Source organism: Sphingobacterium puteale, from assembly GCF_003627955.1.
GTDB lineage: Bacteria > Bacteroidota > Bacteroidia > Sphingobacteriales > Sphingobacteriaceae > Sphingobacterium > Sphingobacterium puteale.
Genome location: NZ_RBWS01000008.1, coordinates 288,357 through 344,486, shown reverse-complemented (window position 1 = coordinate 344,486; position 56,130 = coordinate 288,357). Strand labels below are relative to the sequence as shown.

Sequence of the window (56,130 nt, the reverse complement as noted above, 5' to 3'; positions counted from 1 at the left end):
TTGTCCACGTATGCCTGATGGTGTCTGTCATGGTGGATTTCCATTGTAGTCTTGTCAATATGCGGTTCTAATGCGTCGGCTGCGTATGGTAACGCTTCTAATTCAAATGCCATATCTATTTTAATTTAAATGTTTATTACTTCGTTTATATATACAAATATAACACAATATAGCCTGTTATGTTTTTATGTGTTACAATAAATTCAATATTTCGTTAGCGTTTTTGACGAAAAAATGATTTTACCAAATCGGCACATTCCTCCTGTAAAACACCTTGGGTAACGACAGTTTTCGGATGTAAAATCTTATCGTGAAAATGAGAATAACCTCGCTTTTCATCCTTGGCCCCATAGACAATTTTACTGATATGTGTCCAGTAAGCCGCTCCAGCACACATGATGCAGGGTTCAATAGTCACGTACAATGTACAATCGTTCAGATATTTTCCACCAAGATAGTTTGCTGCTGCTGTAAAGGCCTGCATTTCGGCATGAGCAGTGACATCATTCAAGCGTTGGGTAAGATTATGCCCTTTACCAATGATGCGCCCCTTATGTACGATAACTGCGCCAATAGGAACCTCCCCTTCTTCAAAAGCTTTTTTCGCCTCATTTAATGCCATCCGCATAAATGATTCATCGCTATCCATTAACTGTGTTCCTTCAAAATCTATAAATGTCATGCCACAAACTTAACTAAGTTTCGATCCATTTGGTAATTTCCTGTCTACGGTAGTCAAAATAATATCTCCACGCTCATCAGCAAATCCTGTCACCAAACATTCGGAGAAAAAATTGGCGATCTGTTTCTTTGGGAAATTCACGACTGCAACAATCTGTTTTCCGATCAGTTCTTCCTTACTGTAATGTGCTGTTATCTGGGCGCTACTTTGTAATATTCCGATTTCGTTTCCAAAATCAATTTTCAGTTGATAAGCTGGTTTTTTCGCTTTCGGGAAATCCTTTGCATCCAAAATGGTTCCGACCCGTAAATCTACTTTTTCAAAATCTGTCCAGCTGATGCTGTCACTCATAACCTATTGCTATTAATGTCCTGAATTTCCTTACCAATTGTAAATATAATATAAGAGGGCTTGCGTCGTAAACGCGAAGCGAGTTTATGAATCAATTTATCCTCTTCACCTGCTTGAAAAGCTAAATCTTCGTCGCTTAAATGATTGTACTTGCGACGGAGTTTTTCTTTGGCAACCAGCCATTGTTCTTCGTTAATTTTCAGCATAACTATGATTTAGGTACAAAATTTGTATATCTTTACCAAACTTGTGAAAGTTTGTTTAAAGATACAATATATACATAAATAAAAGATTATGAAAAAGATTTTACCAGCATTACTCTTGATTTGTGGTAGCGTAGCAACGGCACAAGCGCAGCTTCTCCCCGGATTTGAGGTAGGTTTAAAAGGAGGATTGAACTTCTCCAAGCTTAAAAGCGATGGCAAATATTTCAATTCAGACAATAAAGCGGGTTATCAGGCAGGTCTTTATGGACGTGTTGGTGTCTTGGGATTCCACGTTCAACCTGAGGTTTATATAACAGGTAAAAACACAACAGTAAAAGGTCAAGGGGAAGACGGTTCTTCTACAACTACCGATGTTAAATTTACAACGGTCGATGTTCCTGTATTATTGGGCAAACGTTTTGGTTTGGGCCCAATTGGAGCGAGAATTCAGACTGGTCCGATATTTTCATTCAAAGTTGACGATAATCAACCTAAGGTGATTGACCAGTTGAATCCAAATAACTACAAAAAAAGCGGTACTTCCTGGGCTTTCGGTGTCGGTGCTGATATCTCAAGTTTACGTGTAGATGTACGATACGAAATGGGCTTGAACAAAGTTAACAACGAAAGTCAGGCAAATCCAAAAATCAACATGTGGAGCATCGGTTTGGGGTATAGATTATTCAGTATCCTATAAGTCATTAGCAACGTTTCACTCTTATTAAAAAGTCCGTTTTTATCCAAAACGGACTTTTTATTTTAAGAAACTTTAGAACCGTTCTAAATTATTCCTTTTTCTTGTCAAAATGGTATCATATTTAATAGCAAATAGTAGATTTGCCTAATTAAAATTAAATTACAAGCATAATGAGTAAATCAAAGCCAGTTTTCAGTTCTTCGATTGGGAAGAAGCTAATCATGAGCTTAACAGGAATCTTCCTATGTTTATTCCTAGTTGTTCACTTGGTTGGTAACTTGCAATTATTTAAAGATGATGCGGGTCTAGCGTTCAACAAGTACGCTTATTTCATGACTCACTTTACACCAATCAAAGTTGTTTCTTACTTATTGTACGCTTCGGTAATCGTTCACGTCATCTACGCCATTACATTGTCGATGAAAAACAAAGCCGCCCGTCCCATTGGTTATGCCAAATACGATGGTCAAGCAAACAGTAAATGGAATTCACGCAACATGGGTATCTTAGGTACTGTCATTTTAGTATTTTTAGCTACACACATGTCTAATTTTTGGTGGAAGTTTCACAATGATCAGGTACCTTACATCGAATACCGTACTGATTTGGCAACTGGACAGACAACAGCTAGAGAACTTCAAGCTTCTGAATTCCACGATTACCAAGAAACGGTAGAAAACAATGTTCAAATCTTAAAAGCAAGAGATTTGTATAAACAAGTTGACTTTGCCTTCAAAAATGTGGCTTTAGTTGCTTTGTACGTTATTGCCATGGCGGCTTTGGCATTCCACTTAATTCATGGTTTCCAATCTGCATTCCAAACTTTAGGTTTTAACCACAGAAGATACATTGGAATTATCAGAGCAATCGGAGTTTGGGTATTTGGGGTATTAATTCCAATTGGCTTTGCAATAATGCCATTGTTTTTCTTCTTTAAATAATTCAGAATCTTTTAAGGTGGGGCTTAGGCCTTATCGTTCAATATAAAATTAAGAGATATGTTAGATTCAAAAGTACCAGCGGGCCCATTAGCCCAAAAGTGGTCAAATCATAAATTTAATCTTAAGTTGGTTAACCCTGCTAACAAACGTAAATTTACCGTTATCGTTGTTGGTACAGGACTTGCTGGTGCATCTGCAGCAGCATCTTTAGCTGAGTTAGGATACAATGTAATTACCTTCTGTTACCAAGATTCACCTCGTCGTGCGCACTCCATTGCGGCACAAGGTGGTATCAATGCGGCAAAGAGCTACCAAAATGATGGTGACTCTGTCTTCCGTTTATTCTACGACACAATCAAAGGTGGTGACTACCGTTCACGCGAGGCAAACGTTTATCGTTTGGCCGAAGTATCTGTGAACATCATCGACCAATGTGTTGCTCAAGGGGTTCCTTTTGCACGTGAATATGGTGGCTTATTGGACAATCGTTCTTTTGGTGGTGCTCAAGTAAGCCGTACATTTTATGCACGTGGTCAAACTGGACAACAATTATTGCTTGGCGCCTATTCAGCATTGAACCGTCAAATCAAAAAAGGAAAAGTAAAATCGTATACACGTCATGAGATGTTGGATTTGGTCATGATCGATGGTCATGCCAAAGGTATCGTAACTCGTGACTTGGTATCTGGAAAAATCGAAACACATGCAGCGCATGCGGTATTGATGTGTACTGGTGGTTATGGTAACGTCTTCTTCCTTTCTACAAATGCAATGGGATGTAATGTTACAGCAGCATGGAGAGCGCACAAACGCGGAGCTTACTTCGCTAACCCTTGTTATACACAGATTCACCCAACTTGTATTCCTGTCACTGGAGATCACCAATCGAAATTGACCTTGATGTCCGAGTCTTTGCGTAACGATGGCCGTGTATGGGTTCCTAAGACGAAAGAGATGGCTGAAAAATTACGTAAAGGTGAAATCAAAGCCAACGACATCAAAGAAGATGACAGAGATTACTTCCTAGAACGTAAATATCCATCCTTCGGTAACCTTGTACCACGTGACGTAGCGTCCCGTAATGCCAAAGAAGCTGTTGATGATGGTCGTGGAGTCGGTAAAACTGGTTTCGCGGTATTCTTGGATTTCAAAGAAGCTATTGGCCGTTTAGGAGAAGATGCTGTACGTGCTAAATACGGTAACCTATTTGACATGTACTACCAGATCACTGACGAGAATCCTTATAAACAACCAATGCGTATCTATCCAGCTGTTCACTATACCATGGGTGGTGTATGGGTGGATTACAACTTGATGACAACAATCCCGGGTTTGTATGCATTAGGTGAGTGTAACTTCTCTGACCACGGTGCAAACCGCTTAGGTGCTTCGGCATTGATGCAAGGTCTTGCAGATGGTTATTTCGTAATTCCTTACACTGTGGGTGATTACCTTGCTAAACTAGGTTCTTTCGCACCAGTAGATCATAGCCACCCAGCTTTCGAGTCCACACGTAAAGAAGTTGAAGAGAAAATCAACAAATTGTTGTCTTTAAATGGAACACAAACAGTTGATGATATCCACAAAAAATTAGGTCACATTATGTGGGAATACTGTGGTATGGCTCGTACAGCTGAAGGACTACAAAAAGCTCAGGGTTTGATTCAAGAGTTGAAAAAAGAATTCTGGACTAACGTTAAGGTCCTTGGAGAAAACGAAGAATTAAATCTTTCTTTAGAAAAAGCTGGTCGCGTCGCTGACTTCTTAGAATTGGGAGAGTTAATGGTTGTTGATGCATTACAACGCGCTGAGTCTTGTGGTGGTCACTTCCGTCTGGAAAGCCAAACTGAAGAAGGTGAAGCAAAACGTAATGACGAGGAGTTCGCATACGTATCTGCTTGGGAATACAAAGGTGAAAATGTGCCAGAGCAATTGCACAAGGAAGACTTGGTATTCGAGAACGTTCAGTTAACACAAAGAAGTTATAAATAAGAAAGAAAATTATCATGGCACAACATATGAATTTAACGCTGAAAGTTTGGCGTCAAAAAAATGATAAAGATAAAGGTCAATTTGTAACTTATCAGGCAAGCAATATCGCTGATGATATGTCTTTCTTAGAGATGCTTGATATTGTGAATGAGGAATTGACACGTAAAGGTGAAGACCCTGTATATTTCGATCACGACTGTCGTGAAGGAATCTGTGGGATGTGTTCATTAGTAATCAACGGCCGCCCACACGGTCCTAAAGAAGGTACGACAACATGTCAATTGCACATGCGTAGTTTCCACGATGGACAAACTATTGTGATCGAACCTTGGAGAGCTGCCGCATTTCCGGTATTGAAAGACCTTGCGGTTGATCGTACGGCTTTTGATCGCATTCAACAAGCCGGTGGTTATGTAAATATCAACACAGGTGGCGTTCCGGATGCCAATACGATTCCTATTCCTAAACGTATTGCTGACGAAGCTTTCGAATCGGCAACGTGTATCGGTTGTGGCGCTTGTGTTGCAGCATGTAAAAATGCTTCTGCAATGTTATTTGTATCGGCTAAGGTATCTCAATTTGCTTTGTTGCCTCAAGGTCAAACTGAGCGTTACGAACGTGCACAAGCAATGGTAGATCAAATGGATGCTGAGGGATTCGGTAACTGTACCAACACCGGTGCTTGTGAAGCTGAATGTCCAGTAGGTATTAAATTAACGAATATCGCTCGTTTAAACCGCGAGTATTTGACTGCTAAAATCTTCAAACAGGAAGAACCACACGCATAAGCAATTTTAGAATAAAATAATATAAAAGTCCTTGTCCTAAGAAAGCAAGGACTTTTTTTTATATTTACAATAATGTAAATTGACTAACGTGAATTCTGGTATAAAAATTCGTTTACTTCTACTTATCTTAACACTATGCTTTATAGGAACAGCGATCACCATCAAAGAATCTGTTACAAATAAGGAAATACTTGACATCGATACCAAATCACTCAATGATTATATCTCCGAACAAGAAAAAAAGGTAGATCTTATTTTTAAGGACTCGCTGCTGCTCAAAACATTTAAAAATTACGATCAATACCCCATAGCCGTCTATCAAGCCTTCGAAAGGTATAAAAACGATCAAGAGGTTTATCTTTTCCTCTTTAAGGACCATCAACCCAAGATGTGGAGCACAAATTTATTTGTACCGATCACCGATCAGGGCTTCTTAGAAAAATCTAATTTCGTACAAGATGACAATAGGTCCTACGTCATTCGTAAAAAAACAATTGGAAATATTAGCATACTTGCCTATATTCTTGTTAAGCCTTATACCAACAATAACAATCCTTACTTAAACTCTTCGCTACGCAGAAACTTTTTTGATACGCGAAACATCGACATTGCCTCCTATACGGATACCGTAGCCATCAAAAATATCTACAGCAATGAGGGCTCTTATCTATTTTCTGTGAAGCTTAAAGATGGCGAGCATGAAAATATCTATACCATCTTACAATTCTTCTGCTGGTTACTGGCATGGATTGCGCTTTTGATTTTCTTCAACAGCCTTTGCCTGCACATGGCAAAGACCAAAAGAGCTTGGTGGGCAATAGTGTTATTGGCGGGTATATTTGTCTTGGTGAAATTTGCGGACCTGAAATGGAATCTGCTCTCTGAAAATGCCACGTTTGCTATATTTGACTCCCGCAACTATGCCTATAATAGATTCTTCCCAAATATTTGGTCGGTGTTATCCACGACAATATTGATCCTATGGTGGATACTATTTATCTATTCCATTCGAAAGGAGCTCAATTTTGACAAAATCAAAAATATCCGTCTCTTTAGACTACCTATTGCCATTGGCTTTATACTGAGTATATATTTTGCCTTTGCACTTTTATATGATATTGCTGGCACACTGATCACCCATTCAAATAATATCTATTTCGATTTCACCAAACTTGTTGACCTGCATTTCCTGAGTTGGGTGGATTTAGGCATTGTCGGAATGGGAATATTAGCATTAAGCATTTACATAGATCTGGTATTGTTCTTTCTTAAAAAGTTGGAACTAAAACCTACTCAGTTGTTAAATATCCAATTGGCCTGTGTCATATTTGTGATTCTCATTATCTCCATTTACATTGAGAAAAATAGCTTGGTCAATCTGCTTTTAGCCCTGATTATCCTAATCAAATCTTTCGGCGAGAAATACTTTGATAGGCATATTCTGACCAATTATATCGCCGTTTTGATCCTTTGGGCGATCATAAGTACCATTACGCATGCTCGTTTCTATCAGGAGCGAGATCTCATTGACATGAAGATCTTGTTAAACAATCTTCAATCGGAAGATGACGTTAATGCTGTTTCACTATTTTCAGATATTGAGAATGGAATTACCAATGATAAGGAACTAAAACACTTGTTCAATATCAGCTTACCCTATACAAATACCGATGCCATCAATGATTTTATCAAGAAAAAATACTTCAGTGGATATCTTTCAAAATATGACTTTAAGGCATATTACTATGATCAAAATAGTATTCCATTAAATCCGAACAGTCAAAATAAGATTAATGAATATCGAGAGAAAGTAATCAATAAATCGATCAAGGTTACTCAAAATTTTTACCGTGCCAGTGCTGAACTTGGAACACATGAATATTTTTCGATTATTCCGGTGACAATCGATCAAAACAGGGTCGTTAACGTGATTATTAATCTATCCAACAAGGATTTCAGTTATACGGTACCGTATCCCGAAATACTGACAGATATGCGGATCAATAATTCGCAATATTATAATAAAGGAGAGTATTCCATTGCCTTGTATAAAGGAGGCTCGCTTGTCACGCAATTTGGCAAGTATACCTATGAAAATAACCTCCGGGGATTAAAAGGTGTACCTGGAGAATATATTGAGATATTGGATCGGGATTCATACCTACACATGGCTTATGTTGCCAATACCTTTTCAACCTATGTCATTAGTAAACAGAAACCATCGTTTTGGGATTATGTCGCGACATCCTCTTTCCTGTTTTTGGTGTTTTTCATGATTTTCATGTTGTTTCATTATGTCACTTCGTTTTATATCTTCCTGAAAAATACAAAACTGACGTTTCGCAATCTGAAATATCAATTCTATAAAATCATCAATAAAATACAATATTCGACACGTATCCAGACCTCGATTATTTCCTCGGTGATCTTAGCCATTCTGATATCGGCTGTGATTTCATATATCAGCATCAATAAACAGCTCTACAACAACAATAGAAATAGTAAGGAGCGTTTCATTATTGAACTAGGAAAACGGATAGAAAATATGCTCCCCAATACCGATGAAGTCTCCAATGAAAACCAACTTATTAGCATTCTAAAGACATTATCTGAGACCATATCAAAGGATTTCAACCTGTACTCAAAATCAGGCAGGCTTTTGTATAGTTCACAACGCCGAATTTATGACCTGGAACTTTTCTCCACATTCATCAACCCGATAGCGCTAAAAAATCTTTCGCTGCTAAAAAAATCAGAAACAATTGAAGATGAGGGAATCGGAACCTTTCAGTTTGAAACAAGTTACGTTACAATTAGGGATAAAGATTACAGCACGGTCGCTTATATAGGCATTCCGAATTTCTCGCTTCAAAAAGAAGAAAATATCAATAAAAATTTACTACTTAATACCATTGTCAATATCTATTCATTAATCATCATTGGTTTCGGTTTCTATGCCACTTTTGTTGCCAACAGTGTAACCAATCCACTCAGTATCATCAGTAGAAAGATCTCTCAGCTTCGGCTGGGACAGCCTAACGAACCCCTTTTCTGGCAAAGAAACGATGAAATAGGGACATTAATCAAAGAGTATAACCTCATGATCATAAAACTGGAGGACTATGCCAATAAGATCAAGGACACGGAACGTGAATCTACCTGGCGTGAGATGGCGCAGCAGATCGCACATGAAATTAAAAATCCGTTGACGCCCATGAAATTAGGCATACAACAGCTTCGAAGATCGTATAAAGACAATGATCCGAAGTTTCCGGATCGCTTCAATAAGTTTTCCACCTCATTTATTGAGCAAATAGATGCATTGACACAGATTGCTTCAGAGTTTTCCCACTTTGCAAAATTTCCAACGACGGTGATGGAAAATATCAATATCGTTGAAAAAGTTGTGAAATCCATATCACTCTATAACAATACCCCAAACGTTAACATCCGCTTAATAAATAATGCTGATCAAAAAACACTGATTGTTAAAGCCGATGGCAATGAGCTCCTCCGGACATTCAATAATTTGATAAAAAATGCCATTGAGGGTGGATATGGAAGAAAAAACATGAAGATAGAAATATCCATCGAACGATACTCAGACAAGTTTGTAAAGATAGATGTCAAGGACAATGGTTATGGAATACCCGAAGGGATGAAAGATCAGATATTCCAAATTAACTTCACCACAAAAAGCTCCGGAAATGGTTTAGGCCTGGTACTCGTTAAGAAAACGATAGAAGCTTGTAACGGACAGATCTACTTTGAAACAATGGAGGGGGAGGGAACCACCTTCCATATCCTACTTCCATTACAGCAAATAGAGTCTTAATCGGCATGGCGTAAAAATAAACTGACCATATCTAGAGCGCCTATTTTATAAATAAAAGAAGGCGGCCGTATTATAAATGAAATTCACATTTGCAAATCAGAATTAAATTTGAGAGGATAGCTTTTAATTACAGAAATCATAAAAAAAGGGTCAAATCTCCAGATGAGGTTTGACCCTTTTTCGCTGAATCTAACAAAGTGTCGAATTTTATTTGGCATCAATATAGTAAAATTGACTTTTGATCCAACCCCTATACCAATTTCAATGCCTTGTATATATGGAAGCGTAGTAAAGTCGATATTGAATTTGGCGAATGGGCAATTGTTCATCATCTTAGGTCATAGGCAAATAGGATCATCACATAATGCCATTTAGTGACTTCTTCGCCACTTGGACTAAATCATCAACTTTTGTACGCCTGATCCTAAAGAATTTCATTTGTGTCGTAAAGTAAATGACAAAAAGATCCTAAAACCAAACTGAAAAATTGAGCGGACTGTAAAACGAAACGGGCATCACTGTGGGACGCCCGTTCTATCTTTTTTATATTACTGCTTTACTAACGCAATACCACTGTGGATCTGCCCATTATAGCATTGTCTTCGTAAAGTAATACCGTATATGCTCCTTTGGTAAAACCATTCTCTGCTGCCCAATACACAATATAATCCTCTCCTTTATTCGTAAACAAAATATTATGCTTAAAGGTATATTGCAATTTTTCACCATGAACAAAGAAAATATTGTCTCCCTGAACAACCAGGTTACCTTGCGGATCGATAATTCTTATATAAATGTCCCGCTCTCCATTTTTTGCCAGTGCATTATCGGCGATGGTAAAATTGATCTTCAGTTTATCCACACGCTTGGCCCGTTCTTCAACAGACTCTTTACCATTTTTTTTGACCTCAAGCCCATTAATGCTGATACTTGAGACCTTTAAAGCAGATGCTGTTGTCACTTTCTCCTTCAATTCAGAATTAGTCGTCGTCAAAGAAGTAATTTGTTTGTTTTTCTCGGCAACAGACTCATTCAAATTTGAATTCTGCTTTGATAAAATTTGATTTTCCTGAATCAATCGCTGAACATCCACACGATAATTGTCAACTTGCTTCTTTAATAGATTGATTTTACGTTGCGCATCATCAATATCTTTAGGAGTAATGCTTTTATTTTCAAGCTTTTTCCGTAACGCAGCAATTTCTGCTCTCGAATCATCCTTTTGCACCGTCATCTCAGGAGTCAATTGAATATTTTCAACGTCAATCTTATCCAACTCGGCCTCTATCCGATCGATCTGTACCTGAAGGTTTTCTTTTTCTACAGTTAAGGCATAGACTTTTTCTCCATTCGTCTTAAACTTAACATAAAAATATATATTCGTTGCTAGTAACGCTGCTATCGCAATGATGAAGAAATAAACTTTAGAAGAATCTCTCTTCTTTTCGTCCTCCTTCTTATTCGAAACAACCTCTGAATTCATCATAATACACTGTCATATTCATCGTATGAATTCATTGATTCATACCAATAAATGTTTAAACAAAAATTATTCCAGTTTTATTTTTTCCTTATCAATTATGAATTATTCAAAATAGTTCAGTGTCTGAAAACCACCTTGTTTCAAATATTCTTCCTTTCTCATGAGATGCAGATCTGATTGTACCATATCTGTTACGAGCATCTGGAGGTTATATTTAGGTTTCCAGCCTAGCTTGGTATTTGCTTTGGTAGGATCTCCAATAAGCAAATCAACTTCTGTCGGTCGGTAATAAGCCGGATCCACTTTAACGACTGTTTGCCCAAACTTAATCTGCGATTTATCAATATTCAATTCGGCCAAACGCTCCTCATCAACATCAATGATCACTCCTTTTTCTTGCTCTCCTTTCCCGCTGAATTCGATTTCAATCCCCAGTTCGGCAAAAGCTAAGCGGACAAAGTCTCTGACAGTTGTGGTAACTCCGGTCGCAATGACAAAATCCTCAGGTTTTTCCTGTTGGAGTATCAACCACATCGCCTCAACATAGTCCTTTGCATGTCCCCAATCCCGTTGAGCAGAAAGATTTCCCAGATAGAGTTTGTCCTGCAATCCCAATGCAATTTTTGCTACAGCACGGGTTATTTTACGCGTCACAAATGTCTCGCCCCGAACAGGACTTTCGTGATTGAACAAAATACCGTTACAGGCATACATCTTATAGGCTTCGCGGTAATTAACAGTAATCCAATAGCCATACATCTTGGCAACAGCATACGGGCTTCGCGGGTAGAAAGGAGTAGTTTCACTTTGCGGCACCGCTTGCACCAGACCATATAGCTCAGAAGTTGAGGCCTGATAAATACGTGTTTTCTCAATCATTCCCAGTAATCTGACTGCTTCCAATATACGAAGTGTACCGATTCCATCGGCATTGGCGGTATATTCGGGGGTATCAAAACTTACCTTAACGTGGGATTGCGCCGCTAGATTGTAGATTTCATCCGGTTGCGTCTCCTGAATAACGCGGATCAAATTGGTTGAATCAGTCAAATCACCAAAATGCAATGTAAAATTTCTATTGTCAAGATGGGGATCTTGATAAAGGTGATCAATACGATCGGTATTGAAAAGGGAGCTCCGGCGTTTTAGACCATGTACCCTATAACCTTTTTTCAATAGGAATTCTGCTAAATAGGCACCATCTTGACCTGTAATACCTGTTATCAATGCAGTTTTCGTGTTTTGTTCAGCCATATTTCTATCTATATTGAGCAATTCCTAGCCTTGTCGCCGGGAATCATGCTATTTTTCATCCGATAAATCTGTTCAACTCCATTCCCAATAGGAATAAATCATGATGGTTTCGGAGTGTAAAAGTATTAAATTTTCAACAAAAAAAGCCATAGGATTTCCTATAGCTTTTCATTATGCCTTTTTTCTTGCTTCTGTTAATTTACGCGGGAGAAATTAAAGACCAAATATGCTTCACCATTGGCAACTGTCAACGGCATTTTCATGACTAATTTATTACCATCAGAATAAGACAGATCCAAACGGTAACCTGTGGTCACGTTTTTGGCTTTATCTCCTGCATAGATCTTTTTAAACTGGAATTGCGGCTCACCTAGACCTTTTCCAGGATTATAGATAGACCAGAAGATCTCACGTGATGCCCCCGGAGCACATAAAGTACCTTGCGCGTTAAAGGTGATTGATCCCTTTCCGTTTCCAATAAAATTCCATGAACTACCTACAAAACACTCTGCTGGAGCTTCTTCAAAGACGCTTTTAATCGTGAACGTAGAAGGTAAGTTTTCCCTATCGATTGAATTCAGTGTCCAAGTTCCTTTCACGGCAGATTTCCACTCTGAGGCGCTAGGTCCCGAAGCTGCACTTGTATTGGAAGAACCATAACTAGGATTTCCAGATGATGTACCTTGCTTTTGTGCACCACAAGAGAATAAGGACACCGTAGCAAAAACAGTTGCTAATGATAAAACGAATCGATTCATATGTCTAAATTTTAATTTCAAATTGTATTTTTGGGGTAAATTAATCCACAAATCATGAAGATTACAGCCAAAAATCATACCATAAGCAAAATAATTGCAAAAACTCTTTTAAGGCTATTTATTATTCTCCTGGCCTTCGCAACCTATCCACTTTTTCTTGGCCAGGAAGCTAAGGCAAAATTAAGTCAAATCAGCTTAGCCTTCACAAATAAGGTTTCTTTGATCGCCCCTATTTTGCTATTTTGCTTTATCGTCGGTTTAATGATTGCTGTGCTAAAACACAAATATAATAGAATTGACCTAAATTGGCTATTTTCTCTTGCGACAATATTCGGTATTTTATATCTGATATTATTGTATTCAAGAATTTACCCAACTATCGCTTAAGTAAAATTGCACAATTCGACAAAGTTCCTAACTTTGAATTTTCCAAAATCGCCAATATAATTGATTAAGATTGGAAAAATAAACTTCTATGGACAAAAAAAAAGGTTTTAAGATCCTAAAAAATATACTAAAGATTGTCGTTACTGTGGGAGCCTTATATTGGGTTTTCAGTAAAGTTTCGCTAAAAGATCTCAAAGAAGCTGTAATTCATTCAAATCCTATCTTTTTATTCCTAGCATTATTAGCTTATAGCGTCTCAATTTTTATATCGTCTTCACGCTTATTAACCTTTTTGAGGGCAATTGGTTTGGATGTTTCCGAAAAATATAATTTGAAGCTCTACCAGTTGGGACTATTCTACAACCTCATTCTACCGGGGGGAGTAGGTGGAGATGGATACAAAATCTTCTTTCTACGAAAAAGATTCAGTATTAAAGGCCGGAAATTATTTACGGCACTATTCTTAGACAGGCTAAGTGGTTTATGGGCCTTATGCCTAATTATTGCCGCTTTAATTACCTACATGCCACAGCTGGGAATTCCAAATTACCTGACGGTCATTTTGTTTATGTTAGGCAGTATCCTCTACTATTTTATTGTCACAAAATTTTTCAAAGAGTACGGGTCTACCTTCCTAAAAGCGCACCTAAAAGCGATTGGTGTGCAGTCCATGCAAGTGCTCGCAGCGATTTTAATTCTTTATGCCTTAGGATTTAACGGAAAGTTCTCCCCTTATCTATTTCTATTTCTGGCGTCTTCATTAGTCTCTATCATCCCTTTCTCCGTGGGCGGATTGGGTATGCGCGAACTCGTAATCATGTGGGGAGCAGGCATATTTCAGGTTGATTCACACAATGCGGTATTGATCACATTGTTATTTTATATTATCTCGGCGATGGTTGCACTCTCCGGAATTTATTTTATCTTCAATCCCAAAGCAATCGGAGAGGATAAACTGCCCTCTGTCGAAGAAGTTGAACAAAGTCAAAAATTAGAAGAATAAACATGGCGAATATTATTATTACCGGAGCAAGCAGCGGGGTGGGGTTTGAAGCTGTACTTGATTTGACCTCAAAAAAGGACAACAAGGTTATTGCATTGGCCCGATCTGCAGACAAATTGAGAAAACTTCATGAAATCGCAAGTCAGCTCAATTATGACGGGGGTACACTCTACCCTGCGCAATTTGATATCGTTTATGATGACTATGCAACGCTAGTTCCTTTTATTCAATCGAAATTTGACAGCGTTGACATCCTGATCAACAATGCCGGGGCATTAATCAATAAACCGTTCATGGAGACCAGCAGTCAGGATTTTGCGGAAATGCTTCAGGCAAATATTATGGGACACGTCAATATGATACAGCATGTTGTTCCGTTCATGCACGAAGGTTCCCATATTGTCAACATCAGCAGTATGGGCGGCTTTCAAGGCTCAATGAAATTTCCCGGGCTTTCAGCTTATTCTACCAGTAAAGGCGCGTTGGCGATTTTAACAGAATGTCTCGCTGAAGAGTTTAAGGAGAACGGCATCAAGGTTAACTGCTTAGCCTTGGGATCGTCACAAACCGAGATGTTTGAAGCTGCATTCCCGGGCATGGAGGCTGGTACGCTTGCGTTTGAAATGGGCAGATATATTGCTGATTTTGCACAGAATGGGCATAAATATTTCAATGGCAAAATCCTTCCTGTAGCCAATACAACGCCCTAACAAGTAAGAAGAAGAAAACGGCGTATTGCTAAAATATTCACTTATCAGCGTCCTATCTAAAGATCTATCTCCGATAGATCTTTAGATAGGACGCTGAACTTTTAATAGGTGTCGTTCATACGAATATCTTGATCCAATTACTTTGCCTTCAATTTAAGCCACTTTGTAAGATCATCCATTAGTTGTTCATTGAAACTTTCCGAGTTTTCAAAATATTCTTCAATTTTTCCTGTTTGCGCGTTTTGGAAGAGATGGTTCAAATTGGGGTAATCTTTAATTATTACATCTGTCGTATTTAAGTGAAGGCGTTGAAGAGCATAGATATTTTCATTTGCAGGAACCTGGATATCCTTTCCCCCAAAGGACGCGAAAACAGGTACTGTCACTTGCTTAAGATAGTAAGCCGGATCGATGCGGAGAAAAGTTTTGAACCATGGGATCAACATCGGACTCAATTTAACTTTCATAGCTGATGTTAATGCATTTCCATTGTTTTGACTGATAAGTTCTTTTTCCAATGATTTTGCCAGATCCTCTGGCGGCTCATCCGTCAGCAGAATGTCATATAACCTTCTGTTATTGCGCTTATTTATTTCCAAGGCCGGTTCAGATAATCCAGCCACTTTCCCCAAAGCATAGCTCTGCAGAATCAATAAGGAATCACCTTTGAGGACAGGTCCGGACAACAAAGCAATATAATTGACGTTATCGTTCTCCGCCGCAACCATTTCAGCGATCAAAGCTCCTTCACTATGACCGATAATACCAATTTTTTCTGTGTTGACCATCTGTTGCCTGCTCAGAAAATCCACAGCTGCATTAGCATCCGAAGCGAAATCAACCGTCGTAGCCAAATTGACCTCTCCCTTAGAACCGCCTATACCGCGATCATCATAACGAAGCACGGCAAAACCATTTTTACTGAGGTGATCCGCCAATATTTTAAATGGCCGATGCCCAAAAACTTCTGAATCTCTATTTTGTTGTCCACTTCCATTAACGAGGATAACAGCCGGAAAAGCGCCTCCCCCTTTGGGATAAGTAAGCGTTCCCGCTAAAGTAGCATTTCCTTTCACATTTTGAAACGTAACCTCCTGTTCGATGTAACCGTAGGGAGGAAAGACGTCCTGCTTACGGGAAAGTCCGCTTTGCTCACTTTCACTTCGTACCAATATCATGGCAGATTCAAAACTCCCCTGCTTCATCACTCCCTTCATCACATCTTTATCCCGATCCAGATAAGCTGTATAAAATAGACCTATCGCTTTGACATCCATCGATATCGAGTCCTTGTTCACTTCTATTGTATTAATCGGAAATTTCAATGAGGTCTGCATCGGACTTTCAAAAGTTCCTACCCAATTATCATTACTATCCTGTTTTAGATTAAATACCAAAAGTAATTTCTGCCCAGACACGCTCACTTCACCTTTCCATGAACCATCAAAGGTCTGTGCATCTGCACATGAGAACTGCAAACAGATCAAAAATAAATAGAAAATTTTCTTCATCATTTCCTTGCTATCAAAAATAAAACTGTATACCTAAATCAAGTATAAAATATAATGCCACAAATAATATGCTTATCCAAATCTTTTTATTGTTTACGGCAACATTCATTCCTTTGACTAATAAATAGAACTGGTAAAACAGGAGAAATAGCGCCAATATTCCAAATACAGCAAATAATATCATTTGGCCTTTATCTATAGTCGATAAAGTATGATCACCATTTTTTAAGGCTTCATCAATCTGTTTGGTAAATTCATCCTGATTCAGTAGTTTACCCAGTAGCAGAACCAAGTAAAGCGGAAATGGCGCAATCAAAATGACATTCAATACATCGATGATTCTGGTCCTATGGTTTAGCATCCTCCCTACTGCATATAATAAAATTAAAGGAGCCAAAACCATATAGAGATGAACTTTTAACACCGTAATAAAGGAAACCGGTACTTGGGGTCTAAAGAAATGCATAAAGCCATTAAATTGCTCGCCAGACAGATAAACAAGATAACTGGAAAACAAAAAGCCGATGATACCTACAACAAACAGTACCCGTTCAGAAAAATCCACAAAGGGATTTAATAACAACTGCTTAATTTTCATTGGTAAACGTATTTAATTTATGAATCAGATCATCTAGGATATTGCGAACAGTAGGATAAGATTTACCCATCTGGTTGGCCATCTCTTTTAAGCTACCTGAATACTTTAGAAAATTCAGAACAAACTCCTGCTCTTCTACTGTCAGTTGCATGAGTAAGGGTAAAGTAAACTTACCAACAACTTCGGTATCGCAGGAATCACAGACCAGCTTGGAGACTTTTAACTTCGCATCACAACATGGACAATTTATAGGTATTTTTTTCATTCTACAAAATGAATATTAATATTGTTAAATATAATATTAATATTATTAAAATAAAACACAATATTATCAATATTTTTCAAAAATGGTTGCTTAATGATATATTTGTAAACAATAAAAAAAGCATATGAAAAAGTTTTTAGGCTATATCCTATCTATTATATTTTGGTTTTGTTTTGGCTTATCTTTGATTATATTCCACCCTATCCAATGGCTATGCCTAAAATTAGGAGGCTACAATGCGCATAAAAAAAGCGTTGACATCTTAAATGCATGTTTGGTTGCATGCTACTATACCTTATTCAATAGGGTCACTTTTATTGACAATAAATCCATCCCATTAGGGCAGCCGATCATATTTGTTGCCAATCATCAAAGTACTTTTGACATCCCCCCACTGATCTATTTTCTGCGAAGATTTCATGGAAAATTTATCTCAAAAATTGAACTGGCCAGTGGTATACCCAGTATTTCATTTAACCTAAAACATGGTGGGGCTGCCAATATTGATCGTAATGACCCAAAACAATCCATAGCTGAGATCCTCAAACTTGCCAACAATATGAAAACAAAAAATTGGTCGGCCTTTATCTTTCCAGAAGGGACCCGGTCAAAAACAGGCAAGATGAAAGCTTTTCACGTTGGTGGTATTGCAACATTATTAAAGAAAAACCCAAATGCATTGGTGGTCCCGATTGCGATAAAAGGATCCTACGAAATGGTACAATATGGCATGTATCCACTGACTCCTTTTTTACATATGACATGGGAAGTACTGGACCCTTTGGACACCGCGGATAAAAATATCGAGGAAATCGTAAAATTAGCGGAAGAAACGATTAAGCGGAAAGTGGAAAATTAATATAGTTTTATTTGACTTGCCTACCCTTCCAATCGTATTTTCCAACATTCCCCAATATTCCGATATAAGCTAAGTATAGAATATGAGCAAGACTCAATATCGGGAGATACCAAAGCAAAGTCGCGCGTTTTGCGAAATTGGTTAAGGGCTGAATAAACAAAAACTCAACTGTTATTTTAAGGAGCAATGCAAAGAGGACAACCCATCCAAGTGTCTTCCCTCCTGTGATCGCAAGAATTGCTGCCAGCAGCAATAGCACATTAAACAGCCAAATAGCAATTCCTAAAGCAATGACGCCTTTATTTTTATACCTGGTACTCTTGGATGCCCAGCGTCTTCTTTGACTAATAAATGACCCAAGATCAGGCTTAGCGTCTGTATACACAATAGCATCCTCTGATTTACAAAAAGCAATTCGTTCGGGATACTTCTCCGCCACTTTATGCAAAAATAACTCATCGTCCCCCGAAGCAAGCTCATCGATACCTTTAAACCCTCCCATTTGTTTAAATATATCTTTTCGATAAGCTAAATTCGCACCATTACAGGTCGTAGGTTTTCCATTACCTATCCCCGCTGCACCAAGGCCTATAAGATACAGGAATTCCAAGGTCTGTAGTCGTTCAAAAAAGCTCTTTTCCTCCGAGTATACGACTGGAGAAGACAATAAATAAGCATCTTCCTTTTCAAAGGTTCCGATCACGGTAGCCAACCAATTTGGGCCCATCCGGCAGTCCGCGTCAGTCGTTATAACAATTTCCCCCCTACAGCAGTCAATTGCCCTCGAAATGGCCAGCTTCTTATAGGAATTCATCCGACCATTCTCATTTAACTGAATCAGCTTGACTCCACTTTCTATATATTCTTTAACAATCGCGGAGGTATTGTCGTCCGAATGGTCATCAATAATGATAAGTTCAAGAAGCTCTTTTGGAAAATTTTGATTTAATATGGATTCTATCGTTCTCCGGATATTTAATTCTTCATTACGGGCAGCAATAATTACCGATACGGTTTTTGTAGAAATTAAGTTACTATAAGGCACCTGGATCCTGGCCCAACCTTTCCGCATCCATAATACGAGAATAGCGTACACACAGGCAAAACTGATCAATAAATAGCTAAGAATTTGTATCACCGAAAAAATTTATCTTAAAAACAAAAATAGAACCAAATATTGCAGGAAGAATTAAATTGACAAACCAAATACATGATACAATAGCCATCACCGCAATCTCCTGTGTTGTAATATAGCTATAAAGATTACTTGCCACAAAACTCCGCACACTAAAATCAAAAATATCCAAGGTTGGTAGTGCTGCCTGAACGAAAAAGAGGATAAAAATCATCAAGATCATGGATAAAAGAGGCAATTCAGGCAAAGTCAATTTCATCAAAATAATATATTGTGAGGTAAAAATGATAAATCTAGCCAATGAATTTAGCAAAACAATACAGAGCTCACGTGCAGAATAATGTTCAAGAACTTCAAAAAAAGGTTTGATTTTCGTCAAAAACTTAATTCGGCCCACAAGCATATCCACCCATCGCACATTAAAATACAATATCACAAACCCGACAGCATAAATAATAGCCAACAACCAAACACCAAACTGAACAGATAATGGCGTAGATAAGAACTTACAGAGAAACCAAGCAATGCTCAGTGATCCTGCTACACTCGTCAGTACCAATTGGGCAAATAAACCAACGCCCATGGCGACGGCTCCCTTAGCTCTATTTTGGGGTTTCAGAAATAATACCCTTCCACCATATTCGCCAATCCTATTCGGGGTAAAAATCGCCCAAGTAAGTCCACAAAAAACGGATTGAAACGCCTTCCAAAAGGATATTCGCTCCAGTTTGGATGCTAGATAGCGCCATTTAACAACCTCCAGAAGCCAGTTTACAAGCATTAAAACAACAATCAAGATCAGCGTCCATACAACAGAATGCTGTTCCAATCCAGTGATCAGTGTCTTAAACTTATCGATATTACTCTTATCAGACACCTTGGTAATAATATACCATGTCGCAAGTGCAAAAACCAGTATCTTTAATAAAAGACTGATGTATTTTTTTTGTCTCCCGGTCAACTTTTGATAATTAGAGAGCAATGTTACTAAATTTTGGCCAAATGATTAAGTTTTGTAGACATCAATCCACTTATAAAGCGCAAAATTTGTAATATTGTACATGCAGAAGGAAAAGGCGAAAGAAAGAATCATTCTAGGGATAGATCCCGGTACGGTCGTGCTTGGGTACGGAATTATCAGAGAAGTCGGCAATACCATATCCCTTATTTCAATGGGTGTGATCAAGATGGGGCATCTCGATGACCATGCATTAAAACTGCAACGCATCTTCAAAAAGACCTCTGCACTAATGCAGGAATATAATCCGGATTGCGTTGCGCTAGAGTCTCCCTTCTACGGCAAAAATATTCAAGTGATGCTCAAACTAGGACGAGCGCAGGGCGTTGCCATGGCTGCTGCACTGGCACAGGATATTCCGATCTTTGAATATTCCCCCAGAAAAATAAAGCAATCCGTCACCGGAAATGGAAATGCTACGAAAGAACAGGTATCTGCCATGCTCAAAAACCTATTAAAGTTTGAAGAAACGCCCCAATTCCTAGATGCGACAGATGGGCTGGCAATTGCGGTCTGTCATTCATTTCAAAAAAACAGCAGCACTGGCAACGGAAAATCCTATTCAGGATGGTCCTCTTTTATCAAAGACAATAAAGACCGAATCAGATAATTACATCTGTACCTGTCGAATCACATTTTTCACATTTAATTCAACAATATCAGTCATTGTCTTACATTTCAAGTAAGAGTTATTTTGGTAAAACTCCGCATAACCTTCGCGCAGTTGTTTAATGTTTTCGGGTGTTGAAAGGATCTGAGTCTGCGAAGCATCCCGAAGATCAGCAATGCGGTGTCGCTCGCTTCGCACCCTGTGCACGATCGAAGAACGTTCCTCCTGTTGATATTGCTGCACCGTTTTTTCTGTCAAATGCTCCATGGCAAGCTTGACGTATGGATAGTTCTCTTTAAAGAACTGTGGCATATATACCTTGGGATTTCCCTCATAAAATTGTTGATCAAAATCAATTGCTCTGATCCGAAACTGAAAGTCATCAAAATCAGGTGTAATCTGCATAACAAAATTATAGGCACGCATATCTCCCAGCAGCGTGATAATACAACGTTCATTAAACTTGACGAATTCCTTCGAAATACGTGTCAAATTGTAATCAGGCGTAAACATTCGGGTTTGAGAAAATATATCACCGGGGATACCAACAATATGTTCTTCAACCAGTGTATCCTGATCCACCATATAGTTGACCTGATTGGGAGATAGTATTTCCTCCAGCTCTAAACCGTATATCCGTGATGCATCTGCCTGCTTGATATAGAAATAATCATAGACGTCATTCAGCCGGTTTACAATACGAATACGAAAAGGCCTCGTATTACCAAAACCACAATACTCCACACGGTCGATATATTTGTGCTGTACAATCCGTGTATTACCAGAAGCTTTGAGCTTAGCATAAATTACTTTTAACCCGTCGTACAACTGATCAATGAGATATTGAGGATAAAGTGGAGTTTCCCAAAAAGTATCATGACCAAATTTATCCATGACCGGTACCGTCTCTGTAAAATTCAATAGATCCTTATAACCAATGGGCAATTTCTCATCCCGTTGATATAGCCTAAGATATTTATGGAGCCCTTCCCCTACCTCAAAAATCGGCTTCTTCCTCGAAATCTTTACATCTTGAACTTCTTCCATCGTTATTCTAGTATTGAGACCTTGCTGTGACAGGCCCTACAGTTTACTCTTATTTTACCTTTGATCTTCATAACGCCGTATGAGATCCTTAATCACACGATATCCCTATATTTCCTCTCAACTTTAATAACAAGATAACGAAAGAATCCGATAACTTTACAATAAAATCACCTCTAAAACAATTATAAGCACTTTCAATCAAAAACATACAACATTATCAATATCAATAAGTATTTTTTATTAAATTTACATCTACAAACCGAAAATTCTTAGTAATTTTGAAATAAATTTAATTATTTTAGCAATTGGTCAGATTTTAATGTATGACCAATGAATGAAACACAAAACCCATTGTTAATGGAAAATCAATATGCAAACTATGATCTAGACAATTTGGATATCCAAATCCTGTCTATTCTAATGAACGATGCTTCTATTCCTTATACCGAGATTGCAAAAAAGCTAATCGTATCAGGTGGTACCATCCACGTTAGAATGAAGAAGATGGAAGAGTTAGGTATCATCAGAGGTTCAAATCTTATTATCAATCCCCAAAAAGTTGGATTTGACATCACCGCCTTTCTCGGTATTTATCTAGAAAAAGGTTCACAATATGCAGATGCGGTAGATAAGCTGAAAGAAATCAAAGAAGTGGTTGAGTTACATTATTGTACCGGCCAATACAGTATTTTTGCGAAAATTATCTGTAGGGACACTGTCCACCTCAGAAAAGTATTGAATGAAGATATTCAATCCGTACCCGGAATTCAGCGCACAGAAACGATTATCTCCCTTGAAGAAAGTATTAAGCGGCAGATCAGCTTAGTCTAGTATAAAAAAAGCTTCCAAGAGTTGGAAGCTTTTTTTATACTATCTCTTGTAGCATAGCTATATACAAATCTATTCCTTCCCGAATTTCATCAATATAAATAAATTCATCAGCCATGTGCGATCTTGCACTGTCTCCGGGCCCCAGTTTCAAAGAAGGTACTGGAATAAGCGCCTGATCACTCATTGTCGGAGACCCATATAGCTTACGCCCAAGTTTTACTCCTGCCTGAACGATAGGATGTTCCTCCGGAATAGCAGATGATTTCAAACGAGTAGATCGAGCCGAAACTTCAGAAGTAACGTGAGATTTGATGATCGCCAGTGTTTCTTCATTTGTATAAGCATCAGTTGTCCGTACATCAACCACAAAACTACAATTAGCCGGTACTACATTATGCTGCGATCCTGCTTGAATCATTGTCACGGACATTTTTATCGGGCCTAAAGTCGTTGATGTTTTTTCAAAAGCATACTCCTTAAACCACTGGATATCTTTAATTGCTTTATAAATAGCATTATCGCCTTCATTACGCGCAGCATGGCCCGCTACCCCTATCGCATTGCAGTCCAATACCATCAAACCTTTTTCTGCGATAGCTAAATCCAGCAGTGTCGGTTCGCCAACAATTGCAAAATCAATAGGTCCGATATCCTCCAGGACAGACTCAATCCCGTTTCTGCCCGATATCTCCTCCTCGGCACTCGCCACTACACAAAAATTATATTTTAAATCCTTCTCGTCATAAAAATACAAGAAAGTAGCGATCAACGACACCAGACAGCCGCCCGCATCGTTACTTCCTAGACCGTACAGTTTCCCATCCTCCTCAGAAGGTGCCAATGGATCACGGGTGTAACCCGGATTGGCTTTTACCGTATCATGGTGCGAATTAAGCAGAATAGTCGGCTTATCTAGCGCGTACTGTTTATTGTATACCCAAACATTATTCCCCTTTCTAAAGGTTTTAATGAGCCTTTCTTTGAAAAATGCCTCAATCAGGTCAGCTGTCAGGACCTCCTCCCGACTTAAGGACGAAAGAGCGATCAACTGTTTCAATAAAGCTAAACTATCTTTGAATAAGCTCTCCTTATCCTTCATGATATAGTCCTCCTGCTTTATCCGCAGACAATTTTATTCCTTTGATAAAAGCCGAACTAAAACCATGATGTTCCATTTCATTCAATCCGGCTATGGTACATCCCTTCGGTGAAGTTACCTTATCGATCTCGCCCTCAGGATGCGCATTCGTGTGCAATAATAAATCTGCGGCACCTTTAGCCGTCTGAACAGCCATTTTTAAGGCATCATGTGCATGGAAGCCAATTTCAACCCCACCTTGTGACGCAGCGCGTATAGCACGTAAGAAAAATGCTATTCCACAGGCACACAAGGCTGTTGCTGAAGTCATCAGATCTTCATTTATAATGACTACCGAACCAACGGTCTCAAACATTCTTTCTACCTCAGCTAGACTACCTTCTGAAGCATGATCACTCGCAATACAAGTCATCGACTGACCGATAGCAATGGCCGTATTTGGCATCGCACGTACTACCGTCGCATCATCACCCAATACAGCTCTCAGGTCAGCACAGGAAACACCAGATACAATGGAAACAAAAATCTGGTTTTTCTTATCTATTTCAGGAGCGACTTCAACCAATACCTTTTTTAATTGCTGCGGTAATACGGCGAAGACAATAATATCAGCACCTTTAACAGCAGCTTTATTATCATTACTTACCGAGAATCCCTGGCTTGCTTCCTCAGCCAAAGCATTCAGATTTCTGCGGGTCAATGTAATATCGGCAGCACTGGCGAACGCGCTTTTTACAAGCCCTTTCGCCAAGGAAAGACCGATATTGCCACTTCCGATAATAGTGACCTTTTTCATAGTTGGGTTTAGATTAGATTACATGATTATTTTAATGTCAAACAGGTACCAAACTGCCCTTGTTGAAACAAGTGCAAATTATTGGCATGACCAATATATACCTCCTGAACACCTTTATTTATTGCATTAAATGCATTTTGCAATTTTGGAATCATACCATCATTGACAATGCCTGACTCTTTAAGATATTCAAATTCGTCGGATTTAATCGTTGGTATCACCGAATTTTCATCGGTCACATCACGTAATACTCCATTTTTCTCGAAGCAGTATACCAACGAAGTCTCATATAGGGACGACAAAGAGACGGCTAAAGAAGATGCAATGGTATCCGCATTCGTATTGAGCAGCTGCCCTAAACCATTATGTGTAATGGCAGAGAATACCGGAACAAAGCCCGCTTCCAGGAATTTTTTTATTGCCAATGTATTCACAGAATCATGCAATAAATCTCCAACAAAACCATAGTCAATATCCTTGACAGGTCTTTTTATAGCCTTAATCACATCACCATCTGCCCCTGTCAAACCAACAGCATCACATTTTAGTTTTTGTAATTTGGCAACGATGGTCTTATTTGTCAATCCAGCATACACCATCGTCACAATACGCAGCATATTTTCATCTGTCACTCTGCGACCATCAACCATTTGTGCTTGTAGACCAAGCTCACTTGCGAGACGTGTCGCAATTTTGCCACCGCCATGCACGAGGATTTTCTTCCCTGACAGTGCGGAAAATTTCTCTAAAAAAGAATCTAACAGACCCTCATCGTCGATAATATTTCCGCCAATTTTTATAATATTTAATACACTATTAGCCATTACGCAACTTTTCCCAAATAAAAATAGTTTCTCAATAATCAAAAAGACCGTTCTTAGACTAGATCTTCCAGCATTCGTTTTAAAACAACCTGCGCCGCCCAGACACGATTACTTGCTTCCTTAATCACCAAGGAGTTTGGTCCATCCAAAATCTCGGATGACAACTCCAGATCCCGCCTTACAGGCAAACAATGCATGACCTTCGCATCATTTGTCAAAGACAGTTTCTCGTTATCCATCATCCAATCCTCATCTACCGTATATACCTCGCCATACTCCTGATAGGATGACCAGTTTTTCACATAAACAAAATCAGCGTCTTTCAGACTTTCATTTAGATTTGTTGAAATTGTCGCTCCTTTTGTAAAATCCTTGCTCAGTTCATAACCCATAGGTTGCGCGATAGTAAACTCGACAAGTCCTTCTTCTTGTGCCTTACACATCCACTCTGCAAAGGAATTCGGCACAGCTTGTGGCAAAGCTTTCACATGCGGAGCCCAAGCCAATACAACCTTTGGTTTCGCCGTCTTCTTATGTTCAGTGATCGTTATGATATCCGTTAAACTTTGTAATGGATGGCGTGTTGCACTTTCAAGCGAAACAACAGGTACACCACAATATTTAATAAATTTGTTGAATAGATCCTCACTGTAATCTTCTTCTCGATCTTTTAACTTCGGAAAAGACCGTAAGCCAAGGATATCACAATATTCACCCATGACGGCTGCTGCCTCACGGATATGTTCAACAGTACTGCCGTTCATCACGACACCATCCTGTGTCTCCAACGCCCAGCCATCCTTGTCCATGTTCATAACCATCACATTCATACCCAAGTTCATCGCCGCTTTTTGGGTACTCAGACGTGTACGCAAACTAGGGTTCAAAAATACAAGACCCAAGGTCTTATGTTTACCAAGATCTTGATTATCATAAGGTGCCGCTTTTAGCGCTAACGCCTCTTGGACAACGTCTGCTACACTGGATACGTCTTTTACAGAGAAAAACTTTTTCATCTATATAAATCATTTATGCGAGCCTTTTCTAGGACACAATGCTTTGTGCTACCCGCTTTGTTTATTTATGCTGAAGAAACAATTCAGATAGATTCCACCTTACAGGAGGAAGTCACCCTTATTATTTCATCTAATTATCGTTAAGCGACTACAGCCGCCTTTATATGTTCTTTTAATGCCAATAAAAATTGATCAGCATGTTCTTTTGTAATATTCAATGCTGGAAGCAATCGAATAACATAAGGTTTAGCCTCCCCCGTAAAAATACGATTCTTTAACAAAAGATCTTTCTTTACATGTCCCAAAGATGCAGGAAGCTCGATTCCGATCATCAATCCCCTTCCTCTCACTTCTACGATCTCTTCAATTCGCTTTAATTCGTCAATGAGATACTGTCCTACAGCATTCGCATTCTCCATCAAACGATCTTGTTGAATGACCTCCAAAACAGCCAAAGCCGCTGCACAGGCCAAATGGTTGCCACCAAAGGTTGTCCCTAAACTACCGTGGGAAGCTTTAAACTTAGGAGAGATACTTATTGCCCCGATAGGAAAACCATTTCCCATCCCTTTGGCCATGGTATAAATATCCGCATCTACTCCAGAATAATCCTGCGCATAGAACAAACCTGTCCGACCATAGCCGCATTGCACCTCATCCGCAATAAATACCGCATTATATTGGTCGCAAAGTGAGCGGATCAATTGAAGAAAGGTAACGGACGCTTCTCTAATTCCACCAACGCCCTGAATACTTTCGATAATAACAGAAGAAATTTCTGTGCCATAAGCTGAAAATGCATCCTTTAGTGCTTCCCCATCATTGAACGGAAGAAAAACGACGTTGTCAGTCTCATTGACAGGCGCAACAATACTTGGATTGTCGGTCGCAGCTACAGCCAGCGATGTTCTACCATGAAACGATTTAGAGAACGCGATTACTTTTTTTCTCTTATTATAGAAAGAAGCAAGCTTCAAAGCATTTTCATTCGCTTCTGCGCCCGAATTACAAAGGAATAAGTCATAATCAACCTTACCAGATACTTCGCCAAGCAATCGCGCAAGTTCACGCTGAATTGGAATTTCAACAGAATTAGAATAGAATCCGATACGATTCAACTGTTCTGTAATACGTTGTACATAACGTGGATGCGTGTGTCCGATCGATATCACGGCATGGCCACCATACAAGTCCAAATAAGCATTTCCTTCGGCATCCCACACCGTAGATCCATTAGCTTTAACTATGTTAATGGGATTAATGGGATAAACATCAAATGGTTTCATCTTAATGAATTATAGATTGATAAACGAAATAGCTAGTAATAGAAAAAGCTATCAGATTTTAGCATTACAAATATATCAGTTAAAACGGTAGGAATGGTCATAAAATAAAAAAAGTCCTCTTAAAAAGAGGACTTTTTTATTTGTAACGGGATCAATATTATTCTCCGTCAACTTTTTCTTCACCTTCTACTTCAGCTTTTACTTCAGCAGGAGCTTCAGTCTCAGCAGGAGCAGCAGCTTTTTTAGCACCACCACGACGACGAGTAGCTTTTTTCTCAGCAGCAGCAGCTTTTTTACCGTAGATTTCGTTGTAATCAACTAGCTCGATGAAAGCCATTTCTGCGTTATCACCCAAACGGTTTTCCATTTTGATGATACGGGTGTAACCACCTGGACGGTTAGCCACTTTTTCAGAAATTTCGCGGAACAAGATAGAAACTGCGTCTTTATCTTTTAAGTAAGCGAATACTGTACGACGAGAGTGTGTTGTGTCGTTTTTAGATTTAGTAATCAAAGGCTCAACGTATGTACGCAATGCTTTAGCTTTAGCTAAAGTCGTAGTGATACGTTTGTGTAGGATTAATGATGTTGCCATGTTAGCCAACATTGCTTTTCTATGGCTATCCGTACGGCCTAAGTGATTTACTTTTTTTCCGTGTCTCATTTTGATTTTATTATACTATATATACCGTTCTTGTTTTAACTAGATTGCTAGACTTTTAAAAGCAATGCTCATCTTATCCCGCAATCCATGTCAAGAGGAATTACATATAGTGGTCGCTTAATAAATTATTATTCTTCGTCTAATTTATATTTCGCTAAGTTCATTCCGAATGATAAACCTTTAGATTTAACCAATTCCTGGATTTCGCTTAACGATTTTTTACCGAAGTTTCTGAATTTCAACATATCAGCTACGTCGTAAGTTACCAACTCAGCTAACGTACGAATATCAGCAGCTTTCAAACAATTCAATGCACGCACTGAAAGGTCAAGATCCACTAATTCCGTTTTCAGAATCTTACGCATGTGCAAGATCTCCTCATCGACAACTTTAGTTTCTTCTTTTGTTTGAGACTCAAGAAGCATATTCTCATCGGAGAATAAGATAAAGTGTTGAATTAAGATCTTAGCAGCCTCTTTCAAAGCTTCTTCGGGGTGAATTGAGCCATCTGTAGAAATGTCCAACAACAATTTCTCGTAGTCAGTTTTTTGCTCTACACGGTAATTCTCAATGGTATATTTAACATTCTTGATCGGAGTAAAGATCGAATCGATAGCGATAACACCTACTGGCGCGTCAGTCACTTTATTCTCATCTGCATTTACATATCCACGACCTTTAGCAATACTCAATTCCAATTCAATTGTCACTGCGTTATCCATGTTACAGATTACTAAGTCTGGATTTAAGACAGTAAAGTTATTAGAGAATTTTGTGATATCACCAGCTAAGAATTGCTCTTGACCATTGATTACTACAAATACCTTTTCGTTGTCGCCAATCTCACCTGTTTTTTTGAAACGGATCTGTTTCAAGTTCAAGATAATCTCAGTTACGTCTTCAACAACACCTTTGATCGTTGAAAATTCGTGCGAAACGCCAGAAAACCTTATCGACGTAATTGCATATCCTTCTAACGAGGACAATAGAATACGGCGCAAAGCATTACCAATGGTTACACCAAAACCAGGCTCCAATGGACGAAATTCAAACGTACCATCAAAATCCGTAGATTTTTGCATGATAACTTTATCCGGTCTTTGAAATGCTAAAATTGCCATTTATTTTCTTTTAATGTTTTATTTGTAATAATAATTGTAATACAACAGAAAGATGCATACCCCAAAAATGGACTATGCATACTTCTATTTTATTTATTATTTAGAGTATAACTCAACGATTAAGTTCTCTTTGATGTTTTCAGGAATATCAGATCTTTCTGGATAGCTTAAGAAAGTACCTGTCAATTCTTTCGCATTCCACTCTAACCAAGAAAATTTGTTTACAGTACGACCTGCAACTGAATTTGTGATGGCTTCAAGAGTTTGAGAACGTTCACGAACTGCTACAACGTCACCTGGACGCAAGCTATATGATGGAATGTTAACAACACTTCCGTTAACAGTAATGTGTTTGTGAGATACCAACTGACGAGCAGCGGCACGAGATGTAGCGATACCTAAACGGTAAACTACGTTGTCCAAGCGAGCTTCTAATAATTTCAAGAAGATCTCGCCTGTAATACCTTGTTTAGAGGAAGCTTTAACAAATAGGTTTGCGAATTGACGCTCTAATACACCGTAAGTGTATTTTGCTTTTTGTTTTTCTAACAACTGAATAGCATATTCAGATTGTTTACCTCTGCGTTTAGAAGCTCCGTGTTGTCCAGGAGGGTAATTTTTCTTTTCTAACGCTTTATCAGGGCCGAAGATCGGCTCTCTAAATTTACGGGCAATTTTGGACTTAGGTCCTGTATATCTAGCCATTTTCTTTTACAATTAAAGTATCTATCAGCCTATAGCCGATGAATCTTATCTTTAAATTAATTAAACTCTTCTGCGTTTTGGAGGACGACAACCGTTGTGAGGAAGTGGTGTGATATCTTTAATAGTAGTCACATCGATTCCTACAGTTTGTAATGTTCTGATTGCAGATTCGCGACCAGCACCAGGTCCTTTAACAAACACTTCAACTTTGCGTAAGCCCAAGTCATGAGCAACTTTTCCACAGTCTTGCGCAGCTTGACCAGCAGCATATGGAGTATTCTTTTTTGAACCACGGAACCCCATTTTACCGGCACTAGACCAAGAAATAGTTTGTCCTTGGTTATTAGTCAAAGTTACAATGATATTGTTAAACGTTGCGTTAATGTGAGCCTGACCAACAGGTTCGATAACAACGATACGCTTTTTTGCAGCTTTTTTAGTTTTAGCCATTTCTTATTTATTATTTAGTAGCTTTTTTCTTGTTTGCAACTGTCTTACGTTTACCTTTACGAGTACGTGAGTTGTTTTTAGTACGTTGACCACGAACCGGTAAGTGTTTACGGTGACGCAATCCACGGTAACAACCGATATCCATTAAACGTTTGATGTTCAATTGGATTTCTGAACGCAATGCACCTTCTACTTTCAATTCATCGTTGATGATGCTACGAATTGCTGCCAATTGTTCATCATTCCACTCTTGTACCTTCACATCTTCGCTGATACCAGCTTTTTCCAAGATATATTGAGCTCTTGTACGACCGATACCAAAAATATAGGTAAGGCCGATCACACCTCTTTTGTTTTTAGGTAAATCAATACCTGCTATCCTTGCCATATAATATTAAGCTATTATTTTTAATGAATTAACCCTGACGTTGTTTAAACTTCGGGTTCTTTTTGTTGATTACAAAAACTTTACCTTTACGACGGATGATCTTACAGTCCGCGCTACGTTTTTTTATTGATGCTCTTACTTTCATGATATTTATTTTTTCAAAAGCTTGCGCTAATTAAAGGGCTTACGACTATTTATAGCGGTAAGTAATCCTTCCCTTAGTCAAATCATACGGAGACATTTCCAATTTAACTTTATCCCCAGGTAAAATTTTGATATAGTGCATACGCATTTTACCAGAAATATGGGCAATGATTTCATGCCCATTTTCCAATTCTACCCTAAACATAGCATTAGAAAGTGCCTCTCTAATTATACCGTCTTGTTCTATTGAGGCTTGTTTAGCCATATATTCTCGATTAAATTTAATTTAAAAGCCTGCGAACAGGAGTGCAAAGATAAATAAAAATAATTGAAAACCAACTACTTTTTACTCAAAACTTTCTCTACATGTTCGAATGTCAGCAACACATCTGGTTCTCCTTTTCGGATAGCAACCATCTGTTCGAAGTGCGCCGATAATTTCCCATCTACTGTACTTACTGTCCAACCATCGTCCCAAAAACGAACACCCGCACGTCCCGCATTGATCATCGGCTCGATACAAATAACCAAACCTTCTTCCAACTTCGGGCCTGCACCACGTTTTCCATAATTTGGAACTTCTGGTTTTTCATGTAAATGATATCCAACGCCATGTCCGACCAATTCGCGCACAATTCCAAAACCGAATTTGCTCACGTACTCTTGGACTGCAGAGGAAATATCCCCAACACGTTTACCGGCCACAGCCTGTTCAACACCTTTGTACAATGATTCCTTTGTGACATCCAACAACAATTGGGCTTCCTCAGAAATCTCACCGACACCGAAAGTGTAAGCTGAATCACTGATAAAACCGTTCAAATTGACCCCCCCGTCGACTGAAACAAGATCACCATCTTTAATTTCATAATCGCTGGGAAAACCGTGCACAATCTGATCGTTGACAGAGATACACAAAGAGTATGGAAATCCATGGTAATTTAAGAACGCCGGCGTACCGCCATTATCATGAATATACTCATAAGCTAATTTATCAAGAGATATAGTTTTTACCCCAGGTTTAATCACTTTTGCGATTTCACCAAGCAATTGCGAAAGCACATCTGCTGACTTCCGCAATTGCTCTATATCATCTGCTGACTTATAAAATACTTTAGACATCTAAAGAAATTAAATTGCCGAATGATCCATTCCCTCAACAGACGCGGCCGAACGACCTTTAATACGACCTGTTTTCATCAATCCATCGTAATGACGCATCAATAAATGAGATTCGATCTGTTGCAAAGTATCCAACACCACACCCACTAAAATCAATAAGGACGTACCTCCGTAGAAGTGTGCAAATTGATTATTAATACCAAACAAACTTGCAATAGCAGGCAGAATAGCAATAATCGCTAAGAAAATTGCACCTGGAAATGTAATATTTGATATTACGCGGTCTATAAAATTACTAGTTTCCAATCCCGGTTTAATACCCGGAACAAAACCTCCGTTTTTCTTCATGTCATCTGACATCTGTTGTGGATTAACCATGATCGCTGTATAGAAGAAAGTAAATGCGATAATTAACACCGCAAAAGTCACGTTGTACGCTACAGAAGTATAGTTACTCAACGAAGTCAAAAATTCCGACTGAAGATTTGGGAAGAACTGTCCTAAACTCATTGGCACAAACATGATCGCCTGTGCAAAAATGATCGGCATTACACCTGCAGCATTTACCTTTAAAGGTATATACTGACGTACTCCACCGACTTGCTTGTTTCCAACAATTTTCTTTGCGTATTGTACAGGAATCTTACGAACCCCCTGTACGATCAAGATCGTAAAGATCACGACGAAGAACAAAGCTACAAATTCAAGCAACAATGGAATTGGACCACCACCACCTTTCGCCATTCTAGAAACCCATTCCGCAGTGATACCACTTGGCAATTGAGCGATAATACCAGTCATGATGATCAAAGAAATACCATTACCGATACCTTTATCCGTAATTTTTTCTCCTAACCACATCACAAATAAAGTACCGCCTGTCAAAACTATGGCAGTCAGAATAGTGAACAATGGGTCTGCGATTGTTTTAGCACTTGGCTCGATCTGAGTACGTACATAAGCAAAAGCCTGAAGCAAAGTAATCCCTAATGTTAAATAGCGAGTAATCTGATTCATTTTTTGACGACCACTTTCCCCTTCTTTCTGCATCTTTTGGAAGTAAGGAACCGCGATGCCCAGCAATTGAACAACAATGGATGCCGAGATATATGGCATTACCCCTAAAGCAAAGATAGCCGAACGAGAGAATGATCCCCCCGCAAACATATCCAATAAGCCCAATAAACCCTCTTTTTGACCGGAAGCCAAAGCATGAGGATTTACACCTGGTAATACCACGTGACATCCAATACGGTAAATCAAAAGAAAAAGTAAGGTATTTAGAATACGCGTACGTAAATCATCGATTTTCCAAATATTGGTTAAGGTTGTGATTAGTTTCTTCATTTATTAAATTTTAACGATAGAACCGCCTGCAGCTTCAATAGCTTTTTGAGCAGAAGCAGTAAACGCGTGCGCTGTTACTTCAACTTTAGCTTTCAATTCACCGCGCCCCAAGATTTTTACTTTGTCATTTTTAGACACTAATCCATGAGCTTTCAATGCATCGAAATCTACAGCTGTCAAATTGAATTTCTCGATCAACGCTTGCAAAGTATCCAGGTTGACACCATTGTACTCCACACGGTTGATGTTTTTGAAACCAAATTTAGGTACACGACGTTGCAAAGGCATCTGACCACCTTCGAAACCAATTTTCGTAGAGTGACCTGAACGAGAACCAGCCCCTTTGTGACCACGTGTAGAAGTACCACCACGACCAGAACCAGTACCACGGCCAATACGTTTGCTACTTTTTACTGCACCTTTTGCAGGTTTTAAATTACTTAAGTTCATTTTTAAACTAAATTGTGCTAGCCCTTCGCTCTCACTAAACAGGTACTAGCGATTAAAAAATAATTATTATTAATAACAAGTAATGGAAAGAGCCCAAAGACCCCTTCCATATGCTAATATTAAATAGTTTCGATAGCTACTAAATGGTTTACTTTACGTACCATTCCAATGATTGCTGGAGTAGCTTCAACTTCTACTGAGTGGTTGATTCTTTTCAAACCCAATGCCTCAATAGTTTTCTTTTGGCGCTCGCTTCTGTCGATAACGCTCTTTATCTGGGTGATTTTGATTTTTGCCATGATAATTAACCGTTAAATACTTTATTCAAATCGACACCGCGGTGTTGTGCCACTGTATATGCATCACGCATGTTTGCTAAAGCAGTTACAGTTGCTTTTACCACGTTGTGTGGGTTAGAAGAACCTAATGATTTAGCCAATACGTCTTTGATACCAGCAGACTCCAATACTGCACGCATTGCACCACCTGCCAAAACTCCTGTACCGGCAATAGCTGGTTTAACCAAAACTGAACCACCAGAATATTTACCATATTGCTCGTGAGGAACAGTACCTTTGATTACAGGAACTTTCACCAAATTTTTCTTAGCGTCGTCGATACCTTTAGTAATTGCCTCAGTTACCTCTTTAGCTTTACCTAAACCGTAACCAACAATACCGTTTTCATCACCTACTACAACAATTGCAGAGAAGCTGAAAGTACGACCACCTTTAGTAACTTTCGCTACACGTTGGATACTTACTAAGCGATCCTTTAATTCGATTTCGCTTGATTTTACTCTTTTTATATTGCTTAATGCCATTTCTTTCTATGATTAAAAGTCTAAACCGCCTTCGCGAGCACCTTCAGCCAAAGATTTGATACGGCCATGGTATAAGTACCCATTACGGTCAAAAACTACTTTATTAATACCTGCTGCTAATGCTTTCTCAGCAACCAATTTACCTACAGCTTTAGACTGCTCAACTTTGTTACCAGATGCAACAAATTCTTTTGACAAGCTAGATGCAGCAACTAATGTTTTACCTGCATTATCGTCAATGATTTGTGCATAGATACCTTTGTTACTTCTAAAAACCGATAAACGTGGACGTTCAGACGTTCCAGCAAGGTTTTTTCTGATTCCTTTTTTGATTCTCTCTCTACGAGATGCTTTTTGTCCTGCCATGATTATTATTTTTTAGCTGATTTACCTGCTTTTCTTCTCAACACTTCACCTTCAAACTTGATACCTTTTCCTTTGTAAGGTTCTGGTTTACGGAAGCCACGGATTTTAGCCGCTACCTGACCGATCAATTGTTTGTCAGCACATTCTAAAGTGATTGTAGGGTTTTTACCTTTTTCAGCAGTAGTTGATACTTTAACCTCTTTTGGCAATACAAAGACAATCTGGTGAGAGAAACCTAAAGTTAACTCTAATACGTTACCAGTACTTGTCGCACGGTAACCTACACCGACTAACTCTTGCGTAGTTTTGTAACCTTCAGTCACACCTTGAACCATGTTAGCCAACAGGGAACGGTATAGACCGTGTAATGCTTTGTGTTTCTTTTGATCAGTTGGACGTGTTACGACGATGTTACCTTCTTCTTGAGCAACATTGATGTCACGATCAACTTGTTGTGTTAATTCGCCTTTAGGACCTTTTACTGATACTAAGTTTTTGTCTGAAATAGTAACAGTTACCCCTGCAGGGATAGCGATAGGCGCTTTTCCAATTCTTGACATTTCTTTGTGTTTTTACCTAGATTAATAAACGTAACATAAAACCTCGCCACCAACATTTTGAAGTCTAGCTTCTTTGTCTGTCATTACACCTTTAGATGTTGACAAGATAGCGATACCTAAACCATTCAAAACACGAGGCATAGTTTCAACACTTGCATACTTTCTTAAACCAGGTTTACTCACACGTGTCAACGTACGAATAGCCGGAATTTTGCTAATTGGGTTATATTTCAATGCGATTTTGATCGTACCCTGTACGCCATTCTCATCGAATTTGTAATTAGCAATGTAACCTTTGTCAAAAAGAACTTTAGTAATTTCTTTTTTAAGGTTCGATGCAGGAATTTCAACAACCCTGTGGTTGGCCTTGATGGCATTCCTTACTCGTGTAAGGTAATCCGCAATTGGATCTGTAGTCATTATATATGAAATTTGCGACAGCGGTTTCCCTCCCAACCATTGGTCTGGGACCTGCTATCTGTTAAACAATTTTAAAATGCAAAAACCCGGCAATCCTATGTAGAATTGCCCGGGCAAAATTAAGTATTTTTTTTAAATTACCAAGAAGCTTTTTTCACCCCTGGGATCTTGCCATCTAAAGCCATCTCACGGAAAGTTACACGAGAGATACCGAATTGACGCATATATCCTTTAGGACGACCAGTCAATTTACAACGGTTGTGTAAACGTACCGGAGAAGCATTTTTAGGTAATTTATCTAATGCAACGTAATCGCCAGCAGCTTTTAATTCTGCACGTTTTGCCGCATATTTAGCTACCAATTTAGCGCGTTTTACTTCGCGTGCTTTTAATCCTTCTTTAGCCATTGTTATTAGTATTTTGATTTTTAAATGGTAAACCGAATTGCTTCAACAATTCTAAAGCTTCAACATCATTTTGAGCAGAAGTCACAAAAGTGATATCCATACCTTGGATCTTGTTGATTTTATCAATGTTGATCTCAGGGAAAATGATTTGTTCAGTGATACCTAAGTTATAGTTACCACGTCCGTCGAAACCTTTATCGTTGATACCGCGGAAGTCACGAATACGTGGAAGCGATACGGCTACCAAACGATCCAAGAATTCGAACATGTTGTTATCACGTAAAGTAACACGTGCCCCTACAGGCATACCTTTACGTAATTTAAAGTTTGAAATATCTTTTTTCGATTTCGTAGCAACGGCTTGTTGACCTGTAATTAAAGTCAATTCAGCGATAGCGTTATCGATTAATTTTTTGTCAGCTGTTGCAGCTCCTACGCCTTGTGAAACAACGATTTTCTCAAGTTTGGGAACCTGCATAATACTTTTATACTGAAATTTTTCTTGAAGTGCTTTACGGATTTCCTCCGCATATTTCACTTTTAATCTTGGTACGTAAGTCATTATTTAATTTCCTCCCCTGATTTTTTAGCGTAACGAACTAATTTACCATCTGCATTTAACTTACGGCCTACACGGGTAGTTTCACCTGTTTTAGGATCGATAACAGCTAAATTAGAGATGTGAATACCAGCTTCTTTCTCAATGATACCACCATTAGGATTAGCTGCACTTGGTTTAGTGTGTTTTTTTACGATGTTAGCGCCTTCAACGATAGCTCTATTTTTATCCACTAAAACAGTTAATACTTTTCCTTGAACACCTTTAGAGTTACCAGCGATAACTTTCACTAAATCACCTTTTTTAATTTTGATTTTGTGCGTAGTCGTTTTTGTTTTCTTGATTGCCATAATTATAAAACCTCCGGTGCTAGTGATACAATTTTCATGAACTGTTTCTCACGCAATTCTCTGGCAACAGGGCCAAAGATACGTGAGCCACGTGGCTCATCATTATTATTTAATAATACAGCGGCGTTGTCATCAAAACGGATATAAGAACCATCTTTACGACGGATTTCTTTTTTCGTTCTAACTACTACTGCTTTAGAAACGGAACCTTTTTTCACGTTTCCTGAAGGCATAGCGCTTTTCACCGATACAACAATCTTATCTCCGATTGATGCATAACGCTTACGCGTACCGCCCAATACACGGATTACTAAAACTTCTTTAGCACCGCTATTGTCAGCTACATTAAGTCTTGATTCTTGTTGTACCATGTTATTTAGCTCTTTCTATAATTTCAACTAATCTCCAGTTTTTTGTTTTACTCAGCGGACGAGTTTCCATGATTAATACCGTGTCGCCGATACCGCAGGTATTAGTTTCGTCATGAGCTTTAAATTTAGTAGTTTTTTTAACGAACTTACCATAGATAGGGTGTTTTACTTTACGTTCAACAGCCACGACGATAGACTTGTCCATTTTGTTGCTAACTACTAAGCCGATTCTTGTTTTTCTTAAATTTCTTTCCATTTCGACTTTAAATTTTACGCCTCAGAGGCTGTTTCGTTTTTAGCTGCAGCTTTGCGTGCACTGATCTCTGTACTGATACGAGCGATAGTTTTGCGTGCTGCTTTGATCACGTTAGGGTTCTCAATAGCTGAAACAGCATGTGCAAATTTCAATTTTGTAAGGGCTGCTTTCTCCTCTACAAGACGAGCTGCTAAGTCCTCATTAGATAATTCTAAAATTTCTGAATTTTTCATGTTTTTTCAGTTGTTATTTGGGTTATCATCTGTTTATATATAGCGTTAGGGGTAACGGCCCTAACGCTTAAATGATGACATTACCAAGATTTTTATGCTTCAACGTAGTCTCTACGAATCACAAACTTAGTTTGAACCGGAAGTTTTTGAGCTGCAAGGCGTAAAGCTTCTTTGGCAATTTCCAAAGGCACACCTTCTGCTTCAAATAACATACGGCCTGGGCGTACTACTGCTACCCAGTATTCTGGAGCACCCTTACCTTTACCCATACGTACCTCTGCAGGTTTTTTCGTAACAGGTTTGTCAGGGAAAATACGAATCCAAACTTGACCTTCACGTTTCATATAACGTGTAACCGCAATACGAGCTGCCTCGATTTGACGGCTAGTGATCCATGCTTGCTCCATTGTTTTGATACCGAAAGAACCGAAAGCTAACTCCGCTCCACGAGAAGCGTTACCTTTCATGCGGCCTTTCTGCATCTTTCTGAACTTCGTTCTTTTTGGCTGTAACATGTTCGTATACTTTTTAAATCTGCTTCTTCAGCAGGTTTTTGTTGTAATCTAAATAAACTCTATTAATCTTTTTTCGGACCACGGTTATTTCCACCACGGTTGTTTCCACCACGGTTGTTTCCACCGCGACCACCTTTGTTACGGTTGTCACGACGTTCGCCACCACCTTCGTGGTTGCCACGTGATTTTACACCAGATGCTTGACCAATGTTTGGAGATAAGTCACGTTTACCGTAAACCTCACCTTTACAGATCCAAACTTTGATACCGATTTTACCGTATGTAGTCAATGCTTCAGCTAAAGCGTAGTCGATATCAGCACGCAATGTGTGTAAAGGAGTTCTTCCTTCTTTGTATTGTTCAGTACGTGCCATTTCAGCACCACCTAAACGACCTGAACACATGATTTTGATACCTTCTGCACCCATACGCATCGTAGAAGCGATTGAAGTTTTCATTGCACGACGGAATGAAATACGCGCCTCTAATTGCTTAGCGACACCTTCAGCTACTAACTTAGCATCTAACTCAGGGCGTTTGATCTCGAAAATGTTGATTTGAACATCCTTTTTAGTCAGTTTTTTCAACTCTTCTTTGATCTTGTCAACTTCTTGACCACCTTTTCCGATAACGATACCTGGACGAGCAGTGTGAATTGTAACAGTGATACGTTTTAAAGTTCTTTCGATAACAACTTTAGCTACACCACCTTTTGCAATACGAACAGAAAGATATTTTCTGATTTTTTCGTCTTCAACTAATTTATCGGAATAGTTTTTACCTCCGAACCAGTTAGAATCCCAACCTTTGATGATTCCTAATCTGCTACCTATTGGATTTGCTTTTTGTCCCATTTCTCAATAAATTAGTTTTGTTCAACGTTTAATTTGCTATCAACTACCAACGTAACGTGATTTGAACGTTTACGAACTCTGTATCCGCGACCTTGAGGAGCTGGACGTAATCTTTTCAATTGACGACCGCCACCTACTGATACTTCTTTTACAATTAGTTCGCTTTCTTCCACTGATTTACCTTCGTTTTTGGCTTCCCAGTTTTTGATTGCAGATAATAATAATTTTTCTACACGAGCAGCAGCTTCTTTACTAGAGTGTTTCAAAATGTATAATGCATTTTCAACACGCTGGCCACGAATTAAGTCTACCACTAAACGCATCTTACGAGGCGAAGTAGGGCAGTTCAATAATTTGGCATCCGAAGCTCCACCTTGTTGAGCTTTCTCTTGCTCTTTGCGTTGTCTAATTAAGACAGACTTTTTAAGTTTTTTTGTTGCTTCCATTACCTATTATTTTTTCTTTTCTGCGTGGCCTCTGAATGTACGCGTAGGCGCGAATTCACCAAGCTTGTGACCTACCATATTTTCTGTTACATAAACAGGGATAAATTTATTCCCGTTGTGCACTGCGAAGGTATGGCCAACAAAATCAGGTGAAATCATTGATCTACGAGACCATGTTTTGATAACTGACTTTTTGTTAGTTTCATTCATAGAAAGAACTTTTCTTTCTAAGTTGTGATCGATATAAGGACCTTTTTTAATTGAACGAGCCATTATTTTTTCCTTCTCTCAATGATGTAACGATTCGATGTTTTCTTCTTGTAACGTGTTTTGAAGCCTTTAGCTAATACACCTGTACGTGAGCGTGGGTGACCTCCTGAAGTACGGCCTTCACCACCACCCATTGGGTGATCTACTGGGTTCATCGCAACACCACGAACTCTTGGACGACGACCTAACCAACGTTTGCGACCTGCTTTACCTAACACTTGGTTAGATCTTTCATGGTTCGATACTGAACCAATTGTAGCAACACAAGTCAATAAGATCATACGTGTTTCGCCTGAAGGCAATTTGATGATGGCATATTTACCATCACGAGCAGACAATTGAGCATAAGTACCAGCCGAACGAGCAATTGAACCACCTTGACCAGGATTTAATTCAATGTTGTGGATGATAGAACCCAATGGAATGTTTGCTAATGGTAATGTATTACCAACTTCTGGGGCAACTTTATCTCCTGCAACTACAGTTTGACCAACTTGTAAACCAGCTGGAGCAATGATGTAGCGTTTTTCACCATCAGCGTAGTGCAACAATGCAATACGAGCAGTACGGTTTGGATCGTACTCAATAGTAGCTACTTTTGCAGGGATATCTTTTTTATCGCGTTTGAAATCAATTAATCGGTATACTTTTTTATGTCCCCCACCGAGATAACGCATAGTCATTTTACCGGAGTTATTACGACCACCTGATTTCTTGTTGATTTTTACTACTAACGATTTTTCAGGAACGTTTGTAGTAACATCAGAATAATCTGCGCCTATTCTGAAACGAGTACCAGGGGTTACCGGTTTGAATCTTTTAACTGCCATCTTAAATTATATAGTACTGTAAAAGTCAATAGTTTCGCCATCTTTAATCGTAATGATAGCTTTTTTATACTTAGGAGCTCTACCAGATACGAAACCTGCTTTTGTGTAACGGCTTTTCGCTTTACCTGCTACAACTGCAGTGTTTACAGCAAGAACTGTCACACCGAACATAGCTTCAACAGCTGATTTAATCTGGATTTTGTTTGCTCTGTGATCTACTTTGAAAGCGTAACGGTTTAATTTCTCCGTTAAGATAGAAGCTTTCTCAGTCAAGATAGGTTTTTTGATAATTTCCATATTACTTAGCTAATGCTTCCTCCAAAGTTTTAACAGAATCTGTTGTTAACAATAATTTTGTTGCATTTAATACATCGTATGTATTCAAATCAGAAGCAACAATAACTTTTGCTTTTTTCAAGTTTCTGCTTGATTTATAAACAATTTCATCGTAAGCTGGCAATACCAATAAGGTTTTCTCATCAGCTACGTTCAACGCATTTATTAAAGCAACATAGTTTTTAGTTTTGATCGCATCGAATTTTACTTCATCCAATACTACAATGTTATTATCTTTTGCTTTGTATGACAACGCTGATTTACGAGCTACTTGTTTCAATTTTTTATTCAATTTGAACGAGTAGTCACGAGGTTGAGGACCGAATACACGACCACCACCATTAAACAATGGAGATTTGATAGAACCCGCACGAGCACCACCAGTACCTTTTTGTTTGTGTAATTTACGAGTTGAACCCGCGATTTCATTACGTTGTTTAGATTTGTGAGTTCCCTGGCGTTGGTTCGCTAAGTATTGTTTCACATCCAAATAGATCGCATGATCGTTAGGCTCTAACCCAAATACCGACTCAGGAAGTTGCACCTTGGCACCTGTTTCTTTACCTGATAAATTTAAAACTTTAACTTCCATCTCTACTATTTGTCTACGATTACATAAGAACCTTTAGCTCCTGGAATGGAACCACTAACAACGATAAGGTTTTGCTCAGCGTAAACTTTCAACACCTGTAAGTTTTGAACTTTAACTCTGTCACCACCTGTACGACCAGCCATGCGCATACCTTTAAATACGCGTGAAGGCCATGATGAAGCACCTAATGAACCTGGAGCACGTAATCTGTTGTGCTGACCGTGAGTCGCACCACCTACACCACCAAATCCATGACGTTTCATTACACCTTGGAAACCTTTACCTTTTGAAGTACCGACTACATCTACGAATTCGCCCTCCTCGAAAAGTGTAACGTCAACTACGTCACCAAGTTGTTTTGCATCTGGGAAAGTTTTAAACTCTACCAACTTACGCTTAGGCGTTGTGTTTGCTTTCGCAAAGTGCCCTTTCAAAGGAGCTGTCGTGTTTTTCTCCTTAGCTTCATCGAAACCAAGTTGAATTGCCGAGTAGCCGTCCTTTTCTTCCGTACGTATCTGCGTAACCACGCACGGCCCAGCCTGAATCACTGTACAAGGAATATTCTTTCCTTCAGCGTTAAACAGGCTTGTCATTCCTACTTTTTTTCCAATAATACCTGACATGTTGTAAATTAATTAATTAAAAGTCCTTCGAAGCAGTAGGGCTTCGCTCAAGACACACTATTCCCATTAAGGGACTGCAAAGTTACAAACATTTTTATAACTGTCAAATAATTAGTGAATTATTTTTTTTGTTTTCTAATTTCCTCCTTACGCTGGTTTTATTCTCCCGATCAGACAACTCACACCACACCGCACAATTCATTCACCAAAAAAATAAAAAAACAAGATTTCATTTTCTCTACTGCCATACTGCTGTCATATCTCCGGCTAATTTTGAACTGTCTTAATAATCGAAGACAATTCATCCAGATAAAAATTTGAACACTTAAAATACGATAATCATGAAAACAGAAATCATTTCCAAGAACGAGCTGCTTGCACATTGGTTGGGCCACAGAAATTTAACAAGACAAACGATCGAAAAATTTCCGGAAGAAGCACTTTTCACGTATAAAGTAGAAGGCATGCGGACATTTGCCGAAATGATCCAGGAGCTTTTGGGTATCGCGGTTCCCGGTCTACAGGAAATTGTCGCTAACGAAAGCGGTGAACTTAACGAGAAATTCAACTATACAACCAAAGCGCAATTGTTGCAAGCCTGGGATGAAGCTACTCCGCAGATCAGCGCACTATTTGACAAAATTTCGGAAGAACGCTTCTCCGAAGAATTTAACTTATTTGGTCAATACAAGTCACCGATTATTCACAGCATACTCTATTTCATTGACAACGAAATCCACCACCGTGGTCAAGGATTTGTATACCTACGTCTGCTTGGTGTCCAACCACCGTTTTTCTGGGAACGGGATTAATTGTTAGATGAGATCGGAGATTTTAGTATTACTGGTTGCAGACGCTCTACATATTATTGGCAACCTGCCAATTTATTATCATTAATATCTTAGACCTTGTTATTATATAAGGTACTTGTTCGGATTGCATCCAAAATTCCGGACAGGTACCTTTTTTAGCAATCCGACAGAGGGAGCCCCAAGCCCCCTAAACTCAGATTAAACCTGTTCGAGTGCTGCCTCCAGCAATTGCTTTACGGTTCCTTTTAGCGATTCCGGCTCTATAATCTTTCCTTTATCGGCAAACATCATGTACCAGCGTGCAAATCCACGCTCAACATGGATGCTTTCAAAGTGCATTTCAACATAACTGTCAGTAACTACTTCCTTTTGAAATCCAAAGTAATGACGATCCCATTCCATATACCTCGCCATCTCTCTGTTCACCTGAACTACCACTTTAGTTGTTGGCATCTCGTGCCGTTTATTCAGAAAAAAAGAAAGTTCGGGGTGTTCTTTTCCAAAACCATCAGCGAGCTTCCGGATATTGCTGATCCGGTCCAGACGAAATTGCCGGTAGTCATTGCGGAGTTTACAATAAGCAAGGACATACCAAAACTTACTTTCCACAAAAATACCCACCGCCTCAATCTCCCGTTTTTCTGGTGTTTTGTCTGACGGTTTGGAATAATAAATTTCCACACATTTTTTTTCCGCTATACTTTCTATAAGTGTATTTGTACCATGGGTCAATTTCTCATTGAACTGATGGCGGCCGCCTCGAACAAGAAAATTGTCACCCAACAAAGCAACATGTTCCTTTTCATTCCCTCTCAAAATAGCCTTCATCTTGAGCATAGCTGTCGTAAAATGGTGGGCGAGATTCTTATCTGTATACTTCTCAACCAATTTTTCAGCAGCGACAAAACTCAGGGCTTCCTCGCGGCTAAATTGCAGGGGCGGCATTTTATATCCTTCGACCAAGGAATAGCCATTTCCTGCTTCGCCATAAATAGGTATTCCCGCCTGCATGAGGGAGCGGATATCGCGATAGATGGTCCGCAGACTTACTTCATATTTTTCTGCCAGCGCAGCGGCAGTCACCACAGGCTTTGCTTGCAGGTGCATATAAATAGCAAGGATACGGTCAAATCTTTTCTGAATGTCGGTCATAGGGATAAAGATACGAGTTATTCATTTTTTCTAACGTAGAAAAACACGCTCAAAAGCAGGTGATGTTTAATATTTTTCCAAATTCATCACTCATATCCCGAGCAAATTCCTTTAAATTGACCACTAACCCAGCCTTTGAATCGACAGAAAACACATGAATTAAACAAGTATTTTGTTCAATCAACTCTATCACGTCATTCTTAAACCCAACTAAAGTAATTGCTTTAGGCGAATAATCTGGCCATTGTTTGACTGCTGACAATAATGCCTATTCTGAGAATGACCAAAAACGAGTAAAGAAGTCGCTAAAGAGATAAATTCTTGCTCCGCAACTGGATTTACTACGGCCTGATTGAAAAAATTAGATATAAAGCGAATAGGGCGGGGATCAATATCATCGTCCTTTTGAATTCCATTCGTCCCTCCTGTTCACACTGTCCTTTAAAAAGAAAATAATCTTTGAACACCATTAAGTTGCTTACATCGAAATACTTTTGTATCTTAACGATACTAACCAATTTTTCAAAAAAATATGCTAATCAACAAAAGCATAAACCTTAAATATCCGTATCATTTAGCACAACGCCATACCGCCCCCAAAGGACTGTACTTTAATTTTCTGACGGCGGAGGATCCTATTCTTTGTACTAAAAATCAGTATATCGCCAGTAAAAAAATAGGCAGCCATACTTTTTTGGAAATAGCCGGACATTTTGAAGAAGACTGGAACTTTAATATCCGCAATAGCGAGACTACGCTCTGGCTGGCTTTCCAATTTCACGGTTCTTCTTCCATAAAAGGCTTTAGTCAAGCCACTTTAGTCCATCAGCAATACTTGGGCTACTTTAATACAGATCAAGAAATCAGCTATCAGATAAAAGCTGGTAAAGTCGCCATGATCCTGATCGGAGTTGAAATAGAAGATTCCAGCTCCTTAGCACTGGAATGGAATACCCTGCAACTGGACAGGCTACAGGTAACACAGGTATTAGCCATGGAAAAGATTGGCTACCGCATCAGAAAAGTTCTCGACCTTATCCAACAGGCCAAATCCTCGGCCTATTCATTAAGTGTCAGGCTACAATTTTATACAAGCAATATCATTGAGCTTTATCATAGGGACCTGACCGAACAGCGCAAATCGGCTCAACAGGAGGATATCTCACTCCTACATCGGGCAAAGGCCTATATCTATGCACATTATATGGATGAGGGACTAAAAGTCGATACCATCGTTAAAGCCCTTCTAACGAGCAAGACCACACTTTGCCGCGTATTTCAAGAGAACAACCTTACTGTTAATGCGGCAATTCGGACCATACGCATCTATAAAGGACGTGAAATGCTCCGTACCTCCAACGATTCCGTCGATATGATCGCTTTCAGATTACAGTTCTCGACGGCCAAATATTTTATTAAAACTTATGTCCACTACTTTGGCCACACTCCGGCCATGGAGCGCAAACTACACCCGCCGCCTATGGAACCTAAATACGCTTATAAAAGCGATGGATAAAATTTATTTTAAGCTCTTCAGAAGCTTCCTTTTCCCTTAAGGGTATGCAAAATACTCCAAGGGGGATTTACTTTACTACACTGGAGATGCAAATCTTCCTCAGGGATACGCAAAATGCTCCAAGGAAAATTCACTTTACTCCATTGGAGATGCAAATCTCTCCCAGGGGTACGAAAAATACTCCAAGGGAAATTTACTTTGCACCACTGGATGTGCAATTCTCCCTTAAGGGATCACAAAATCCTCCAGAGGGAATTTGCTTTACTCCACCGGAGGTGCAATTCTCGCTTAAGAGGTTACAAAATCTTCTAAGGAGAATTTACTTTACTCCACTGGATGCGCAATTCTCCCTTAAGGGATCACAAAATCCTCCAGAGGGAATTTACTTTACTCCACAGGAGGTGCTATTTTCCCTTAAGAGGTTACAAAATCTTCCAAGGAGAATTTACTTTACACCAGAGGGGGCGTAGTTTTCCCTCAAGGGAATTCAAAAACTCCTTAGGGGAATTTACTTTTCTCCTAAGATCAGGTCAACAAAACCTTCCCCCCAAAATATGACTCCATTCCGCAAAAAACGCCATTTTTTCAGAATATATTATTCCAATTCGATAAATAAAAGGGGTAAAATTGTCCCAAAAAGAATTTTCTGCTTTTTGCATTTTGGGACAATTTTACCCCTTCCACGTCCTCTCCACTGTCGTATGTTTGTATCGTTGCTAGCACAATAATTTATTTTAAACTTTTAACATTTAAAAATTATGAGTCAATTAACAATTAACGAAAAAGACCAGACTGATGTACAATTAATGCAGTTTGCGGAGCAGATCGCCACGAAGATGGCCCAGGAAGCTATCTTGTTCCCAACGCCGGTACCCTCATTGACAGTATTGGAATCCGCACTCGCCGCATTCCGCAACTCCGCAACTGAGGCGGCTTACAGAGATACCAGGGCAATTATGGTCCGTAAACAAAAAAGAGAGGAACTGGTCTACGTACTTAAAGAGCTCGGCAAATATGTGGATACCATCGCAGGCAACGACGACACGATCGTACTGGCGGCCGGTTTCAATATTAAAAAAACAAGCTCCTCTTATGCCGGCCTAGTGCGAAAGGCACAGCGCCCCGTTGCCGAACCAAGCCATGTAGGCAGTGGACGGATTACGCTAAAAACAGATGCCTGGCCCGGAGCGAGAATGTACCAATACCAGTACAGACACAAAGGAAGCGAACTGGAATGGACATCCCAGCTCAGCTCAAAAAGCACCTGTATCATTGAAGGCCTGGAAACATTCAGGGAATATGAATTTAGGGTCACCTATATCGGCATTGATCCGACACCAAACTACAGCGATGTGACCAGCAGCTTTGTACTGTAGTCGCTAGGGCCCACATCGCCGGCTTCCTCTGGCCTGACACGTTAAGGACTCGAGGAAGCCGCATTTTCCTGGATAAATATAAACTTCCGCCAGCGGAGGTATAAATCAACAGATACCAGCGTATAGACTACGTTAACAGAAAGAACAGATTTGGAAAAAACACCGCCATTTTCTATCTTGATGCGGGAAGGACTAAAAAGACCGGTCAAAACAGTTAAAATGGCGGTAATTCCAGATATCCATACCACTACAATTATGAAAGAAATCGTCAGAGAACACCAGCTAAGGCCAATCGTCCTCCGCTTTCACCTTGATAAGCCCCGGTCGGATTTTGAAAAAAAGGGCCTCGATGCCCACTACCTCATGCACGACCTCACCTGGGATATGCTTCAATCACTCAAAGAGCAATATCGGATACTGGAAGAGATTGATTATGAAGTAGCCGAACTTGAATATCTATTGCTGCCCATTGAACAGGACCTAGATATACTGGAAGTCATGCTTAAGATCAAAGCGCCTTCGGTCCTCCCTTTCGATGAACATGATGACGGCACAAAAATCAACATCAATATCGGGGAGTTCTTTAAGGGGGTAATCTACCACAACCAACAGATACAGGATCTCCACGATGAGGTTTCCGAAGCATACCGATGGTTTAATGCTCATTTTGAGATGATCTATGAAAAAGAAAGCTGGATAGACGAACAGCTCTGGGAGGATGTCAATCAGATCTATCACCATTATCTGGAGGCTCAGGTCGATATTGTCTCACTAGACCGTGACCAGGAGGAATTTAAAGAGGCTTTGTCCCAAGTCATCGAACTGCAAGATAGGTACAACGACTACGGACAGGTTCTATTTGCCTCCTTCAACGCGCTTCAGGCCAGATCGGAAGAATGTTACAGAAGGACCGAGATTGTCAACAAGGGACTGGATGAACTGCATAAAAACCTGAAATAGGCTTCTTACAGAGAGTTATATTTCCAAAGATTCACTCCAGCACTGGATAAAACAAAAAAAATCACATTCCAATTAGTTGGACCGTGATTTTTTTTTCTTGAATTCCTAACGAAAGTGATTATTGCTTTGTTCCCTCAAAATAAAATTCTACATCGCTGCTAGCTTCAGACTCTGTGCTTATCTGAATATTCTTATCATCAAGTTTATAGGTAATTGACCCCATGGGCCCCTGACCGGAAATATGGATATTGGATACGTTTTGTACAGGAAATGTTTTAGCAGTAGCTCTACTATAGGCCTCACCTGTTTTCACTGTCGCTTTCACTTTGCCATCATCCACCTTGGTAACATTGACAATCGCGTTAAAATATTCAGCATCACCGCCGATGACCATCTTTCCTTTAAAAGAGCCTACAATGGCATCTATTTTTCCCGAAACGATAGGTTCATTCTTATCTTTGCTACATCTGACAAAGATCATTGACACCATTGCCGCTAGGCAAAGGATCATTAGGTTTTTGTTAATTGTTTTCATCTTTTGCATATCTATATAAACAAAAGTAGATATACACAGGGGGGCGAACAATACCACGAAATAGGGTAATTTACCCTCCCAATTTTAGGGTAGTCACCACAAGCAAGGGGTTAGAGTAAATTTTCCTTAAAGAGTATTGTCAGCAGCTCAGCAGTATTTTTTACGGTAAATTTTTGAATCAGATTTTTTCGATAAGTATCTACTGTCAATGGGCTCAGGAATAGTTTTTCGGCAATTTGCGCACTTGTTTTTCCCTCTGCCAGTAACTGCAACACCTGTTTCTCGCGCATCGTCAGTGAAGGTAGTTGTCGGGATGGTGCGGCGGCTATGAGCCGTTGCGTTGCCCCACATAAGCCCATACTGCCTTGAGAAACTTTCTGAATACAGGCTATAATTTCCTCTGCATCGGCACTTTTTAGAATATATCCTGCAGCACCATTGGCAAGCATCTGCAGAATGCTATTGCGCGCCATATGATTACTAAAGCCAACGATGATAAGCTCGGGATAATTCCTTTTGAGTTCGCCACATAGATCGATACCGTTCGTATCGGGCAGGGCAATATCCAATAAGAGCAGATCTATCTGATCCTGCTTCAAAAAATCGGTCAGCGCCCGACCCAGTGAAAATCCAAGCACCCGGCCGTATGACAGATTTTCTTTTAAAAATGATTTGATTCCTTCGATGGCAATTGGATGATCATCCAAGATAGCCAATGTTTTTTGCTCCTCAGACATTGATTTCAATATTGACACTTGTTCCCGCCCCTGGCTGTGACGAGATATTCATTTTTCCATTTAAATACTCTACCCTCATTTGTACATTCTTAAGTCCCATTCCCCGTTTAGCTCCCACAACCTCCCCTACGTCAAATCCTTTGCCATTGTCATCTACACCGATCAAAAAGCCTTGCTCATTTTGTAGACATTGCACGATAATTTGATCTGCGTCCCCATGTCGAATGGCATTATTGATCAGCTCCTGAATGATACGATAAATATTCAACTGCATATTCTCCGCAATAGTGCTGGAGAGGCCATTGCACTGCAGCTCAATGACAACAGCGCCATGCTGCATCAAAGTACAGAGATCTTCTAGGGCTACCGATAACCCCGAGCGTGATAAGTTTTCAGGCATCATATTATGTGCTATCAGTCTGACATCAGAGATCATCTGATCCAGCTGAGATTTTATCCCATCCAATACCGGCAGATTGTCTTCGGAAGAGACCTGAAGTCTCATGGCAGTCAAATGCCCGCCAAGTCCATCATGCAAATCACGGGCAACCCGATGACGTTCCAGTTCCTCCCCCTCCAAGAGCGCTTTGGTCACTTGAAGTTCTTGCTGCTGTGCCAACAGTTCCAGGTCGCGTTGTGCCCTCTTCCTGTGCTGACGATATAAATAGACAGACAAGACGAGCAACAACAGCAAGACCAAAGAAAATATACCCAATATATAATTATATAAACGCTGGTTTTTCTGTTGAAGTACAGTCTCCCTCTGTTCAAACTCCAGTCTCATGATTTTCTCGTTCTTCTCAGCTGTTCTAAATCTGGTCTCCAGGCCAGCTATTTCACTTTTATAAGCCACTTGTGCCAAGCTGTCTTTAATGGCAACATGTTTCCCAAGCCATTTATAAGCATTTGGGTAATCGTTTAATTTGGCATAGGTATTAGACAAATCTTTAGCAATTTGTTGCATATTACTTGTCATATCATAAGGCATATCCCGCATGACAATCTTAAGCTCCTTCAATGCAAGTTCATATTTTCCCAAACTATAAAAGATATTAAACTTCTGATAATGCATCATGCCTATCTCATAAGGCATATTGAGCTGTTCCGCAATTTTCAGCGCTTTTTCGACGACCTGAAGCGCTTTCGGAAAATCGTTCTTTGCGCAATAATACATACTGGCTGTTTCACCATAATTCAGATGTGCCAAAGACTCCTTTAGCGTATCTAAAATTCGCTCCGATTTTAAAAGATAGGATTTCGCTAAGTTAAGTTCGCGAGATTCTACATATTCACGTGCTAAATTTAATAATGATATAGCATGTCTCTCTTTTGAAAGAGGGTATTTCTCATAGAGTTCAAGTCCTTTTTTAAAATAATAAATTCCCCTTTCTGTATCGCCGATCTCCTTAAGAGCGGAACCAATAGCCTGGTAGGATTTTGCAGCTTGATTATAATCCTTCTGTTTGATTGCTGCGGGAATTATTTTATCAATCTGGATCTGCACCATGCTTTTCCGATCATCTTTATGATCAATAATCATAGCATAATTCCACCAGGCTTTCACCCAAAATTCATAAGCTTCCTGGGTATTAAATTTCTCCAGCATAACCGCAGCCTGCCGGTAAAGCTGCTGACATTCATCGGTCTCCCCCGCGGTCATAAAAATATGTGAAGCCCGATAGTATGTATATAAAGCCTTCAGGTATGACTGCTTTGCACATAATTTTTGTGCTTCACCCAAATAGCGCAGAGCAGTGACTGAATCTTTTTTTTCGAACATCGATTGATTCGCGATCAAAAGAGCTGCTCTCGCTCTCAGGCTATCATTCTTAACGGTATTGAATACATTCCACAGACTGTCAATGGAACCGGTAGACGGTCCGCTCTGCTGTAATGCAAAAACAGATAAAAGCATGTTGCACAGCAGTATCGTAAGAAAAACAAGTTTTTTCATCTATTCAGCTTGATATTGACAGATTGGTCTATTTCTATCACACAAAATGCAAAAAAAAGATAATATATTGTTGTTTTCCGACTACATTTAATACAACTGTACTTGTTCTACCTGCTTGATAATATCATTGCCCAAATCCATCAGATCAATTAATGAAGTAAAACAAGACATAGAACCGGGATCGTTCAGATCCATAAACTCCGATCAACTACTTTAAAGCCCTTTCAAGTGCCCTACAGCGGTTCTGGCGGCAGCAATACGATAATGATAAGTATGTATAGTTCATTAATGACTGGAATTCATTCTTTTAAAATGGAGCTAGCTTGCCTAGCCCGCTATACATTGATAATATCCTTACTGTTTGATCACTTTTTCGCCATTGAGCATTCGGTTATATCTAATCAGCGCCTCTACGTAATAATAGTCGGCATAAGTCAATGGTACATCTACCTCAGTTTTATGTGGAATAGAACCGACACTGTGTTTCAATATGTAACCACCAGCTTCTTTATAGTCCGCTTTGTACGGTTTAGAAGAAAGTGACTTTAACATCTGCTCGGCTTTGGAAATGTACAATTGGCTTTCACTACCTTTTGTATACTGTGCCAATTCCAGCAAAGCTGAAGCGGTAACCGCAGCGGTAGAGACATCACGTAGATCCTTCTGATGATAGTACTTACTTTCTTCGGTCAGTTTATTTTGATCCATATCCCAATATGGAATCAGGTCCTTCGGAAGATTGGGATGATTAAGGTAAAACTTGGCGATATTCCGAGCTTGTTCCAAATATTTACTGTCACCGGTTTCGCGGTACATCATGGTGTAACCATATAGACCCCAAGCCTGTCCCCTTGCCCAGGCAGATTCATCAAATGCACCCTGAGCAGTCTTCCGGGATATGATACTGCCATCTTCTGGATTATAATCTACTACATGGTAAGAACTGTAGTCTTTCCGGTAATGGTTGACCATTGTCGTATTTGCATGCTGAATAGCTATATCCCGAAATCTTTTATCTCCTGTTATTTTGGACACTTCAGTCAAAAATTCCAGATTCATCATATTATCGATGATAACGGGATAAGTCCACGGTTGCCCGTCCCAGTTCTTACCACCATCCCATGAACGGATGGTTTTCGGAGCTTCGTGAAAACGTGTTGCCAATGAAGCCGCACCAGTACTTAGCACTTCTTTGTAAGCTGTAGAATCACCTGTCAAACGCAATGCATTACCAAAGCTGCAATATAGCATAAACCCAAGATCATGTGTTCCTTTATTGTTCTTCTCTTTTTCTAAATGATTTAGTTTCCGCTTTGCCTCATTCAACAACTTCTCGTCTTTTGTATATTCATAAAGATAGAGCACAGTACCGGGATAAAATCCGGAGCACCACCAGCTAGAGCCCCAGTTGACATATTTCCCGTCTTTATACGTGGTGGGAATATCCGACTCCTGTATGGACGCGGCCAGATAGGTAATCTGTTTATGTGCGTCTTCAAGATTGGTTTGGACAAATTCCTTGTTAAGCCCCAATTTGGCTGTTGTTAAATTCTTCTGACTAGAACATGATATTGCCTGTAGACCAAGCCCGATCATTAACGCTCCTGAAATATAGTGTTGTACCTTCATATTAGTATTGAGTATTGAGATATGAGTATCAAGAATTTACTTAAACACGTCTAAGACCTACCTAGTATCTCTATTTTTTTTATTTTCTATCTGTTATCTATTTAGTATTGAGACTTGCGTATTGAGTTTTTACTTAATACGAGCCTAAGGCTTAACAAGTATCTTTATTTTTGTTTTTATCTTTATTTAGTGTTAAGCTATGAGTTTTGAATTTTTACTTATACAGTATGAGACCTATCTACTACCTCTATTTTGTTATTATTTAGATTATGAATAAAAGAACAAGGAATTAATAACTGACGTAATAATCTTTCGGAAACTGTTCCGCATTCCAGCATTTCTGCGATGTCCATTTCTGTGGAGCACATGTCCAGAACTCATCCGTAGCAGGTAATCCTAACGGCAGGAACGACAGCGATGCCACATACATTGATCCGGCGTTAGTATAATAGTCAGCCAAATTTGACTGTTGGTCTCCAACCACTCCCATACGGAGCCATCCCGAAGGAGCAAAAGTTTTGTCAATATAGATGTGTCTGAGTACCGCCGTAAGGGCCGCCCTTACTTGACCTTTTGAGATATCTTCTGGCAATTTATCCTCTAAAGCTACTGCTGCCAGAGGTTGAAAGGCCGCATTCTTATAAGTAGAGGACCGCCCAACGACCACATAGTGCCCTTCAGGCGATATCATCCGTTCTAAATGATGTGCATAACGCTGCATTCGCTTATATGCACGTTCATACATTTCCTTGTATTTTCCACCCGCAGAAATATTATGACGTAGTGATTCGACCTGCATACAATGGATCACATAGCCATTATAATGATCAAAGCTAAAGCGTGCCCCATCACTATACCAGCCATCGCCAACATACCATTCCTGATCAAATTTATTGACTGCATAGTCTATTTTCTCACGCGCGCATTCCTCGCCTACACTATAAAGGAAGGTTTCGGTCATTGCAGCAAAAAGTAACCAGTTGCTTTCATTCGGTTTGATCTTACGCAATAGTTTGAATTCTTCGACAACCCTTTTTTGGGCTATCTGGTCCAATGGTTCCCATAGCGCTTTAGGTGCTCTCAGAAACGCCAAAGCCAAATGCGCTGCATCTACCAGGGTTTGCGATGAAGGTCCCCGCCATGTAAAGTAATCCGGAGATTTTGGATCCACACCATATTTGATACCCAATAAGGCTTGATCACGTAATTTTTTACGGAGTTTCCCCTCTTCTGAGCTGTCATCGGGTAATGCCAACCAAGGCGCCATTCCTGCCAGCAACCGACCAAAAGCCTCGAGGTAACCAACCCCTGGATCTCTGCTATCAAAAGTAGGACTTACCTCCATCGGCATCTTTTTACGCCATTGCTGCTTACTGATATTATCCAATATCGGTGTGGCCATCTTGCTTAGTATTGAAACCCAATAAGCACGGTCATTCCCCGTATAACTTATACTTTCATCGGGTAATACACCTGCCTTAGCGCTCATCGGCAACGAAGCCGTCAATGCACCAACGCCAGCACCGCCTAATAATTTTAATACGGATCTTCTCTTCATCGATAATGGTTTATAAGTAATATGTGCTCAACAAGCACACACAAAACATTAAAAATCTTTATTTTAATACAGAAAAACAAGCTAAAAAGAATCAATCGCCCTAACAAACGATTGCGTGGGCGATTGATCCGTAAATTTGTTACAAATCAAACCTTATTGCCATTTAGGATTCTGCACCAAATTCGGATTTAAGGACAATTCTGAGATAGGAAGCGGCCAAAGATAATCGCGAGCGGGATCAAATTTTCTCGTCGCTGCTGTTTGTGCGATTACATATCCTTCAGACGTAAGACTCACAACAGGTTGTTCCGCATATTCGCTTTTGAAAAATTGAATACCTAATGTTGGCAATGGGAGTACCTTTTCGGCGATTTTCCACCTAATAATATCCCAATAGCGGTGTTCACCTTCCATTGCAAATTCGACTCTACGCTCTCTCCTAATTTCCTCTAATACATTCAATTCATGATCTAAAGCAAAAGCATTTGTCAATTTTGGCATTCCCGCGCGATCTCGAACGATATTCAACGATTTATTCAGGTCAGCATCTGAAATATTCCCATCTAGTTCATAAACTGCTTCTGCATATGACAACAACACCTCAGGATATCGAATAATTTTATGTTCATTAAAACTCGCTTGATTCACCCAATCTGTATCATTAAAATATTTGAAGGTTTTATAGCCAGTTTGTGTAAATGAAAACATAGGCTGGTA

The 56,130-nt window shown here is 39.4% G+C and carries 71 protein-coding genes (2 of these 71 running past the window's edge); 16 read left to right on the top strand and 55 right to left on the bottom strand.

Annotated elements, in window-relative coordinates; genetic code table 11:
- From D7322_RS12325 to D7322_RS12310, 4 genes are all read right to left on the bottom strand, one after another.
- On the bottom strand, positions 1-113 hold the start of the coding sequence (locus tag D7322_RS12325; RefSeq protein ID WP_121124497.1) for a superoxide dismutase. It extends 496 nt beyond the left edge of the window; the window shows 113 of its 609 coding nt (coding positions 1-113); the start codon lies at positions 111-113; its stop codon lies off the left edge, out of view.
- 101 nt (positions 114-214) lie between these two features.
- The gene (locus D7322_RS12320) at positions 215-682 is read right to left on the bottom strand and encodes a nucleoside deaminase (protein WP_121124496.1); all 468 of its coding nucleotides are present in this window, start codon (positions 680-682) and stop codon (positions 215-217) included.
- A gap of 9 nt (positions 683-691) precedes the next feature.
- Complete coding sequence (locus tag D7322_RS12315; RefSeq protein WP_121124495.1) at positions 692-1,033, bottom strand: tRNA-binding protein; 342 nt, start codon at positions 1,031-1,033, stop codon at positions 692-694.
- Entirely contained in the window at positions 1,030-1,239 is a 210-nt protein-coding gene (locus D7322_RS12310; RefSeq protein WP_121124494.1) for a hypothetical protein, read from the bottom strand. The genes D7322_RS12315 and D7322_RS12310 overlap by 4 nt, the downstream gene beginning before the upstream one ends.
- Before the next feature lie 88 nt (positions 1,240-1,327).
- Here D7322_RS12310 and D7322_RS12305 point away from each other — a divergent pair, with 88 nt between their 5' ends.
- The 5 genes from D7322_RS12305 (at position 1,328) to D7322_RS12285 (ending at position 9,492) form a co-directional block, all read left to right on the top strand.
- A complete protein-coding gene (locus D7322_RS12305; RefSeq protein WP_121124493.1) occupies positions 1,328-1,936 on the top strand; it encodes a porin family protein in 609 nt (202 codons plus the stop codon).
- A gap of 170 nt (positions 1,937-2,106) precedes the next feature.
- Positions 2,107-2,877, top strand: coding sequence for a succinate dehydrogenase cytochrome b subunit (locus D7322_RS12300; protein WP_121124492.1), 771 nt, complete (start codon positions 2,107-2,109; stop codon positions 2,875-2,877).
- A gap of 57 nt (positions 2,878-2,934) precedes the next feature.
- The gene (locus D7322_RS12295; protein ID WP_121124491.1) at positions 2,935-4,869 is read left to right on the top strand and encodes a fumarate reductase/succinate dehydrogenase flavoprotein subunit; all 1,935 of its coding nucleotides are present in this window, start codon (positions 2,935-2,937) and stop codon (positions 4,867-4,869) included.
- 14 nt (positions 4,870-4,883) lie between these two features.
- Positions 4,884-5,657, top strand: coding sequence for a succinate dehydrogenase/fumarate reductase iron-sulfur subunit (locus D7322_RS12290; RefSeq protein ID WP_183078688.1), 774 nt, complete (start codon positions 4,884-4,886; stop codon positions 5,655-5,657).
- Positions 5,658-5,745: 88 nt separating this feature from the next.
- Positions 5,746-9,492, top strand: coding sequence for a HAMP domain-containing sensor histidine kinase (locus D7322_RS12285; RefSeq protein WP_121124490.1), 3,747 nt, complete (start codon positions 5,746-5,748; stop codon positions 9,490-9,492).
- Between the two features lie 559 nt (positions 9,493-10,051).
- Here D7322_RS12285 and D7322_RS12275 read toward each other — a convergent pair.
- The 3 genes from D7322_RS12275 to D7322_RS12265 all read right to left on the bottom strand — a co-directional run bounded on the left by D7322_RS12275 (position 10,052) and on the right by D7322_RS12265 (position 12,987).
- Entirely contained in the window at positions 10,052-10,978 is a 927-nt protein-coding gene (locus tag D7322_RS12275; protein ID WP_121124488.1) for a hypothetical protein, read from the bottom strand.
- Between the two features lie 99 nt (positions 10,979-11,077).
- Positions 11,078-12,229, bottom strand: coding sequence for a GDP-mannose 4,6-dehydratase (gene gmd / locus D7322_RS12270; protein WP_121124487.1), 1,152 nt, complete (start codon positions 12,227-12,229; stop codon positions 11,078-11,080).
- Between the two features lie 194 nt (positions 12,230-12,423).
- Entirely contained in the window at positions 12,424-12,987 is a 564-nt protein-coding gene (locus D7322_RS12265) for a lipocalin family protein (RefSeq protein WP_121124552.1), read from the bottom strand.
- A gap of 54 nt (positions 12,988-13,041) precedes the next feature.
- Between D7322_RS12265 and D7322_RS12260 the strand changes: the two genes are divergently transcribed.
- The 3 genes from D7322_RS12260 (at position 13,042) to D7322_RS12250 (ending at position 15,087) form a co-directional block, all read left to right on the top strand.
- A complete protein-coding gene (locus tag D7322_RS12260; protein ID WP_121124486.1) occupies positions 13,042-13,374 on the top strand; it encodes a hypothetical protein in 333 nt (110 codons plus the stop codon).
- Positions 13,375-13,462: 88 nt separating this feature from the next.
- Positions 13,463-14,377 (top strand): lysylphosphatidylglycerol synthase transmembrane domain-containing protein, encoded by a 915-nt coding sequence (locus D7322_RS12255; RefSeq protein ID WP_121124485.1) that lies wholly within the window; start codon positions 13,463-13,465, stop codon positions 14,375-14,377.
- A 2-nt stretch (positions 14,378-14,379) separates the two neighbouring features.
- A complete protein-coding gene (locus D7322_RS12250) occupies positions 14,380-15,087 on the top strand; it encodes an SDR family NAD(P)-dependent oxidoreductase (RefSeq protein ID WP_121124484.1) in 708 nt (235 codons plus the stop codon).
- 137 nt (positions 15,088-15,224) lie between these two features.
- Here the strand turns inward: D7322_RS12250 and D7322_RS12245 are convergent, their stop codons facing one another.
- Genes D7322_RS12245 through D7322_RS12235 form a run of 3 tightly spaced genes read right to left on the bottom strand, consistent with a single transcriptional unit; the run spans position 15,225 to position 17,461 of the window.
- On the bottom strand, positions 15,225-16,601 hold the full coding sequence (locus D7322_RS12245; protein ID WP_121124483.1) for an alpha/beta hydrolase family protein: 1,377 nt from the start codon (positions 16,599-16,601) through the stop codon (positions 15,225-15,227).
- A 10-nt stretch (positions 16,602-16,611) separates the two neighbouring features.
- On the bottom strand, positions 16,612-17,196 hold the full coding sequence (locus tag D7322_RS12240; RefSeq protein ID WP_121124482.1) for a YIP1 family protein: 585 nt from the start codon (positions 17,194-17,196) through the stop codon (positions 16,612-16,614).
- Positions 17,186-17,461 carry a DUF2089 family protein gene (locus D7322_RS12235; protein WP_121124481.1) on the bottom strand — a complete coding sequence of 92 codons (276 nt, stop codon included), beginning with the start codon at positions 17,459-17,461 and terminating at the stop codon, positions 17,186-17,188. Before D7322_RS12235 ends, D7322_RS12240 begins: the two co-directional genes overlap by 11 nt.
- A 124-nt stretch (positions 17,462-17,585) precedes the next feature.
- Here D7322_RS12235 and D7322_RS12230 point away from each other — a divergent pair, with 124 nt between their 5' ends.
- Entirely contained in the window at positions 17,586-18,320 is a 735-nt protein-coding gene (locus D7322_RS12230; protein WP_121124480.1) for a lysophospholipid acyltransferase family protein, read from the top strand.
- 7 nt (positions 18,321-18,327) lie between these two features.
- On the opposite strand, the gene D7322_RS12225 is transcribed toward D7322_RS12230, so the two are convergent.
- Positions 18,328-19,458, bottom strand: coding sequence for a glycosyltransferase (locus D7322_RS12225; RefSeq protein ID WP_245971328.1), 1,131 nt, complete (start codon positions 19,456-19,458; stop codon positions 18,328-18,330).
- Positions 19,442-20,416 carry a lysylphosphatidylglycerol synthase domain-containing protein gene (locus D7322_RS12220; protein WP_108636185.1) on the bottom strand — a complete coding sequence of 325 codons (975 nt, stop codon included), beginning with the start codon at positions 20,414-20,416 and terminating at the stop codon, positions 19,442-19,444. The genes D7322_RS12225 and D7322_RS12220 overlap by 17 nt, the downstream gene beginning before the upstream one ends.
- Positions 20,417-20,516: 100 nt before the next feature.
- On the opposite strand from D7322_RS12220, the gene ruvC reads away from it, so the two are divergent.
- Entirely contained in the window at positions 20,517-21,083 is a 567-nt protein-coding gene (gene ruvC / locus D7322_RS12215) for a crossover junction endodeoxyribonuclease RuvC (protein WP_121124478.1), read from the top strand.
- Here ruvC and D7322_RS12210 read toward each other — a convergent pair whose 3' ends face one another.
- Entirely contained in the window at positions 21,084-22,130 is a 1,047-nt protein-coding gene (locus D7322_RS12210; RefSeq protein WP_108636380.1) for a hypothetical protein, read from the bottom strand.
- Positions 22,131-22,487: 357 nt separating this feature from the next.
- On the opposite strand from D7322_RS12210, the gene D7322_RS12205 reads away from it, so the two are divergent.
- A complete protein-coding gene (locus tag D7322_RS12205; RefSeq protein WP_046674894.1) occupies positions 22,488-22,961 on the top strand; it encodes an Lrp/AsnC ligand binding domain-containing protein in 474 nt (157 codons plus the stop codon).
- 34 nt (positions 22,962-22,995) lie between these two features.
- On the opposite strand, the gene D7322_RS12200 is transcribed toward D7322_RS12205, so the two are convergent.
- From D7322_RS12200 to rplC, 34 genes are all read right to left on the bottom strand, one after another.
- Positions 22,996-24,060, bottom strand: a complete 1,065-nt coding sequence (locus D7322_RS12200; protein ID WP_121124477.1) for a M20 family metallo-hydrolase — start codon at positions 24,058-24,060, stop codon at positions 22,996-22,998.
- Positions 24,050-24,856, bottom strand: coding sequence for a pyrroline-5-carboxylate reductase (proC, locus tag D7322_RS12195; RefSeq protein ID WP_121124476.1), 807 nt, complete (start codon positions 24,854-24,856; stop codon positions 24,050-24,052). The genes D7322_RS12200 and proC overlap by 11 nt, the downstream gene beginning before the upstream one ends.
- 26 nt (positions 24,857-24,882) lie before the next feature.
- Positions 24,883-25,680: an acetylglutamate kinase gene (gene argB / locus D7322_RS12190; protein WP_108636189.1), complete on the bottom strand. Its 798-nt coding sequence runs from the start codon at positions 25,678-25,680 to the stop codon at positions 24,883-24,885.
- Between the two features lie 53 nt (positions 25,681-25,733).
- Positions 25,734-26,696, bottom strand: a complete 963-nt coding sequence (locus D7322_RS12185; protein ID WP_120261726.1) for a Rossmann-fold NAD(P)-binding domain-containing protein — start codon at positions 26,694-26,696, stop codon at positions 25,734-25,736.
- 140 nt (positions 26,697-26,836) lie between these two features.
- Positions 26,837-27,982, bottom strand: a complete 1,146-nt coding sequence (locus D7322_RS12180; protein ID WP_121124475.1) for an aspartate aminotransferase family protein — start codon at positions 27,980-27,982, stop codon at positions 26,837-26,839.
- Between the two features lie 157 nt (positions 27,983-28,139).
- Entirely contained in the window at positions 28,140-28,646 is a 507-nt protein-coding gene (rplQ, locus tag D7322_RS12175) for a 50S ribosomal protein L17 (RefSeq protein ID WP_077438110.1), read from the bottom strand.
- A 128-nt stretch (positions 28,647-28,774) separates the two neighbouring features.
- Positions 28,775-29,767: a DNA-directed RNA polymerase subunit alpha gene (locus D7322_RS12170; RefSeq protein ID WP_077438111.1), complete on the bottom strand. Its 993-nt coding sequence runs from the start codon at positions 29,765-29,767 to the stop codon at positions 28,775-28,777.
- Positions 29,768-29,863: 96 nt separating this feature from the next.
- The gene (gene rpsD, locus D7322_RS12165; RefSeq protein WP_108636193.1) at positions 29,864-30,472 is read right to left on the bottom strand and encodes a 30S ribosomal protein S4; all 609 of its coding nucleotides are present in this window, start codon (positions 30,470-30,472) and stop codon (positions 29,864-29,866) included.
- A gap of 60 nt (positions 30,473-30,532) precedes the next feature.
- Positions 30,533-30,922, bottom strand: a complete 390-nt coding sequence (rpsK, locus tag D7322_RS12160) for a 30S ribosomal protein S11 (protein WP_046674885.1) — start codon at positions 30,920-30,922, stop codon at positions 30,533-30,535.
- A gap of 10 nt (positions 30,923-30,932) precedes the next feature.
- Positions 30,933-31,310, bottom strand: coding sequence for a 30S ribosomal protein S13 (gene rpsM / locus D7322_RS12155; RefSeq protein ID WP_077438113.1), 378 nt, complete (start codon positions 31,308-31,310; stop codon positions 30,933-30,935).
- A 28-nt stretch (positions 31,311-31,338) separates the two neighbouring features.
- Positions 31,339-31,455 carry a type B 50S ribosomal protein L36 gene (gene ykgO / locus D7322_RS12150; protein WP_013665024.1) on the bottom strand — a complete coding sequence of 39 codons (117 nt, stop codon included), beginning with the start codon at positions 31,453-31,455 and terminating at the stop codon, positions 31,339-31,341.
- Between the two features lie 45 nt (positions 31,456-31,500).
- Positions 31,501-31,719: a translation initiation factor IF-1 gene (gene infA / locus D7322_RS12145; protein WP_002997456.1), complete on the bottom strand. Its 219-nt coding sequence runs from the start codon at positions 31,717-31,719 to the stop codon at positions 31,501-31,503.
- Positions 31,720-31,793: 74 nt separating this feature from the next.
- Positions 31,794-32,576 carry a type I methionyl aminopeptidase gene (gene map, locus D7322_RS12140; RefSeq protein ID WP_077438114.1) on the bottom strand — a complete coding sequence of 261 codons (783 nt, stop codon included), beginning with the start codon at positions 32,574-32,576 and terminating at the stop codon, positions 31,794-31,796.
- 9 nt (positions 32,577-32,585) lie between these two features.
- The gene (secY, locus tag D7322_RS12135; protein WP_046674882.1) at positions 32,586-33,923 is read right to left on the bottom strand and encodes a preprotein translocase subunit SecY; all 1,338 of its coding nucleotides are present in this window, start codon (positions 33,921-33,923) and stop codon (positions 32,586-32,588) included.
- Positions 33,924-33,926: 3 nt separating this feature from the next.
- Complete coding sequence (gene rplO, locus D7322_RS12130) at positions 33,927-34,373, bottom strand: 50S ribosomal protein L15 (RefSeq protein ID WP_121124474.1); 447 nt, start codon at positions 34,371-34,373, stop codon at positions 33,927-33,929.
- 119 nt (positions 34,374-34,492) lie between these two features.
- A complete protein-coding gene (rpmD, locus tag D7322_RS12125) occupies positions 34,493-34,672 on the bottom strand; it encodes a 50S ribosomal protein L30 (RefSeq protein ID WP_045753985.1) in 180 nt (59 codons plus the stop codon).
- A gap of 5 nt (positions 34,673-34,677) precedes the next feature.
- Positions 34,678-35,196 (bottom strand): 30S ribosomal protein S5, encoded by a 519-nt coding sequence (rpsE, locus tag D7322_RS12120; RefSeq protein WP_121124473.1) that lies wholly within the window; start codon positions 35,194-35,196, stop codon positions 34,678-34,680.
- A 12-nt stretch (positions 35,197-35,208) separates the two neighbouring features.
- Complete coding sequence (rplR, locus tag D7322_RS12115) at positions 35,209-35,562, bottom strand: 50S ribosomal protein L18 (protein WP_077438115.1); 354 nt, start codon at positions 35,560-35,562, stop codon at positions 35,209-35,211.
- Positions 35,563-35,567: 5 nt separating this feature from the next.
- Positions 35,568-36,122: a 50S ribosomal protein L6 gene (gene rplF, locus D7322_RS12110; RefSeq protein ID WP_077438116.1), complete on the bottom strand. Its 555-nt coding sequence runs from the start codon at positions 36,120-36,122 to the stop codon at positions 35,568-35,570.
- A gap of 21 nt (positions 36,123-36,143) precedes the next feature.
- Positions 36,144-36,542 carry a 30S ribosomal protein S8 gene (gene rpsH, locus D7322_RS12105; RefSeq protein WP_077438117.1) on the bottom strand — a complete coding sequence of 133 codons (399 nt, stop codon included), beginning with the start codon at positions 36,540-36,542 and terminating at the stop codon, positions 36,144-36,146.
- Between the two features lie 137 nt (positions 36,543-36,679).
- Entirely contained in the window at positions 36,680-36,949 is a 270-nt protein-coding gene (rpsN, locus tag D7322_RS12100; protein ID WP_028071569.1) for a 30S ribosomal protein S14, read from the bottom strand.
- On the bottom strand, positions 36,942-37,511 hold the full coding sequence (gene rplE / locus D7322_RS12095) for a 50S ribosomal protein L5 (protein ID WP_046674875.1): 570 nt from the start codon (positions 37,509-37,511) through the stop codon (positions 36,942-36,944). Before rplE ends, rpsN begins: the two co-directional genes overlap by 8 nt.
- Positions 37,511-37,858 (bottom strand): 50S ribosomal protein L24, encoded by a 348-nt coding sequence (gene rplX / locus D7322_RS12090; RefSeq protein WP_104385211.1) that lies wholly within the window; start codon positions 37,856-37,858, stop codon positions 37,511-37,513. The genes rplE and rplX overlap by 1 nt, the downstream gene beginning before the upstream one ends.
- A 2-nt stretch (positions 37,859-37,860) precedes the next feature.
- On the bottom strand, positions 37,861-38,229 hold the full coding sequence (rplN, locus tag D7322_RS12085) for a 50S ribosomal protein L14 (RefSeq protein WP_104385212.1): 369 nt from the start codon (positions 38,227-38,229) through the stop codon (positions 37,861-37,863).
- 1 nt (position 38,230) lies between these two features.
- Positions 38,231-38,485, bottom strand: a complete 255-nt coding sequence (gene rpsQ / locus D7322_RS12080; protein ID WP_028071573.1) for a 30S ribosomal protein S17 — start codon at positions 38,483-38,485, stop codon at positions 38,231-38,233.
- Between the two features lie 14 nt (positions 38,486-38,499).
- A complete protein-coding gene (gene rpmC / locus D7322_RS12075; protein WP_077438119.1) occupies positions 38,500-38,718 on the bottom strand; it encodes a 50S ribosomal protein L29 in 219 nt (72 codons plus the stop codon).
- 92 nt (positions 38,719-38,810) lie between these two features.
- Positions 38,811-39,233, bottom strand: a complete 423-nt coding sequence (gene rplP / locus D7322_RS12070) for a 50S ribosomal protein L16 (RefSeq protein ID WP_046674870.1) — start codon at positions 39,231-39,233, stop codon at positions 38,811-38,813.
- A 62-nt stretch (positions 39,234-39,295) separates the two neighbouring features.
- Positions 39,296-40,087 carry a 30S ribosomal protein S3 gene (gene rpsC / locus D7322_RS12065; protein WP_077438120.1) on the bottom strand — a complete coding sequence of 264 codons (792 nt, stop codon included), beginning with the start codon at positions 40,085-40,087 and terminating at the stop codon, positions 39,296-39,298.
- 11 nt (positions 40,088-40,098) lie between these two features.
- Entirely contained in the window at positions 40,099-40,533 is a 435-nt protein-coding gene (gene rplV, locus D7322_RS12060; protein ID WP_077438121.1) for a 50S ribosomal protein L22, read from the bottom strand.
- Positions 40,534-40,539: 6 nt separating this feature from the next.
- Positions 40,540-40,806: a 30S ribosomal protein S19 gene (rpsS, locus tag D7322_RS12055; protein WP_002997495.1), complete on the bottom strand. Its 267-nt coding sequence runs from the start codon at positions 40,804-40,806 to the stop codon at positions 40,540-40,542.
- Positions 40,806-41,633, bottom strand: a complete 828-nt coding sequence (gene rplB / locus D7322_RS12050) for a 50S ribosomal protein L2 (protein ID WP_077438122.1) — start codon at positions 41,631-41,633, stop codon at positions 40,806-40,808. The genes rpsS and rplB overlap by 1 nt, the downstream gene beginning before the upstream one ends.
- 6 nt (positions 41,634-41,639) lie before the next feature.
- On the bottom strand, positions 41,640-41,930 hold the full coding sequence (rplW, locus tag D7322_RS12045; RefSeq protein WP_077438123.1) for a 50S ribosomal protein L23: 291 nt from the start codon (positions 41,928-41,930) through the stop codon (positions 41,640-41,642).
- A 1-nt stretch (position 41,931) separates the two neighbouring features.
- A complete protein-coding gene (rplD, locus tag D7322_RS12040; protein ID WP_070570413.1) occupies positions 41,932-42,561 on the bottom strand; it encodes a 50S ribosomal protein L4 in 630 nt (209 codons plus the stop codon).
- 5 nt (positions 42,562-42,566) lie between these two features.
- The gene (rplC, locus tag D7322_RS12035) at positions 42,567-43,184 is read right to left on the bottom strand and encodes a 50S ribosomal protein L3 (protein WP_077438124.1); all 618 of its coding nucleotides are present in this window, start codon (positions 43,182-43,184) and stop codon (positions 42,567-42,569) included.
- Between the two features lie 341 nt (positions 43,185-43,525).
- Between rplC and D7322_RS12030 the strand changes: the two genes are divergently transcribed.
- Positions 43,526-43,996, top strand: coding sequence for a DinB family protein (locus D7322_RS12030; RefSeq protein ID WP_121124472.1), 471 nt, complete (start codon positions 43,526-43,528; stop codon positions 43,994-43,996).
- 198 nt (positions 43,997-44,194) lie between these two features.
- Here the strand turns inward: D7322_RS12030 and D7322_RS12025 are convergent, their stop codons facing one another.
- Positions 44,195-45,148 carry a helix-turn-helix transcriptional regulator gene (locus tag D7322_RS12025; RefSeq protein ID WP_121124471.1) on the bottom strand — a complete coding sequence of 318 codons (954 nt, stop codon included), beginning with the start codon at positions 45,146-45,148 and terminating at the stop codon, positions 44,195-44,197.
- Between the two features lie 49 nt (positions 45,149-45,197).
- On the bottom strand, positions 45,198-45,410 hold the full coding sequence (locus D7322_RS29245; RefSeq protein ID WP_121124470.1) for a DUF2750 domain-containing protein: 213 nt from the start codon (positions 45,408-45,410) through the stop codon (positions 45,198-45,200).
- A 270-nt stretch (positions 45,411-45,680) separates the two neighbouring features.
- Here D7322_RS29245 and D7322_RS12015 point away from each other — a divergent pair, with 270 nt between their 5' ends.
- From D7322_RS12015 to D7322_RS12000, 4 genes are all read left to right on the top strand, one after another.
- Entirely contained in the window at positions 45,681-46,664 is a 984-nt protein-coding gene (locus D7322_RS12015; RefSeq protein WP_121124469.1) for an AraC family transcriptional regulator, read from the top strand.
- Between the two features lie 44 nt (positions 46,665-46,708).
- Complete coding sequence (locus D7322_RS12010) at positions 46,709-47,134, top strand: hypothetical protein (protein WP_121124468.1); 426 nt, start codon at positions 46,709-46,711, stop codon at positions 47,132-47,134.
- 288 nt (positions 47,135-47,422) lie between these two features.
- On the top strand, positions 47,423-48,040 hold the full coding sequence (locus tag D7322_RS12005) for a fibronectin type III domain-containing protein (RefSeq protein WP_121124467.1): 618 nt from the start codon (positions 47,423-47,425) through the stop codon (positions 48,038-48,040).
- Positions 48,041-48,190: 150 nt separating this feature from the next.
- Entirely contained in the window at positions 48,191-49,000 is an 810-nt protein-coding gene (locus tag D7322_RS12000) for a hypothetical protein (RefSeq protein WP_147430389.1), read from the top strand.
- Between the two features lie 118 nt (positions 49,001-49,118).
- Here the strand turns inward: D7322_RS12000 and D7322_RS11995 are convergent, their stop codons facing one another.
- The 6 genes from D7322_RS11995 to D7322_RS11970 all read right to left on the bottom strand — a co-directional run.
- A complete protein-coding gene (locus tag D7322_RS11995) occupies positions 49,119-49,535 on the bottom strand; it encodes a hypothetical protein (protein WP_121124465.1) in 417 nt (138 codons plus the stop codon).
- A 110-nt stretch (positions 49,536-49,645) separates the two neighbouring features.
- Positions 49,646-50,272, bottom strand: a complete 627-nt coding sequence (locus D7322_RS11990; protein WP_121124464.1) for a response regulator — start codon at positions 50,270-50,272, stop codon at positions 49,646-49,648.
- The gene (locus tag D7322_RS11985; RefSeq protein WP_121124463.1) at positions 50,265-52,226 is read right to left on the bottom strand and encodes a tetratricopeptide repeat-containing sensor histidine kinase; all 1,962 of its coding nucleotides are present in this window, start codon (positions 52,224-52,226) and stop codon (positions 50,265-50,267) included. The genes D7322_RS11990 and D7322_RS11985 overlap by 8 nt, the downstream gene beginning before the upstream one ends.
- Positions 52,227-52,580: 354 nt before the next feature.
- On the bottom strand, positions 52,581-53,855 hold the full coding sequence (locus D7322_RS11980; RefSeq protein WP_121124462.1) for a glycoside hydrolase family 88 protein: 1,275 nt from the start codon (positions 53,853-53,855) through the stop codon (positions 52,581-52,583).
- Positions 53,856-54,144: 289 nt separating this feature from the next.
- Positions 54,145-55,413, bottom strand: coding sequence for a DUF2264 domain-containing protein (locus tag D7322_RS11975; protein ID WP_121124461.1), 1,269 nt, complete (start codon positions 55,411-55,413; stop codon positions 54,145-54,147).
- A 153-nt stretch (positions 55,414-55,566) separates the two neighbouring features.
- Positions 55,567-56,130, bottom strand: the 3' portion of a protein-coding gene (locus D7322_RS11970; protein ID WP_121124551.1) for a RagB/SusD family nutrient uptake outer membrane protein. It continues 1,125 nt past the right edge of the window; 564 of the gene's 1,689 nt are visible here — the last part of the coding sequence; its start codon lies beyond the right edge, outside the window; the stop codon is at positions 55,567-55,569.

Coding starts and splice junctions, on each gene's coding strand:
- D7322_RS12230 (WP_121124480.1), top strand. CDS start 17,586: ATGAAAAAGTTTTTAGGCTATATCCTATCTATTATATTTTGGTTTTGT.
- rpsN (WP_028071569.1), bottom strand. CDS start 36,949: ATGGCTAAAGAAGGATTAAAAGCACGCGAAGTAAAACGCGCTAAATTG.
- D7322_RS12315 (WP_121124495.1), bottom strand. CDS start 1,033: ATGAGTGACAGCATCAGCTGGACAGATTTTGAAAAAGTAGATTTACGG.
- rpsQ (WP_028071573.1), bottom strand. CDS start 38,485: ATGGAAAGAAATTTAAGAAAAACAAGAATCGGCTTAGTAGTTAGCAAC.
- D7322_RS11995 (WP_121124465.1), bottom strand. CDS start 49,535: ATGAAAACAATTAACAAAAACCTAATGATCCTTTGCCTAGCGGCAATG.
- D7322_RS12260 (WP_121124486.1), top strand. CDS start 13,042: ATGAAGATTACAGCCAAAAATCATACCATAAGCAAAATAATTGCAAAA.
- D7322_RS12320 (WP_121124496.1), bottom strand. CDS start 682: ATGACATTTATAGATTTTGAAGGAACACAGTTAATGGATAGCGATGAA.
- D7322_RS11975 (WP_121124461.1), bottom strand. CDS start 55,413: ATGAAGAGAAGATCCGTATTAAAATTATTAGGCGGTGCTGGCGTTGGT.
- D7322_RS12170 (WP_077438111.1), bottom strand. CDS start 29,767: ATGGCAATTTTAGCATTTCAAAGACCGGATAAAGTTATCATGCAAAAA.
- rpsC (WP_077438120.1), bottom strand. CDS start 40,087: ATGGGACAAAAAGCAAATCCAATAGGTAGCAGATTAGGAATCATCAAA.
- rpsK (WP_046674885.1), bottom strand. CDS start 30,922: ATGGCTAAAACTAAAAAAGCTGCAAAAAAGCGTATCGTTGTTATCGAA.
- D7322_RS12240 (WP_121124482.1), bottom strand. CDS start 17,196: ATGAAAATTAAGCAGTTGTTATTAAATCCCTTTGTGGATTTTTCTGAA.
- ruvC (WP_121124478.1), top strand. CDS start 20,517: ATGCAGAAGGAAAAGGCGAAAGAAAGAATCATTCTAGGGATAGATCCC.
- D7322_RS11985 (WP_121124463.1), bottom strand. CDS start 52,226: ATGAAAAAACTTGTTTTTCTTACGATACTGCTGTGCAACATGCTTTTA.
- D7322_RS12250 (WP_121124484.1), top strand. CDS start 14,380: ATGGCGAATATTATTATTACCGGAGCAAGCAGCGGGGTGGGGTTTGAA.
- D7322_RS12185 (WP_120261726.1), bottom strand. CDS start 26,696: ATGAAAAAGTTTTTCTCTGTAAAAGACGTATCCAGTGTAGCAGACGTT.
- rplE (WP_046674875.1), bottom strand. CDS start 37,511: ATGACTTACGTACCAAGATTAAAAGTGAAATATGCGGAGGAAATCCGT.
- D7322_RS11990 (WP_121124464.1), bottom strand. CDS start 50,272: ATGTCTGAGGAGCAAAAAACATTGGCTATCTTGGATGATCATCCAATT.
- infA (WP_002997456.1), bottom strand. CDS start 31,719: ATGGCTAAACAAGCCTCAATAGAACAAGACGGTATAATTAGAGAGGCA.
- D7322_RS12180 (WP_121124475.1), bottom strand. CDS start 27,982: ATGAAACCATTTGATGTTTATCCCATTAATCCCATTAACATAGTTAAA.
- D7322_RS12295 (WP_121124491.1), top strand. CDS start 2,935: ATGTTAGATTCAAAAGTACCAGCGGGCCCATTAGCCCAAAAGTGGTCA.
- D7322_RS12305 (WP_121124493.1), top strand. CDS start 1,328: ATGAAAAAGATTTTACCAGCATTACTCTTGATTTGTGGTAGCGTAGCA.
- D7322_RS12015 (WP_121124469.1), top strand. CDS start 45,681: ATGCTAATCAACAAAAGCATAAACCTTAAATATCCGTATCATTTAGCA.
- rplV (WP_077438121.1), bottom strand. CDS start 40,533: ATGGAAGCAACAAAAAAACTTAAAAAGTCTGTCTTAATTAGACAACGC.
- rplX (WP_104385211.1), bottom strand. CDS start 37,858: ATGGCAATCAAGAAAACAAAAACGACTACGCACAAAATCAAAATTAAA.
- D7322_RS12235 (WP_121124481.1), bottom strand. CDS start 17,461: ATGAAAAAAATACCTATAAATTGTCCATGTTGTGATGCGAAGTTAAAA.
- rplF (WP_077438116.1), bottom strand. CDS start 36,122: ATGTCAAGAATTGGAAAAGCGCCTATCGCTATCCCTGCAGGGGTAACT.
- rplO (WP_121124474.1), bottom strand. CDS start 34,373: ATGAACTTAAGTAATTTAAAACCTGCAAAAGGTGCAGTAAAAAGTAGC.
- ykgO (WP_013665024.1), bottom strand. CDS start 31,455: ATGAAAGTAAGAGCATCAATAAAAAAACGTAGCGCGGACTGTAAGATC.
- D7322_RS12255 (WP_121124485.1), top strand. CDS start 13,463: ATGGACAAAAAAAAAGGTTTTAAGATCCTAAAAAATATACTAAAGATT.
- rpsS (WP_002997495.1), bottom strand. CDS start 40,806: ATGGCTCGTTCAATTAAAAAAGGTCCTTATATCGATCACAACTTAGAA.
- rplB (WP_077438122.1), bottom strand. CDS start 41,633: ATGGCAGTTAAAAGATTCAAACCGGTAACCCCTGGTACTCGTTTCAGA.
- rplR (WP_077438115.1), bottom strand. CDS start 35,562: ATGGCAGGACAAAAAGCATCTCGTAGAGAGAGAATCAAAAAAGGAATC.
- D7322_RS12310 (WP_121124494.1), bottom strand. CDS start 1,239: ATGCTGAAAATTAACGAAGAACAATGGCTGGTTGCCAAAGAAAAACTC.
- map (WP_077438114.1), bottom strand. CDS start 32,576: ATGTCTAAAGTATTTTATAAGTCAGCAGATGATATAGAGCAATTGCGG.
- gmd (WP_121124487.1), bottom strand. CDS start 12,229: ATGGCTGAACAAAACACGAAAACTGCATTGATAACAGGTATTACAGGT.
- D7322_RS12245 (WP_121124483.1), bottom strand. CDS start 16,601: ATGATGAAGAAAATTTTCTATTTATTTTTGATCTGTTTGCAGTTCTCA.
- secY (WP_046674882.1), bottom strand. CDS start 33,923: ATGAAGAAACTAATCACAACCTTAACCAATATTTGGAAAATCGATGAT.
- D7322_RS12200 (WP_121124477.1), bottom strand. CDS start 24,060: ATGAAGGATAAGGAGAGCTTATTCAAAGATAGTTTAGCTTTATTGAAA.
- rpmC (WP_077438119.1), bottom strand. CDS start 38,718: ATGAAAAATTCAGAAATTTTAGAATTATCTAATGAGGACTTAGCAGCT.
- rplQ (WP_077438110.1), bottom strand. CDS start 28,646: ATGAGACACGGAAAAAAAGTAAATCACTTAGGCCGTACGGATAGCCAT.
- D7322_RS12210 (WP_108636380.1), bottom strand. CDS start 22,130: ATGGAAGAAGTTCAAGATGTAAAGATTTCGAGGAAGAAGCCGATTTTT.
- argB (WP_108636189.1), bottom strand. CDS start 25,680: ATGGCTAATAGTGTATTAAATATTATAAAAATTGGCGGAAATATTATC.
- rpsD (WP_108636193.1), bottom strand. CDS start 30,472: ATGGCTAGATATACAGGACCTAAGTCCAAAATTGCCCGTAAATTTAGA.
- D7322_RS12265 (WP_121124552.1), bottom strand. CDS start 12,987: ATGAATCGATTCGTTTTATCATTAGCAACTGTTTTTGCTACGGTGTCC.
- D7322_RS12010 (WP_121124468.1), top strand. CDS start 46,709: ATGCAAAATACTCCAAGGGGGATTTACTTTACTACACTGGAGATGCAA.
- rpsM (WP_077438113.1), bottom strand. CDS start 31,310: ATGGCAAGGATAGCAGGTATTGATTTACCTAAAAACAAAAGAGGTGTG.
- D7322_RS12025 (WP_121124471.1), bottom strand. CDS start 45,148: ATGACCGACATTCAGAAAAGATTTGACCGTATCCTTGCTATTTATATG.
- D7322_RS12030 (WP_121124472.1), top strand. CDS start 43,526: ATGAAAACAGAAATCATTTCCAAGAACGAGCTGCTTGCACATTGGTTG.
- D7322_RS12300 (WP_121124492.1), top strand. CDS start 2,107: ATGAGTAAATCAAAGCCAGTTTTCAGTTCTTCGATTGGGAAGAAGCTA.
- rplP (WP_046674870.1), bottom strand. CDS start 39,233: ATGTTACAGCCAAAAAGAACGAAGTTCAGAAAGATGCAGAAAGGCCGC.
- rplC (WP_077438124.1), bottom strand. CDS start 43,184: ATGTCAGGTATTATTGGAAAAAAAGTAGGAATGACAAGCCTGTTTAAC.
- D7322_RS11980 (WP_121124462.1), bottom strand. CDS start 53,855: ATGAAGGTACAACACTATATTTCAGGAGCGTTAATGATCGGGCTTGGT.
- D7322_RS12290 (WP_183078688.1), top strand. CDS start 4,884: ATGGCACAACATATGAATTTAACGCTGAAAGTTTGGCGTCAAAAAAAT.
- rpmD (WP_045753985.1), bottom strand. CDS start 34,672: ATGGCAAAAATCAAAATCACCCAGATAAAGAGCGTTATCGACAGAAGC.
- D7322_RS12005 (WP_121124467.1), top strand. CDS start 47,423: ATGAGTCAATTAACAATTAACGAAAAAGACCAGACTGATGTACAATTA.
- proC (WP_121124476.1), bottom strand. CDS start 24,856: ATGAAAAAGGTCACTATTATCGGAAGTGGCAATATCGGTCTTTCCTTG.
- rplN (WP_104385212.1), bottom strand. CDS start 38,229: ATGGTACAACAAGAATCAAGACTTAATGTAGCTGACAATAGCGGTGCT.
- D7322_RS12205 (WP_046674894.1), top strand. CDS start 22,488: ATGGAAAATCAATATGCAAACTATGATCTAGACAATTTGGATATCCAA.
- rpsE (WP_121124473.1), bottom strand. CDS start 35,196: ATGGCATTAAGCAATATAAAAAGAGTAAAATCAAGCGAAATCGAATTA.
- rpsH (WP_077438117.1), bottom strand. CDS start 36,542: ATGACTACAGATCCAATTGCGGATTACCTTACACGAGTAAGGAATGCC.
- D7322_RS12275 (WP_121124488.1), bottom strand. CDS start 10,978: ATGATGAATTCAGAGGTTGTTTCGAATAAGAAGGAGGACGAAAAGAAG.
- rplD (WP_070570413.1), bottom strand. CDS start 42,561: ATGGAAGTTAAAGTTTTAAATTTATCAGGTAAAGAAACAGGTGCCAAG.
- rplW (WP_077438123.1), bottom strand. CDS start 41,930: ATGGAAATTATCAAAAAACCTATCTTGACTGAGAAAGCTTCTATCTTA.